This window comes from Pseudomonas guineae, from assembly GCF_900113745.1.
Lineage (GTDB): Bacteria > Pseudomonadota > Gammaproteobacteria > Pseudomonadales > Pseudomonadaceae > Aquipseudomonas > Aquipseudomonas guineae.
In genome coordinates this window covers 505,433-556,228 of record NZ_FOQL01000003.1, presented here as the reverse complement: position 1 = coordinate 556,228, position 50,796 = coordinate 505,433, and the positions used below count along the sequence as shown (strand labels likewise).

Below are 50,796 nucleotides of genomic sequence, written 5' to 3'. Positions count from 1 at the left end.
AGCCCGGCAATCATCAGCAGGCCCGGCGGCACGTTGATGTAGAAGATGTATTCCCAGCCGAAGTTTTCGGTCAGCCAGCCGCCGAGTGTCGGGCCGATTGACGGCGCGAAGGTCGCGGTTAGGGCAAACAGCGCCATGCCCTTGGCGCGGTGATGCTCGGGCAGTTTGATCAGCGTTAGGGTGAACGCCAGGGGGATCAGCGCGCCGCCAGTAAAACCTTGCATGGCGCGGAATACAATCATGCTTTCCAGGCTCCAGGCCAGTGAACAGAGTAATGAGGAAAACAGAAAGCCGATGGACACCCACACCGCCAAGCGCCGCGCTGAGAGCAGCTGCACCAGCCATGCGGTGAGCGGGATCATGATGATCTCTGCAACCAGATAAGAGGTGGAGATCCACGAGCCTTCTTCCAGGGTAGCCGACAGCGCGCCCTGGATGTCCTTGAGAGATGAATTGGTGATCTGGATGTCCAGCACGGCCATGAATGCGCCGAGCATGGCGCTCATCACCGCAATCCAGTCGCGCCGGCTTGGTTCGCCAGCGGGGCGAATCAGGGCATCAGCCGCCATGGCGAGTGTCGCCGCTGATATCGATTGTGACTTCGACCGACATGCCCGGGCGGATCAAGCCCTTGAGCGGGTTGTCCGCGGCGAAGGTCAGTTTCACGGGAATGCGTTGCACCACCTTGGTGAAGTTGCCGGTGGCATTGTCAGGCGGCAGCAGGCTGAACTGCGCGCCGGACGCGGCGAACAGGCTCTCTACCTGGGCTTCGATGGCGGTATCGGGAAAGCTGTCGAAGGTCAGTTCAGCGCTTTGCCCAGGGTGCATGCGGCCGATCTGGGTCTCTTTGAAGTTGGCCTGAATCCAGATTTCCTCGTCAGGCACCAGTGACAGCAGGTAAGCACCCGCCTGGACGACTTGGCCGTTGCGTGCGGCACGCTGGCCGATAAAGCCGCTAATCGGTGCGTGAATCTGGGTGCGTGTGAGGTTCAGCTCGGTTTGCGCCAGGTCGCTGCGGGCGCTGGCGATCTGTGCTTGCAGGCGCTTGATCTCGGCGTTAAGGGTGTTGATCTGCTGGCGCTGAGCCTGCAAGTCAGCCTGAGCTTTGCTGACGTGCGAGCGGGCGATGCGGCTGTCGGCTGCCAAGGTGGTAACGCGTTCTTCGGAGACGAAACCTGGCTTGCGCAAGGCTTGGGCGCGTGAAAGGTCTATCTGCGTGCGCCCTAGGGTTGCTTCGCTCGCCGAGACATCGGCCTGGCTGGCGGCAATCAGGCTGCCTTGTTGGTGCAGCGTGCTGCGCGCCTGGCTGAGTTCGGCTTCGCGCGTCGCCAGGGTTGCGACGGCGCGGTGCTTGGCCAGCTCGAAATCGGCGCTTTCCAGCACCAATAGCAACTCGCCTTTTTCGACGTGTTGATTGTCCTGCACCAACACCTGCTCAATGCGCGCGCCAAGTTGGCTGGATACGCGGGTGATCTCGCCCTGTACGTAGGCGTTGTCGGTGCTTTCAAGGTAGCGACCGACCAGCAGCCAATGACCGAAAAGGGCGGCGGCAATTAGGCCAAGAATAGTTATGAAAATGAACAGGCGGCGTTTCAGTTGGGCGGGCATAGCGGGCGCTCGACGCTCGGGCAAAAGTGTAAGCAAATTTAGCAGTGTTCCTTTCACGCCTGTAGTCGTTAGACTTCATAAACTTTGTTGCTTATAGGGAACAATCATGGGCTTGGATGATGCGCTGATCTTCACGCGGGTGGTCGAGTGTCACAGTTTCACCCTGGCAGCGCAGGGGTTGGGTATGCAGAAGTCGACCGTCAGCCGGCGTATCGCCTTGCTCGAAGAGCGCCTTGGGGTGCGCTTGATCAATCGCACCACGCGTAAATTACGCCTGACCGAGGTGGGGCAGGCCTATTACGAGCGGTGTCGGCAGATCATGCTCGACTTTGCCGAAGCCGAGCAGGCGGTGATGCAACTGCAGCAGGAGCCTTCCGGCTTGCTGCGGATCACGGCGCCGATTGAGTTCGGCCAGTTATTTCTTGGGCGCGTGCTGGGCGATTTCATGCGCCTGTATCCACAGATCAATGCCGAAGTGGAGCTGACGTCGCGGCATGTGGACCCGGTTGAGGAGGGCATTGATATTGCCATTTTGGTCGGTCAGCCACAGGACTCGACGCTGATCGCGCGCAAATTATTTGAGACCCGTCGGCGTTTATATGCCAGCCCTGACTACCTGGCCCTGCATGGCACGCCGCAAGCGACGGCGGAGTTACTGGGGCATCGGGCAATTGTGCTGCCGAATGACTCGCCGCGATATTGGCCGTTATTGGGTGAGAGCATTGCCTGCCAGCGCGCATTGGCGTGTAACAACATAACCTTTGCTCGTGAGGCGGCGCTGGCAGGCGCGGGGATTGCCGGTCTACCGGTAATGATCACCGCGTTGGCGGTGGCTGAAGGCCGCTTGATTGAGCTATTACCAGAGGCCTGCTTGCCTGAGGGCGAGTTGTATGCCGTCTATCCTTCACGGCGCTTCCAGGCGATGAAAGTGAAAACCTTTCTTGATTTCCTGATGACCAGTCTGCCTCTGTCGGATGGTCGGCTGCTGGAGCCGGCGGCGGCCAGCCTGTTAATATCGCCGCCTTGAAACGATTGCCCGTTGCATATTCCTCTGAGAGCTGCCATGACCACCGTTCGTACCCGTATCGCGCCGTCGCCCACTGGTGATCCGCACGTAGGCACCGCCTATATCGCCCTATTCAACCTGTGCTTTGCCCGTCAGCACGGTGGCGAATTTATCCTGCGCATTGAAGACACTGATCAGGTGCGTTCGACCCGTGAGTCGGAACAGCAGATATACGACGCCCTGCGTTGGTTGGGTATTGAGTGGAGCGAGGGTCCGGATGTTGGCGGCCCGCACGGCCCGTATCGGCAGAGTGAGCGCGGTCACATCTATCAGAAGTACAGCGCTGAGCTGGTGGAAAAAGGCCATGCTTTCCACTGTTTCTGCAGCGCCGAGCGCCTGGATAAAGTGCGCGCCGAACAGATGGAAGCTAAGCAGACGCCGCGTTATGACGGCCATTGCATGAACCTGTCGGCCGCCGAGGTGCAGCAGCGTTTGGCGGCAGGTGAGCCGAATGTAGTGCGCATGAAGGTGCCGACTAACGGCGTGTGCGTGGTGCCGGACATGCTGCGTGGTGAAGTTGAGATCCCGTGGGATCGCATGGACATGCAAGTGTTGATGAAGACTGACGGCCTGCCGACCTATTTCCTGGCCAACGTGGTCGACGACCACCTCATGGGCATCACCCACGTGTTGCGTGGCGAAGAATGGCTGCCATCGGCACCCAAGCTGATTCTGCTGTACGAATACTTCGGTTGGGACAAACCGCAACTGTGCTACATGCCGCTGCTGCGCAATCCGGACAAGAGCAAGCTGTCCAAGCGGAAAAACCCGACCTCGATCACCTTTTACGAGCGCATGGGCTTCCTGCCGCAAGCGATGCTTAACTACCTTGGGCGCATGGGCTGGTCGATGCCGGATGAGCGTGAGAAGTTCAGCCTTGACGAGATGGTCGAGCACTTCGATATAAACCGGGTCTCACTGGGCGGGCCGATCTTCGATCTGGAGAAGTTGTCCTGGCTCAATGGTCAGTGGATGCGTGAGCTGAGCGTTGAAGAGTTTGCCGCTGGTGCGCAGAAGTGGGCCTTCAACAACGATTATCTGATGCAAATTGCCCCGCATGTGCAGGGTAGGGTGGAAACCTTTAGCCAGATTGCACCGTTAGCCAGTTTCTTCTTCGCCGGTGGCGTGGCACCAGATGCCGCACTGTTCGCGCATAAAAAACTCTCGGCCGACCAAGTGCGTCAGGTCATGCAGCTCATTCTTTGGAAGCTGGAAGCCTTGCGCCAATGGGAGAAGGAGCCGATTACTGGCTGTATTCAGGCGGTAGTCGAGCACTTGGAGCTTAAGCTGCGCGACGCCATGCCGTTGATGTTCGCCGCGATTACGGGGCAGGCCAGCTCGGTGTCGGTACTCGATGCCATGGAGATCCTTGGTCCGGATTTGACCCGTTTCCGTCTGCGCCAAGCCATTGAGCTGCTCGGTGGTGTGTCGAAGAAAGAAAACAAAGAGTGGGAAAAGTTGCTGGCGGCTATAGCCTAAGTCGCTGATTGCCCCATCCGCTCGTCGTTTTGGCGCTATGAGATGGGGTAAGTGGTTGTTCTGTCAGCATAAAGAATAGGCTTGCAGGTAAAAATAATGTTGACAGATGGTGGGCGCACTCTTAACATGCGCCCCGTCCTTGAGATGGGGGTATAGCTCAGCTGGGAGAGCGCTTGCATGGCATGCAAGAGGTCAACGGTTCGATCCCGTTTATCTCCACCATTTTCAAAGCCGTAAGGCTTGCCACAACTAGTTCTAGTAGCTGGTTGGTTGTAGAAGGGTTACGTCCCCTTCGTCTAGTGGCCTAGGACACCGCCCTTTCACGGCGGTAACAGGGGTTCGAGTCCCCTAGGGGACGCCATTTTTGCCCGTTCTGCGGGATTTTGAAGGGTCATTCTTAATTGAATGGCCCTTTTGTTTTTTAGGCCGCCTGAAAAATATCTACGGCGATAATGAATTATGTGTGCTGCTTAATTAATGGTCATATCGATAAAGCTCTGCTTGTAGTGCTTAAACGCCTGGTCATTCAGTTTCAGGCATCACCCAGGGCGTTGCTCTCGTAGCTGATCACTTGGTTTCGGCCAGCAGCTTTGGCTTGGTACAGCGCGTGGTCGGCATGGCGCAGCAGCTGTTCACGATTGCACTTGGCATCCGGAATCAGCGCATAGACGCCAATACTCAGGCTCAGGCCAATGCTCAGCCCTTTATGCAGGCATGGATGAGTGGCCACGTCGTCACGTAACTGTTCGGCTAAGTCCATCGCCCCGACCTGGTCGGTATCACCGAGCACCACCGCAAACTCCTCGCCGCCGAAGCGTACCAGCAAGTCGTTGCCGCGCATGCGCTGCTGCATACGCTGGGCAGCGTGCTGCAGGCAGGCGTCACCAATCAGATGGCCATACTGGTCGTTGACCTGTTTAAAGTGGTCCAAGTCCATCATTAGCATGGCAATCGGCTGCCGGCTGCGTTTGGCCTGCGCGAGCATGCGCTCGAGTTCTTCGTTGAGTACCTGGCGGTTGAAAAGCCCCGTCAGGTTGTCTCGACGGCTGAGTTCGGCCAGTTGCTGATTGGCCGTTGAGAGCTCTTGCAGCGCTTGCTCCAGCGAGGCCGTGCGTTCCTGTACGCGGGCTTCGAGCCCTTCATTGATCTGTCGTTGCAAGTTCAGGCTCTTGGCTTGTTCCATGCGCAGCTGATGCTCTTTGGCAAACAGTCGTACCTGAGCCAGTTGGTAATCGCTTTGGGCTTGGCGAATACGTGAGCCGAGGGCGATCGAGAAAATCACCAGCTCTATCAGGCTGCCGATCTGTTGGGCGTGCAGCGTCAGCAGTGAGTTGGCAATCACGCCAGTCCCGCTGAGTACGCTGAATAGGCTGGCGAAAATCAGTGCTGACCAGCCGAGGGCAAACAATTTGGCCTGCGCATAACCTGCGCGCCAGCGCAGTACGGTAATGATGCAGCCGATAACCGCGCAGACTATTAGCAGAGCAAAGCTACCGAACAGCGCCACTTGGTATGGCGCAGTCAGGGCCAGAGCCATTACCAGCAGACTGCAGCTCAGCAATGTGCGGCTGATCCAAGTGTAGGCTGGGTGTTGGTTCTTGAGGTCGAGAATGCCGTAGGTGAAAAAAATGCCGAACAGGGTCGCCAGGGCTGAGCTGAAGGGAAAGCTCAGCTGATGCCATGCCAGTGAATTCGGCCAAAGCCACTGCAGAGCAAACCCCAGCTGAATGAACTGATAGACACCAAAGCTGGCGACAAACAGGCTGTACCACAGGTAGTTGCGATCACGGGTGATGGTGAAAATTGACAGGTTATAAACCGTCATCACCAGTAGCGCGCCGAAGAACAACCCTTGCAGCAGCAACATGAGCTGTTCGTGATGGATGAAGGCTTGCTCGCTCATCAAACTAGCGCTGAGGTTAGCCGAGCCGTCTGTCTGCATCCTTAAGATCAGCTGGCGCTCTTCTCCAGCCGCTAGGCTGAACGGCAGTACCAGTTGGCGGTGATCGATCCAGCGCTGGTGAAAGGGCCGTTGATCGCCGGACTTATAAACACGGTCGCCGTCCAGGCCATAAGCATCCAGCGTATCAAGCAGTGGATTGGCGATTAGCAGAACCCATTTGATTGCCTGATTGCTAGGGTTGTGCAGGGTGGCGCGCAGCCAGTAAGCGTGTTTGCTATAGCCGAAGCTGGCATCGCGGCGCGCCACCGCTTGCCAGGCGGATTCGGGGAGCTGGCGAACGCTGTGTATGTCAGCCAGGCCGTCAGGATCTGCCCAGACTTGCATGCTGGGGCCTAGAAGCTGCGGCGAATTGCTGGCTATAAGCGGTAGGCTTGTGGCCTGAGCCAACGTTGGCAGCAACAACAGTAGAAGTACACGCAGCAACACAGTCAAAACAGATTTCTCATGGCAAGAGCGTTAGCTACTAGGCAAAAGGTGCATTATTGCGCGGGCTTATGACAGATCGATAGCTTAGTCGAGGTTACTTATGGGCTGTAATTTGTTGCATTGCTATGCCGAGCGCAATGCTTGTTTGCACGCGCTGGCCGTCGACCTGCGGGCGCAAATTCAGGCCACCTTAGCGGTACAATCGCGCGCTGGTCTGCTCCTGCCAGGAGGTAGCAGCCCGCAGGCGTTACTGCCGTTGCTGGCGCAGCAACTGGATGGCCGGCGTATTGACCTCAGCCCCAGCGATGAGCGCTGGGTGCCGGCGCAGGCGGCCGAAAGCAATTGGCAACTGTTGCAGCAGGGTTTGCCTGAGGCTAACTGCCTAGACCCTCGTCAGGGTGCGACGCTAGCGCAGGCCGCGTCAGTGTGGGGCGAGCACCTCAAGCAGTGGCATCCGTTTAGCGCGGTGCTACTGGGTATGGGTGAGGACGGCCATATCGCTTCGTTGTTTCCCGGCATGCCAGGCCTGGCGGTGGCGCTCGACCCGGCTGCGGAACCGGCTGCCTTGCCGGCGCAGGCGCCACAGGAACCCCGTGAGCGCCTGTCGCTGAACGTGGCCATGCTGCAGCGAGGGCTGTGGCTGGGCTTGCTGGCGTTTGGCGAGCGCAAGCGCAAATTGATTGATGCCGTGCTGGCTGATGAGCCTGCGGCTCGAGACCTGCCCCTTTATGCCTGGCTGCAGAACAGCCCGCTACCGGTAAACATCTACTGGGCTCCCTGAGCCGTTACACTGCAAGTCCGAACCTCGCAGATAAAGGGAGTCGTCATGTTGCATCCGGTTGTTGAGCAGGTCACCGCCGCCTTGGAGCAGCGCTCGGCCAAACGCCGCGAGCGCTATTTGCAGCGCCTGGTGCAAGCGGCGGGGCGTACTGCGCATCAGGCGTTGGGGTGCTCCAATCTGGCTCATGCCCTGGCTGCGCAACCCGATGACGCGAAGCTGATCATGAAGCAGGGTGGCTCGCCGCATGTGGCAATCATTTCCAGTTACAACGATCTGCTCTCGGCCCATGCGCCGCTCAGGGATTATCCCGAACGGCTGAAGGTGGCGTTGGCCAAGGCCGGTGCGACCTCGCAGTTTGCGGCTGGGGTGCCAGCCATGTGCGATGGCATTACGCAAGGCGAAGGCGGCATGCAGTTGTCGCTTTTTTCCCGTGACCTGATTGCCCAGGCTACTGCCATTGGCTTGACCCATGGCATTTTCGACGGCGCGCTGTACCTCGGCGTGTGTGACAAGATCGTCCCCGGTTTGTTAATAGGCGCGCTGCATTTTGGTCATCTGCCCGCGGTATTTGTGCCGGCAGGCCCTATGCATTCGGGCCTACCGAATAAAGAAAAAGCCGCAGTACGCCAACGTTTTGCCCGCGGGGAAGCCAGTCGTGATGAGTTGCTGGAGGCTGAGCTAGCGGCATACCACCAGGCAGGCACCTGCACCTTCTATGGCACCGCCAATACCAATCAGCTGCTGATGGAGGTCATGGGTCTGCATGTGCCAGGCAGTGCCTTTATCAATCCTTATACGCCGCTGCGCGATGCACTGACTGATGAAGCGGCGCGCTTGGTTGCGCACAACAGTCGCCAAGGCGAACGCTATCTGCCGGTCGGTCAGCAGATTGATGCGCGGGCGCTGATCAACGCCGTGGTGGCCTTGCTCGCCAGCGGCGGCTCGACCAACCACACCTTGCACCTGCCGGCCATTGCCAGGGCGGCTGGCTATGAGCTGAGCTGGGATGATTTTGCCGCGCTGTCCAAGGTGGTGCCGCTGTTGGCGCGGGTGTATCCCAATGGCGCGGCGGACGTGAATCAGTTCCAGGCCGCCGGCGGGCCCGCCTGGCTGCTGCGCGAATTACTCGGCGCAGGCTTGCTGCATGACGATGTGACGACCGCAGCCGGGCACGGCTTACGCGCCTATACCCGCGAACCCTGGCTAGATGGCGAGCGCCTGGCTTGGCGTGACCTGCCGCAGCAAAGCCCGGCGCGCGACATTGTCCGTGTTGCGGCTGAGCCATTTGCCGAGGAGGGTGGGTTGGTATTGCTCACGGGAAATCTGGGGCGCGCCATCGTGAAAACCTCGGCGGTGGATCCAGCATTCTGGAAAATTCGTGCCCAGGCGCGCATTTTTGATTCAGAAGCGGCCGTGCAGGCGGCTTACAGCGCCGACGAGCTGCAAGGTGACTTGGTACTGGTGGTGCGCTTCCAAGGCCCACAAGCCAATGGCATGCCAGAGCTGCATAAATTAATGCCTTTGTTGGCCAATATGCAGCAGGCTGGGCAGCGTGTTGCGCTGGTCACCGATGGGCGCATGTCCGGTGCTTCCGGGCAGGTTTCTACGGCGTTGCACGTGACCCCGGAAGCTGCCGCTGGCGGCGCGTTGGCGCGGTTGCAGGATGGTGACTGGCTGGTGCTGGATGCGCAGCATGGGTTGCTGCAGGTAGAGCTGAGTGAACAGCAACTTGCTGCACGACCCCTAGCTGCCGCCAGTGTTGAAATGGAATTGGGCTTTGGCCTAGAAATGTTCGGCGCGCAGCGCCGCCTAGTCGGTTCGGCTGAGCAGGGTGCCAGCAGCCTGTTTGAAGAATGAGAACAAAGATTGAACCTTGAACGTGGGGAGCAACGCATGAGCCTGACGATGGATGCAGTGCTGCAACAGGCACGCCCGGTACTGCCGGTGTTGGTAATCGAAGACGTCAGCCTGGCGGTCGATTTGGCGCGTGCGCTGCACGCGGGCGGGATTCGTGTGCTGGAAGTGACATTGCGCACGCCGCGGGCATTGGACGCGCTGGCGGCAATGCGTAAGGCGCTGCCGGATCTGTTAATTGGCGCGGGCACGGTGATTCATGCCGAGCAGTTCGGTGAAGCCCGCGATGCCGGTGCGCAATTCGCGGTCAGCCCCGGTTGTACCGAGCGTTTGGCCGCTGCTGCCGAGGATTCCGGGTTGCCTTATTTGCCGGGAGTGATGACGCCGTCGGAGGTGCTGCTGGCGCTGGAATATGGCTATCGCTCGTTGAAGCTGTTCCCGGCCGATGGTGCCACCAGCATCAAGATGCTCAAAAGTTTCAAAGGACCCTTCACCGGTATCCGTTTCTGTCCCACCGGCGGCGTGACCCCGGATAACTTGTTGGGCTTTCTACGATTGCCCAATGTGGCTTGCGTTGGCGGCACCTGGATCGCCCCCAGTAACCTGGTGCGCGCCCGCGCTTGGGATCAAATCACCCAGTTGGCCGCCGAGGCCCGGGCATTGGCGGGTGGCTTGGAGCAGTCGGCATGATGTGGGATTTAAATAACCCGTTTGTTATTGATATCGAGGTTACAGCGGACGATATCGACGGGCTTGGGCATGCTAACAACGCGGTGTATGTCAGCTGGCTGGAACGCTGCGCCTGGCGACATTCGCAGTTTCTCGGGCTGGATTTAACCGAGTACCGCCGCCTCGATCGCGCCATGGCCGTGTTGCGTCACGAAATCGATTACCTGGCCAGCGCCTATGAAGAGCAACAGTTGCAGATGGCCACTTGGATCGTCGAGTCCGATCAGCGCCTGAAGATGGATCGCTGTTTTCAGCTGATTCGCCCTAAAGATGGCGTGACCTTGTTGCGGGCGAAAACTACTTTTGTCTGCATCGAGCTGTCCAGTGGCAAGCCTAAGCGCATGCCTCGTGAATTTGTTGACGGTTATGGTGTGGCGCTGCAGCCCGCTTTTCCCATGGAACTTTGAGGCACCGTCGGGCTAAAGCCTGACCGCTGACCTACTGCGCCGCGTAAACTGCGCGGCGTTTTTTATGGTCTGCCTGCTATGGCTGCTATCCCTTTGGGGTGTTGTTGTGCAGCACTTAAAAAGTGCGCCCGGAAATTTTTGAGAGCTGAATTTATGCAAATCGCCCTGGCCCCGATGGAGGGGTTGGTCGACGAAATCCTTCGCGATGTGCTGACTCGGGTCGGCGGCATCGACTGGTGCGTGACTGAATTTATCCGGGTCACCGAGCGAGTATTGCCGGCCAGCACCTACCAGAAGCTGGCGCCCGAATTGTTCAGTGGCGCGCAAACGGCGGTTGGTACGCCGCTGCGCGTGCAGTTCCTGGGCTCTGATCCCAGCTGTTTGGCCGATAACGCGGCTTATGCTTGCACCTTGGGTGCGCCGGTTATCGACCTCAACTTCGGCTGCCCGGCCAAGACGGTAAACAAGTCCCGTGGTGGTGCCGTGCTGCTCAAGGAGCCTGAGCTGCTGCATGCCATCGTTTGCGAGGTACGGCGCGCGGTGCCGGCGGCCATTCCGGTGACGGCGAAAATGCGCCTAGGCTTCGACCACAAGGACGATGCCATGGAGTGCGCGCAAGCCCTGGCTGACGGCGGTGCCGCGCAGATCGTGGTACACGCGCGGACCAAAGTTGAAGGCTATAAGCCACCGGCGCACTGGGAGTGGGTGGCGCGGGTGCAGGAGGCGGTCAAGGTGCCGGTGTTCGCCAATGGCGATATCTGGAATCTGGACGATTGGCAGCGTTGCCGTGAGGTCAGTGGTGTCGAGGACATCATGCTCGGTCGTGGCTTAGTGGCACGCCCGGACCTGGCCCGGCAGATTGCCGCCGCCAAGGCCGGGCAGGCGGTGGTCGCGATGAGTTGGGCGGAATTGCAGCCGCTGCTGGCGGATTTCTGGCTGCAGGCGCGGCGCAAAATCTCACCGCGCTATGCGCCAGGGCGGCTCAAGCAATGGCTGGCAATGTTGACCCGCAGCTACCCAGAGGCGACCGAGCTGTTCAACCTGCTGCGCCGAGAAAGCGATTGCCTGCATATCGATGCCTTGCTCGGTATTCAGTTTGCCGAAGCGCAACGTCAGCAGGCGAGCGCCTGATATTCAGCGTCCGCGGCTGACATCATGGCTGCCCGCCTGGGTGATCTCGCTAACCAGCGACTCAGCCGCTGCCTGTTGCCGGTGATAATTCATGCACAGCGCATAGCCATGGGCCGCTGCCTGCCTGGCGGTAGCGGCACCAATGCCGCGACTGGCACCGGTAATCAGCATGACCTTGGTCATCGCGTCCCCTCCCTGTAAGAAAATTTTACAGCGGCTTGAAATCATTCTGAGTAACCACATTTCAGTGATGTGGGATGCCGAAGTCGGGTTCCATATTGACGACTCGCTGAAATTCAGGAGGTTTAAATTATGAGCACTGCATTTTCCATGACCCCACTGCTGCGCCAGTCCGTTGGCTTCGACCGGTTCAATGACCTGTTCGAGTCTGCCATGCGCAATGAAGCGGGTAGCAGCTATCCACCCTATAACGTTGAGAAATATGCCGACGATCAGTACCGCATTGTGGTCGCGGCGGCCGGCTTTGAGGACGACGATCTGGAGCTGCAAGTCGAGCGTGACGTGCTGACTGTGACCGGTGGTAAGCGTGATAACAGCACCGAGAACGTCACCTACCTGTATCAGGGCATTGCTCAGCGGGCGTTCAAGCTGTCGTTCCGTCTGGCCGACCATATCGAGGTCAAAGCTGCCAACCTGGTTAATGGTCTGCTGAATATCCACCTGGTGCGCATCGTGCCGGAAGAAGCCAAGGCCAAGCGCATCCCGATTGGTGCAAGCCGTTCGGTGCTTAACAGCTAACGATCAGGCTGCAAAACAGCAAGGGCACCCGCCGGTGCCCTTGCTGTTTTAGCGCGGTGTAAGTACGCGGTTGTCGTGCAGCAATTGGCGAAACTGCTGCAGCGGCACCGCTTTGCTAAACAGGTAACCCTGGTAGTGATGGCAGCCCTGTTGTTGGAGGAATTCCAGCTGGTCAAGTTGTTCAACCCCCTCGGCAATAATGTCCAGCCCTAGGCTGTGCGCCATGGCGACGATGGCGCGGATGATTTCCGCGTCGTTGGCATCCACAGTGGCCTCGCGCACGAAGGATTGGTCGATCTTCAGGACATCTATTGGCAAACGTTTGAGGTAAGTCAGCGAGCTGTAGCCGGTGCCGAAGTCGTCCATAGCGAAGGTCACGCCGAGACGCTTGAGGCGGTTCATCTTGGCGACGGTATCGTCAATATTCTGGATGACGATGCCTTCGGTGATTTCCAGTTTAAGCATGTTGGGCGGCAGATGACTGCTGCTCAGGCTGCTTTCCACGCGTTCGACAAAATCACTTTGGCGGAACTGCCGTGGGCTGATATTCACGCACAAGCTGAACTGCGTAGCGTCGACCATAGCCAGCTGGAGTAATTGCGCGCAGACGTGACAGGCTTCGGCGAGCACCCAACCGCCGACTTCGAGGATTAACCCGCTTTCTTCGAGGATGGGGATAAACAGCGCCGGTGATTGCGCGCCCAGTATCGGGTGCATCCAGCGCAGCAAGGCTTCGGCGCCGATAATCTGGTTGCTGCGGGCATCCACCTGAGGCTGGAAGTGCAGCTCGAACTCGCCCCGCGCTAATGCCAGGCGCAGGTCGTTTTCCAAACGCAGGCGTTCGCTGGCGGCTTTCTGCATGGTGTCGCGGAACAGCTGGATGGTATTACGCCCCGAGTCCTTGGCCCGGTAAAGGGCGATGTCGGCACGCTTGAGCAGGTCTGAAGGCGTGTCGCCGTGGTCGGGGATCAGGGCGATACCGATACTCGGCGTGACCTGCAACTGGTGGCCGTCGAGCTGCATCGGCTCAGCCAGCAGGTGGCGCAGTTTCTCCGCTACGTTGCGGACTTGGCGGAGCACCGCTGAGCGTTTACCTTCCAGGCCGGAAATCAGCACGACAAACTCGTCACCGCCCAGGCGGGCCACGGTGTCTTCTTGGCGCACGCTGGCCTCCAGGCGTGCGGTGACCAGCTTGAGTACGGCATCACCGACCGGATGGCCGAGTGAATCATTGATGTGTTTGAAGTGATCGAGGTCGATAAACAGCAGGGCGCCGCGTAATTCATGGCGCTTGAGCAGCGCGATCTGCTGAGTGAGGCGGTCGAGCAGCAGGGCGCGGTTGGGTAGGTTGGTCAGCGAATCATGGTAGGCCAGGTGCTGGACTTGGGCCTGGGCCTCTTTCAGCTCACTGATATCACGGGCGGTCAGCAACAGGCAGGGTGTGTTGTGGAGTTGGATAGGTTCAACAGAAACCTCAACTTGCTTAATTCGCCCGTCGCGGTGTCTGCCGAGCATTTCCATGCGGTGAACATGCCCGTCGCGCTTGAGTATTTCCAGCATTTGAGCGCGTTCTGATGGGTCAGCCCAGACGTTAATCTCTAAAGCTGTGCGACCGATGACTTCTTCAGCTGTGTAGCCGTTTAGCCGACAGAATCCTTCATTGACCTCAATATAGCGGGCGCTGTCGCGTTCGGTGATGGTGATGGCGTCTGGGCTGGAGTGGAATGCTAGGGCGAATTTTTCCTGGCTGGCCTGCAGCTCCGCCTGGGCTTTCTGCCGTTCGCTGATATCGCGAAAAGTCGTGAGTAGGCAGGTTTGGTTATTCAACAGCAACGGCCTTGAGGAGATCACGCAGGTGATCGCGCGGCCGTGTTTGTCCAAGTAGTGCGTCAGTTCATTGTGCACGCTCTGGTCGCGCTCCAATTTGCTGTACAGCTCGGCCAGTCTGCTGATGTCGGCCCAGAAATTCAGGTCGATCATCCTGCGTCCGATTACTTCGTCGGGTTGCCAGCCGAAGGTCTGACTAAAGCTTGAGTTGATTTCCAAGACAAGGCCTTCCGGCATAGTCGTCAGGGCGATTGGGTCTGGGCTGGCCTGAAACAGGCTGGAAAACTTGGCTTCTGAGGTGGCCAGGTTTTGTTCGCGGCGCACTCGCTCGCTGATATCGATAAGGATGCCCGCCATGCGCTCTGGTTTGCCGTCGGCATCTCGGTAGAGCTTGGCGGTGCTTTCGAGGTAATGAACCTCTTGGTTGGAATAAATTGCCTGGTAGGTAACCTGGTAATTCTCGGTGCTACCTTGCGCCAAATTCTGATAATACACGCGCATGGCGTGACGGTCAGACAGTGGTACACAGCTGAAAAATTTACGGAAATCGTCATGGAACGGCTGTTCTTTCAGGCCGTGGAGTTTGGCCGCGCGGGGCGAACCAAACAGCATGTTGCTGGGTATGTGCCAGTCCCAGGTGCCCAGATCGGCCGAGTTCAGAGCCAGGTTCAGGCGCTCTTGGCTGTCGCGTAGCGCCTGTTCTTGTTCGCGTTGCAGGGTGATGTCACGCAGCGACAGAACCAGGCAGGGGGTGCCTTGCAGCAGTATTTCACCGCCGAAGAGCAGGTTTTTGCGGATGCTGCCGTCACGGTGATACAGCGATACTGACAGGCCGTTGAGGCTGTTGTTGCTGATCGCATCCAGCATTCGTCGGCGATCCTCCAGGCTCGCCCAGATGCCTATTTCCAGAGAGGTGCGGCCTAGGGTTTGTTCACTGCTCCAGCCAAACTGCTGTTCGAAGCCAGCGTTAACTTCGATAAAGCGCCCGCTGGCTTTATCGGTGATCACCACGGCGTCGGGGCTATAGTTGAAGGCCTGGGCGAATTTTTCCTCGCTACTGCGTAGCGCCTGCTCGCGGGCCTGCTGCTCGCTGATGTCGCGGATTACGCCCATTACCCGTGGCTTACCGTCGGCATCCTGTTGCAGGCTACCGCTGATTTCCAGCCAATGCAGGCTGCCGTCTGGCCAATGAATCCGGTGGCGAGCAGTGTGGTGGCTCGGGTTGTCAGCGAGCAGTTGTTCGAATAATTGCAGGACTTCGGCGCGATCCTCTTCAGGGATCAGCTCGATGTAGTTGAGCCGTTTTTGCAGCGGCTGCTTGGGGTCGAAGCCGAATAAGGCCTGGGCTCCACGTGACCAGCTGACTCGGCCACTTTCGATGTCCCAGTACCAAGCCCCCAGTTTTGCGCCATTAAGGGCGCGCAGCAGACGCGGCGCGTCGTTCCATGTGCTTTCAAATTCGGCAGGGTTCAATGCCTGGATAAAGGGCAGAGGCGGACGGCGATTACCGGATTTAGCCACGACCAACGCTTCCTTCGTATTCGCAGGCTTCTTGGTCGTTGGCCAAACAAATGGGCTGAGTCATGCACAAACCTTTCTTATCGTTATAAGCCACGTTAGCCCTTAGGGGGTGGCCTGTGCAAGGTCATCACGTTGGGCGTCGAGAAGGTCCATAAAGGCCCGCGCGGCATTCGATAGAGTGCGTTCGGTGTGTGAAATGTAGCCTAGCTGGCGCGTCAGTTGGATGCCAGGTAACGGTAAGCGCGCAACCTGGTCGTCGAGCATGGTGCGCGGCAGAACGCTCCAGGCCAGGCCGATGGAAACCATCATCTTGATGGTTTCCAAGTAGTTGGTGCTCATGGCGATATTCGGGGTCAGGCCCTGGGCCTCGAACAGGCGTTGCACAATATGATGGGTAAAGGTGTTGCCCCCGGGAAAGACCGCCGGGTGGTGGGCAATGTCGGCCAGGCTGATCGCACCATTGCGCGCCAGCTCATGCTCGGGGGCGGCAACAAAATCCAGCGGGTCGTCCCATACCGGTACCGCATGCACTGGCTCGCGGGTTTCCGGGGCGAGGGTGATCACCGCCAGTTCGGCGCGACCATGCAGTACCTCTTCATAGGCCACTTCAGAGTCGAGAAACTGGATGTCCAGCGCCACTTGCGGGTGCGCACGGGTAAAGGTGCGTAGCAATGGCGGCAAGCGGTGCAGGCCAATGTGATGGCTGGTTGCGAGGGTCAGGCGGCCGCTGATCTCGCCATTCAGGTTGGTCAATGCGCGGCGTGTATCGTCCAGCACATTGAGGATTTGATAAGCCCGCGGCAGCAACGCACGGCCGGCTTCGGTCAGGCTGACCTCGCGGCCCAGGCGATCGAACAGGCGCACGTTGAGCTGCTGCTCCAGGCTGGCGATGCGCTTGCTGACGGCTGGTTGGGTCAGGTGTAAACGCTCAGCGGCTTCAGAAAAGCTGCCCAGCTCGGCAATCGCAATAAAGGCATTGAGGGTGGCGAGATCCATTAAGTAGCCCCTGGGGGTGTGCAGAGTAGGAATGCTGTCTGCGTCGTAATCTATCCGTATTCCCTAATGGAATCCATATGATGAAAAATATGAATTTGAGTAATTTGTCCTAAGCCCATAGGATTACCCCATAAGCCAAAGGGCTATTTGCCCAGGCACAGAAACACGCAAATGAGGGAATCGCTGATGGCCGGCAAAACGCTCTACGACAAGCTCTGGGAAATGCACGAAGTGAAGCGCCGTGACGATGGTTCGTCGCTGATCTACATCGACCGCCATATCCTCCACGAAGTGACCTCGCCGCAGGCCTTCGAAGGGTTGCGTCTGGCCAGCCGCAAGCCGTGGCGCATCGACGCTAACATCGCCACCCCGGATCACAACGTGCCGACCACCAAGGCTGAGCGTCAGGGCGGCCTAGAAGCTATCGCTGATGAAGTGTCGCGGATTCAGGTGCAAACCCTGGATGAGAACTGCGACGAATACGGCATCCTCGAATTCAAGATGAACGACATCCGTCAGGGCATCGTCCACGTGGTCGGCCCGGAGCAGGGTGCGACCTTGCCGGGCATGACCGTGGTCTGCGGCGACTCGCACACCTCGACCCACGGTGCGTTTGGCGCATTGGCCCATGGCATCGGCACTTCCGAAGTTGAGCATGTACTGGCAACCCAGTGCCTGGTGGCAAAAAAAATGAAGAACATGCAGGTGCGCGTTGAAGGCCAGCTGCCGTTCGGTGTCACCGCCAAGGACATCGTCCTCGCCATCATCGGCAAGATCGGCACCGCGGGCGGCAATGGCCATGCGCTGGAGTTCGCCGGTAGCGCCATTCGTGAGTTGTCGCTGGAAGGGCGCATGACCATCTGCAACATGTCTATCGAGGCCGGTGCTCGCGTCGGGCTGGTGGCGGTGGATGAGAAGACCATCGCTTACGTCGAAGGGCGTCCGTTTGCACCGAAAGGCGCGGATTGGGCCCAAGCCGTGGCACAGTGGCAGGACCTGGTGTCCGACGCTGATGCACAGTTTGACACCGTGGTTGAGTTGCGCGCCGAAGACATCAAGCCACAAGTCAGCTGGGGTACTTCGCCGGAAATGGTCTTGGCCGTCGATCAGAAGGTGCCGGACCCGGCGGTTGAGAGCGACCCGGTGAAGAAGGATTCAATTACCCGCGCGCTAAAGTACATGGGCCTGCAGGCCAATCAGGCGATCACTGATATCCAACTGGACCGCGTCTTTATCGGCTCTTGCACCAACTCACGCATTGAAGACCTGCGCGCGGCCGCTGAAGTGGCCAGGGGCCGCAAAGTGGCCGCGACTATTAAGCAGGCCATGGTGGTGCCGGGCTCCGGCCTGGTTAAAGCCCAGGCGGAAAAAGAAGGTCTGGACAAGATCTTTATCGAAGCCGGCTTTGAATGGCGTGAGCCAGGCTGCTCCATGTGCCTGGCGATGAATCCAGACAAGCTCGGCAATGGTGAGCATTGCGCGTCTACCTCCAACCGAAACTTCGAAGGCCGTCAGGGCGCCGGTGGGCGTACTCATTTGGTCAGCCCAGCCATGGCAGCAGCCGCTGCTGTGACCGGTCGCTTTATTGATGTGCGTGAATTGATCCAGGCCTGAGGACTCGACTATGAAAGCTTTTACTCAACACACCGGCCTGGTCGCTCCACTGGATCGCGCCAACGTCGACACCGACCAGATTATCCCTAAGCAGTTCTTGAAATCGATCAAGCGCAGCGGTTTCGGCCCGAACCTGTTCGATGAGTGGCGCTACCACGATATCGGTCAGCCGAATCAGGACAACTCCACGCGCCCGCTCAATCAAGAGTTCGTACTGAACTTTGCGCGTTACCAAGGCGCCAGCGTGCTGCTGGCGCGGGAGAACTTCGGCTGTGGGTCAAGCCGTGAACACGCGCCCTGGGCGCTGGAAGAATACGGCTTCCGCGCCATTATCGCGCCGAGCTTTGCTGACATTTTCTTCAACAACAGCTTCAAGAACGGGCTGTTGCCGATCATTCTCAAGGAGGCTGAAGTCGATGCGCTGTTCCAGCAGGCTGAAGCTAGCGTTGGTTATCAGCTGACCGTCGACCTGGCTGCGCAAACCGTGACCCGTCCGGATGGCGTGCAATACAGCTTTGAGGTGGATGCCTTCCGTAAGCACTGCCTGCTTAATGGCCTCGACGATATCGGTTTGACCTTGAAAGACAGCGATGTGATCAAAACCTTTGAAAGCACGTATCAGCAGCGCAGCCCTTGGCTGTTTGGCGCCATCAAGTAATCAGTGGGCGAGTGCATCGGTCATTCGCCGCTTAGTGAGTTGAGAAGAACATGTCCAAGCAAATTCTGATTCTCCCCGGTGACGGTATTGGCCCGGAAATCATGGCCGAAGCGGTCAAAGTGCTGAACCTGGCCAACGAAAAGTACAGTCTGGGTTTTGAGTTGAGCTTTGATGACCTCGGTGGTGCAGCCATCGACCGTTACGGTGTGCCGTTGGCTGACGAAACCTTGGCCCGTGCTAAGGCCGCTGATGCCATTCTGCTGGGTGCCGTAGGCGGTCCGAAATGGGATGCCATCGACCCAGCTATTCGTCCAGAGCGCGGTCTGCTGAAGATTCGTTCGCAGCTGGGCCTGTTTGGCAATCTGCGTCCGGCCATCCTCTATCCGCAACTGGCCGATGCGTCCAGCCTCAAGCGCGAAATCGTTGCCGGCTTGGACATCCTCATCGTCCGCGAACTGACCGGCGGCATCTATTTTGGTCAGCCGCGTGAAAGCAAAGTGCTGGAGAACGGCGAGCGGATGGCCTATGACACCTTGCCTTACAGCGAGAGTGAAATCCGCAGGATTGCTCGTGTTGGTTTTGACATGGCCCGTGTGCGCGGCAAGAAGCTTTGCTCGGTGGACAAGGCCAATGTACTGGCGTCCAGCCAACTGTGGCGCACCGTGGTCATTGAGGTAGCCAAGGATTATCCGGACGTCGAACTCAGCCACATGTACGTCGATAACGCTGCGATGCAGCTGGTGCGCGCGCCCAAGCAGTTCGATGTAATGGTCACCGACAATCTGTTTGGCGACATTTTGTCGGATGAGGCTTCCATGCTTACTGGTTCCATCGGCATGCTGCCGTCCGCTTCGCTGGATGCCAACAACAAAGGCATGTACGAACCGTGCCACGGCAGCGCGCCGGATATCGCCGGACAGGGCATTGCCAACCCGTTGGCGACCATCCTGTCGGTGTCGATGATGTTGCGTTACAGCTTCAACCAGACGGCTGCAGCCGATGCGATCGAGCTGGCGGTGAGCAACGTTCTGGATCAGGGCCTGCGTACCGGTGATATTTACAGCGCCGGTACGACCAAGGTCGGCACCACAGCAATGGGCGATGCAGTAGTCGAAGCGTTACGCAGTCTGTAATCTTCCTGGCCCGTCGGACGGTCTCCGGCGGTCAGCTTATATAGGTGTAGTGGTTATGAAACGTGTAGGTCTGATCGGTTGGCGTGGCATGGTCGGTTCCGTGCTGATGCAACGCATGCTGGAAGAGCAGGATTTCGACTTGATCGAACCGGTATTCTTCACCACCTCCAATGTTGGCGGTCAAGGCCCGGCGATTGGCAAGGAAACGGCTGCGCTAAAAGATGCCTACAGCATTGACGAGCTGAAAAGCCTCGACGTGATCCTGACCTGTCAGGGTGGCGACTACACCAATGAGGTCTTCCCCAAGCTGCGCGAAGCCGGTTGGCAGGGCTACTGGATCGATGCGGCGTCGTCGTTGCGCATGAGCGACAGCTCGGTGATCGTGCTAGATCCGGTCAACCGTAAGGTGATCGATCAGCAGCTCGATGCCGGTACCAAGGATTACATCGGCGGCAACTGCACCGTCAGCTTGATGCTGATGGCGTTGGGCGGTTTATACGAAGCCGGGCTGGTCGAGTGGATGAGCGCCATGACCTATCAGGCTGCGAGCGGCGCTGGCGCACAGAATATGCGCGAATTGATCAAGCAGATGGGCGCGATTCACGGTTCGGTTGCTGATGAGTTGGCTGACCCGGCCAGCGCCATCCTCGACATCGATCGCAAAGTTGCCGAGGCCATGCGCGGCGATGCCTTCCCGGTCGACAACTTTGGCGTGCCGCTGGCCGGCAGCCTGATTCCTTATATCGACAAGGAGCTGCCGAATGGGCAGAGCCGTGAAGAGTGGAAAGCTCAGGCAGAAACCAACAAGATTCTTGGTCGCTTCAAGAACCCGATCCCGGTCGATGGGCTGTGCGTGCGCATCGGCGCGATGCGTTGCCACAGCCAGGCGCTGACCATCAAGCTGAATAAAGACGTGCCGCTGTCGGACATTGAAGGTTTGATCAGTCAGCACAATCCGTGGGTCAAATTGGTACCGAACCAGCGTGAAGCGAGCATTCGTGATCTAGGCCCGACTGCCGTGACGGGCACCCTGAGCGTGCCGGTCGGTCGCCTACGTAAGCTCAATATGGGTTCGCAGTACTTGGGTGCATTTACCGTTGGCGACCAGTTGCTGTGGGGCGCTGCCGAGCCGCTGCGGCGCATGCTGCGTATCCTGCTGGAGCGTTAATAGCGCAGCGCTGAGGCGTTATTGCGTAATAAATGAGGAGCGGGCTGCAGGGTGTTCGAGTCAAATCGAATGCTCAGCAGTCCGCTCCTTTGCATTTGTTAGGCCCGGCTATACAGTGCTGGGCTTATTTCTGCGAGCCTTGCCATGACCCGTACCTTTGATATTGCCGTAATTGGCGCCACCGGAAGCGTTGGCGAAGCCCTGGTGCAATTGCTGGAGGAGCGCGAATTCCCCGTGGCCAATTTGCACGTGATCGCCAGTGGCGAGTCTGCGGGAAGTTCTGTGCCTTATAAGGGTAAGAACCTGCGGGTAAAAGACCTGGAGACCTTTGATTTCTCCAGCGTGCGCTTGGCGTTCTTTGCGGCGGGTAGCAAGGTCACGCAGAAGTACGCGCTGCAGGCGGGTGCTGCAGGCTGTGCGGTTATTGATTTGGCCAGTGGCTTGCCGGTCGCACAGGCGCCGCGGGTAGTGCCTGAGGCCAATGCGCAGGTGCTGGCCGCTGTGGCTTCACCTTACGTATTGACCAGCCCAAGTGCGCCGGCTGTTGCGTTGGCAACTGTGCTGGCGGCTTTACCTGAGCAGATTAAGATTCGTCGCCTCACGGTGACTGCTTGTTTGGCCGTATCCAGTCGCGGTCGTGAAGGTATCGCTGAGTTGGCGCGGCAAACTGCGGAATTGCTAAATGGGCGCTCGCTTGAACCTCGTCTGTTTGATCGGCAAATGGCGTTCAATGTGTTGGCCCAGGTAGAGCAGACCGACAGTGAGGGGCACTCCAGGCTGGAGCGGCAGATTGCTGCTGAGATCCAAGAGCTGCTGGTCATCCCGACGGTGCATGTGTCTGTGACCTGTATTCAGGTTCCCGTGTTTTTTGGCGACAGTTTGAGTGTCTCGCTTCAGGCTGAATCGAGTATCGACATCAAGCAGGTCTATGCCGCGTTGGATAGTGCGACGGCAGTGGAGTTGGTGGAGTTGGATGATTATCCAACAGTGGTTGGCGACGCGGTGGGTCAGGATGTTGTCTACGTGGGTCGAGTACGCGCCGGTTTGGATGACCCTGCTGAACTCAATTTGTGGATTGCGTCTGATAATGTGAGAAAAGGCGCGGCCCTGAATGCTGTGCAATTGGCCGAGTTGTTGATAAAACACTATCTGTAAAAGATACTTAGCTAGAAATTTGAAGAATCTTTCGAGCTTGGCAATACTGGCTGAGTTAATTGCTGAATGGGGTTGCGCCTTAGGGCGTGATAGGCAGCAATTTTCAAGATCCTCTCGCTGGTCGAGAAAAAAAGATAAAACAAGGGATAACGCTATGGTTCGGGTTCGCAAACTGGTGCTGGCAATCGCAGCTGCTTCGGCGCTGTCATCCGGTATGGCGCAGGCGTTGGGGCTGGGTGAAGTCACTCTGCAGTCAGCGCTAAATCAACCGTTGGTGGCTGAGATTGAGTTACTAGAAGTGCGTGACCTGGCTTCTAATGAACTATTGCCGACCCTGGCGTCCCCTGAAGCATTCACCAAGGCAGGTGTGGATCGTCAGTATTTTCTGACGGATCTGAAGTTCACGCCGGTAATCAAGCCCAATGGCAAAAGCGTTATTCGGGTAACCTCAAGCAAGCCCATGCGCGAGCCCTACCTGAACTTCCTGGTAGAGGTGCTCTGGCCTAATGGCCGCTTACTGCGTGAGTACACCCTGCTGCTTGATCCCCCGCTTTATACCCCGCAAAGCGTTACTCCTGCTGTTGCACGGTTACCTGTAGCTGCAGCGGCTCCGGCACCTCGCATACAAACTCCGACACCGCGCCCCACCAATGCGGCGGCTAAATCCGTCTCTCCGGTTGCTCCTGTTGCTCCTGCAGTCCAAGTAGCGTCAACTGCAAAGCCGTTAGACGGTAATCAATACAAAACCACTGCCAATGACACGCTCTGGGAGATTGCCCAGCGTGCACGTGCCGGTGGCAGCGTGCATCAAGCCATGCTGGCAATCCAAGATTTGAATCCAGATGCTTTTATCGGTGGCAACATCAACCGCCTGAAAAGCGGTCAGGTACTGCGCCTACCGGATGAACAGCAAGTTATGAAGCGTGCTCAGGGCGAAGCTATCGCTCAGGTGACCGAGCAAAATACAGCTTGGCGTGAAGGTCGCAGTGTCACTGCGAGCGCCCGCCAGCTGGATGCCACGAAGCGTACCAGTGCCGCCGCTGCTCCGGCCAAGGTCGAAGTCGGTGATAGCCTGAAACTGGTTGCAGCTGATAGCGGTAAAGCGACTGCAGGCAGCGACAAAGGTGCAGCAGACACCAAAGCATTAAATGATAAGTTGGCCGTGACCCAGGAAAGCCTGGATTCCAGTCGTCGTGAGAACGATGAGCTGAAAGGCCGCATGACTGACCTGCAGAGCCAGCTCGATAAGCTGCAGCGTCTGATTCAGTTGAAAGATGACCAGATGGCTAAGTTGCAGGCGGATCTGGCCGTGCAGGGGCAAGCCCCTGCTCCAGTTGTTGCGCCTGTAGGCCCAGAAACACCAGTAGCAGTTGAAGTGCCGGCAGCTCCTGCAGAGCCTGCTCCGGAGGCCGAGCCGCAAGAGCCTAATGATACGACTCCCGTAGTGCCTGCTGCCACGGCTGAAACCGATTTTAATTACAGTGAAGAGCCTGCAGCATCAGCCGAGCCCGTTGCCCCGGTAGAGGTGCCCGCGCCTGTTGCCGCACCTGTGCCTGCTCCAGTCGCACCGGTTGTCGAAGCGCCGGTGGTTGCCGAGCCGCAAGCTGAAGGCTCCCTTGATGATTTGCTAGCCAATCCTATGTTGCTGGGCGCCGCAGGCGGTGGTGCGCTGCTGCTATTACTGATAGCGCTGATGATGTTGTCGCGCCGTAATGCACTGAAGGAAACGCAATTGCAGGAAAATCTGGCTACTGATGACGACTCGTCCGATTTAGGTGCTGGCCTGGATCTGCCGGATGATAGTTTTGCAGGCTTGGCTGAAGACCTGGATGGTCAGCAAAGCGATCTGCCGAATGAAGAGCGTGTTACCGCGCAAACGGGTGATGCGCTTGGTGAGGCAGATATCTATATCGCGTATGGCCGTTTCCCTCAGGCCGCTGAGCTGTTGCAAGGGGCTGTCAATGATGAGCCGCAGCGCAGTGACCTGCGCCTGAAGTTGATGGAGGTTTACGCTGAGATGGGTGACCGTAATGGTTTCGCTCGTCAGGAAAGTGAACTGCGCGAGATTGGCGGCAGCGCCGCTGAGCTCGATCAAATCAATGCCCGCTACCCAACCATGGCCGTTGCTGCCAGTGCTGGGTTTGCTGCGGCGGCAGCTGCCGAAGAAAGTCTGGATAGCTTCAGCCTGGACGATCTGGCTTTCAACGAGCCGAGCCCTAAACCTGCTGCTGACAATCAGGATGATGCATTCGATCTCAGCTTAGATGATCTTGAAGCTGAGTTGGATCGTGATCTGCAGGCCGCTGGTAATAATGCTTCTCTAGACGACTTGGATAGCTTGTCGTTCGACAGCGATTTGGATTTCAGCTCTCCGGATGCGCGGACTGATAACAAAGCTGATGATCTGGACTTTGGTCTGAACCTTGCTGATAGCAACGATGGCGGTCTCGATTTAGGTGCGGACTTGGCTGATTTCAGTCTGGATCTGGATGCTCCAGCCAAGCCCACCGCGGCCGCTGAAGATGATTTCCTGCTCAGTTTGGATGACGAACCGCTTTCTACTTCAGCTGTTACTGAGCCAGGCTTTGATCTGCCAGGAGAAGAAGCGGAGGGCGATTTCGATCTTTCGGCAGACTTCGATCTGTCACTGAATGAAGAAGCGCCTACTCAACCGTCTAGCGACAGTTTTGCGGCTCAATTGGATGAGGTCAGCGCTGAGTTGGATTTGATGTCTGATGATCTGCAACAGTCCGCTGAGTTGGATGTGCCGGCAAGTACTGCTCCTACCAGTGCCGCGCTGGATGACGACGATGACTTCGATTTCCTCTCGGGTACCGATGAGACCGCCACTAAGCTTGATCTGGCTCGCGCCTACATCGATATGGGCGATACTGAAGGTGCTCGTGACATCCTCGATGAAGTCATTACTGAAGGTAACGACGGTCAGCAACAGGAAGCCCGTGAGCTGATCGCTAACTTGGTTTGATACATGTCTGACAGTTCTACTACAACGGCAGCCGACTCGGCTGCCGTTGGCGTTTTCAAGATAGCCTTAGGGGTTGAGTACAAAGGTTCGCGCTATCGTGGTTTTCAGCGCCAGCGTGCCGGTGTGCCTTCAATCCAAGAGTCGCTGGAAAAAGCCCTGAGCAAAGTCGCAGGCGGTGTTGCAGTTACGTTGAGCTGCGCAGGGCGCACCGATGCGTTGGTTCATGCCAGTGCTCAGGTGGTGCATTTCAATACGCCGGTTGATCGCTCAATGCATGCCTGGGTGATGGGCGCGAATATGAACTTGCCCGGTGATATCAGTGTGACGTGGGCCAAGTCGATGCCGGCGCACTTCGATGCACGTTTTTGTGCTCAAGCGCGGCGCTACCGTTATGTGATTTATAACGACCAGATCCGCCCGGCGCATATGGCAGAAGAGGTGACTTGGAATCATCGTCCACTGGACATTGAGCGCATGCGTGAGGCTGCCCAGGCATTTATAGGCACCCATGACTTCAGTGCTTTCCGTGCGCGTCAGTGCCAGGCTAAATCGCCGGTCAAGACGGTGCATCACCTGGAGGTGCTCCAGCACGGACGGTTTATCGTGCTGGATATACGTGCCAATGCCTTCCTGCATCACATGGTGCGCAATCTCGCCGGGGTACTGATGGCCATTGGCACAGGCGAGCGCCCGGTTGAGTGGGCGCGGGAAGTACTGGAAACCCGCGTGCGCCGTACCGGTGGGGTGACTGCGCATCCTTATGGGTTGTATTTGGTGCAGGTCGACTATCCGCAGGAGTTCGACTTGCCCAAGCGCTATCTTGGCCCGCACTTTCTCTCTGGCTTAGCGGATGTTGCGGCTGACGCATGAAAGGCTATTTGCTAGCATCCAGCTCTCACTGAATTAACCGAGGTCATCCTGTTGTCAGTCGTTCGCAGCAAGATTTGTGGCATTACCCGCATAGAGGATGCATTGGCGGCTGTTGAGGCGGGTGCGGATGCTATTGGGCTGGTGTTCTATGCCAAGAGCCCGCGAGCTGTCACGGTGCAGCAGGCGCGCGCGATCATTAGCGCCTTACCGCCGTTTGTGACCACGGTGGGCTTATTCGTCGATGCCAGTCGCTGTGAGTTGGGTGAAATTCTCGATGCGGTACCGCTTGATTTGCTGCAGTTCCATGGCGATGAGAGTCCAGCTGCTTGCGATGATTACCACCGTCCTTATATCAAAGCGCTGCGGGTTAAGCCGGGTGATGATATCGCGGCCCAGGTTGCGCTCTACAAGAATGCCAGTGGTGTATTGCTGGATACCTATGTGCCAGGTATTCCGGGCGGTACAGGTGAGGCATTTGATTGGTCGCTGGTGCCTGAAAGCTTAAGCAAGCCAGTTATTCTGGCCGGCGGTCTAACGGCTGAGAACGTTGCGCAGGCCATCGCGCGGGTACGTCCTTATGCGGTTGACGTCAGTGGCGGCGTAGAAACGGCTAAAGGCATCAAGGACGCGCAAAAGATTCGGGCTTTTATGCAAGCGGTAAAGGCTGTTTGAGCAGGACTGGGTTGATGTGACGGCGTCGCGGCCTTGGCCGTCCATAACCCTGTTGCAGGTTATATGAACGCTGCAGGCGGTCGTTCGAGGATGGCGGGTGTGTAAGTGCTGCCATAGTGGCAATGCACCGGCCCCTGAACGGCTGTACTCATGAATTTTTCCGGATAGGCCTGGTCGCATAGAGCGCAGCCCGCCCGGTTAACCGCTGTGGAGAATCAAGAGCATGAGCAACTGGTTGGTAGACAAACTCATCCCATCGATCATGCGTTCCGAGGTCAAGAAGAGTTCGGTGCCCGAGGGCCTGTGGCATAAGTGCCCGTCCTGCGACTCAGTGCTGTATAAGCCCGAGCTGGAAAAGACCCTGGATGTTTGCCCTAAGTGTAATCATCACATGCGTATCAATGCCCGTGCGCGCCTGGATATTTTCCTGGATGCAGAGGGGCGCGAAGAGCTCGGCGCTGAGCTTGAGCCAGTCGATCGTTTGAAGTTTCGTGATAGCAAAAAGTATAAGGATCGCATCGTAGGCGCGCAAAAGCAGACTGGCGAGAAAGATGCTTTGGTGGCCATTCGCGGCACCCTAGAGGGCATGCCGATCGTGACCTGCGCTTTCGAGTTCTCCTTTATGGGTGGTTCGATGGGCGCCATTGTTGGCGAGCGCTTTGTGCGTGCCGCCAATGCGGCGCTGGAACAGCGCTGCCCGTTAGTGTGTTTCTCCGCATCTGGCGGTGCGCGTATGCAGGAAGCCCTGATCTCACTGATGCAGATGGCCAAAACCTCGGCTGTACTGGCGCGTTTACGTGAAGAGGGTATTCCGTTTGTCTCGGTCTTGACCGACCCAGTGTATGGCGGCGTCTCCGCCAGTTTGGCCATGCTTGGCGATGTGATTGTCGCCGAGCCCCGAGCGTTGATCGGCTTTGCCGGCCCGCGTGTGATCGAGCAAACCGTGCGTGAGAAATTACCGGAAGGTTTCCAGCGCAGTGAGTTCCTGCTGGAGCACGGTGCCATCGACATGATTATTCATCGCGCGGAACTGCGTCCGCGCTTAGCGCGCCTACTGGCGCAGTTCATGGGTCTGCCTTCACCTGTCTCGTTGCCGGTAACGGCATGACCGAGCGCTCCCTTGCCGATTGGCTGAGCTATCTAGAGCAACTGCACCCAAGTGCCATCGACATGGGCTTGGAACGCTCTCGCCTGGTGCTGCAGCGTCTGGGCTTGGATAAGTTGGCCCCGCGGGTGATTACCGTCACCGGGACCAATGGCAAGGGCTCGACCTGTGCATTTATCGCCGCGCTGTTGCAAGGGCAAGGGCTCAAGGTCGGTGTTTACAGCTCGCCGCATCTGTTGCGTTATAACGAGCGAGTACAAGTTGCGGGTGTAGAAGCCAGCGATGTGATGCTCTGCGAAGCGTTCGCGGTGGTCGAAGCTGCACGCGGTGAAACCTCGCTGACCTACTTTGAAATGGGCACTCTCGCGGCATTCTGGCTGTTTCAGCAAGCGGGCCTGGATGCCTTGGTGCTAGAAGTCGGCCTGGGTGGCCGACTGGATGCGGTGAATTTGCTAGATGCCGACATCGCAGTGGTTACGAGCATCGGCATCGATCATACCGACTGGTTAGGTGATAGCCGCGAGTCGGTCGCCTTTGAGAAGGCTGGCATCTTCCGTACGGGTAAACCTGCTTTGTGCGGTGACCTCGAACCGCCGCAGTCCATGCTCGACCAAGTGGCGTTGCTCGATGTCCCGTTCTTCCTGCGTGGTCGTGATTATGATCTGACCATCAATACGCATGGCTGGTCCTGGAGCGGCCTCAACCATCGAGACGAAATGCTCAGTCTGCAGCATTTACCGCTGCTCGAGTTGCCCATGGAAAATGCTGCTTTAGCCTTGCAGGCCTATGCACTCATGCAGTTGCCTTGGCAGCCTGAGTCGATACGTCAGGCGTTGCAGCAGACCCGCTTGATTGGGCGGCTGGACCGCAGAGTGCTGAATTGGCGCGGCAAGGCACTCACGCTGCTGCTCGATGTTGGGCATAATCCTCACGCTAGCGAATATCTCGCGCTACGGCTGGCTAAACAGGCATTGCCAGGTAAGCGTTTGGCCGTGTTCGGTTTGTTGGCCGACAAGGACCTACCCGGTGTGGTGGCGCCTTTGTTGAGTGAGGTGGACAGTTGGGCGGTGGCGACATTGCCGGTCAGTCGCACGCGAACCGCGGTCGAGCTAGAAGCACATTTGCACAGCAGCGGGGCGCGAGTGGCTGCCTATGCAAGTGTGCAAGCGGCGCTCGAGGCTCAGTGTGAGCAGGCTGCGGATGGCGACGAAGTGCTGCTGTTTGGATCTTTTTATTGCGTGGCCGAGGCCTTGGATTGGCTGGGCCGCCAAGCCAATGGGGGCGTGCAGGATGGCTTTGCTGGATAAGGGATTGAAGCAGCGCATGGTCGGTGCGCTGGTGTTGCTGGCGTTGGCAGTGATTTTTTTGCCCATGCTGCTGTCGCGTGAAGATGAGTCGCAACGGGTTCAGGTCGATGCGCCGGCCATGCCAGCGGCCCCTGAGGTGCCTGAAGTTGAATTGCAGCCGGTAGCCGTGCCGGAGCTACAGTTATTGCCTGATGAGCCGATTGGGGTGCAAACAACGCAGAGTCTAGAGCCAGTGGATTCGGTTGAGCCTCCAGCCACTTCAGTTGCTCCTGCATCGTCCGGAGCAGCGGCTAAGCCGGAAGCAGTGCCGCCTCAGGCTGTAACCAGCAAGCTGGATGCCAACAGCTTGCCGATCAGCTGGTCGGTGCAGTTGGCGAGCCTGTCCAGTGGTGATGGCGCGCAAAAGCTGCAGAAAACCTTGCGCAGCCAGGGCTACAACGCCTACATACGCACCTTTGATGGTATGAATCGAGTGTTTGTTGGGCCGCTGATCGAGCGTGCCGAGGCAGACCGCCTGCGTGATCAGCTCAATCGTCAGCACAAGCTCAATGGCTTTGTGGTGCGTTTTCAGCCTGAGGCGAGCTGATCCGCTGGCTTAGTGGTCTTCGTCAAACCCAGGTGCCGGGGCTGTCGAGAGGCCGGTCGGGCATTTCAGCAGTTGGCAAATCCTTTGTTTACTCCCCGCACAGGTGCTCTGCTAAAATGCAGCGCCTTTCTCGTCGGTAACCTGCATCGTGATATTCACTTGGGTCGATTGGGCAATTATCGCCGTTGTCGCCGTTTCAAGCCTGATCAGTCTGAGCCGAGGTTTCGTTAAAGAAGCCCTTTCGCTGCTGACCTGGATCATTGCCGGCGTTGTCGCCTGGATGTTTGGTGGCGCGCTGTCGCAGCACCTGGTGGATTTTATCGAGACCCCTTCAGCTCGCGTGATTGCAGGTTGCGCCATTCTGTTTGTGGTCACGCTGTTGGTCGGCGCCCTGATCAATTATTTGATTGGTGAGTTGATCCGGGTGACCGGATTGTCGGGCACTGATCGTTTTCTCGGCATGGTCTTCGGCGCTGCGCGCGGTGGCCTGCTGGTGGTGGTACTGGTTGGCCTGATCAGCCTAGCCCCAGTTCAACAAGACAGTTGGTGGCAGCAATCAGCACTTTTGCCACATTTCTTGATGGTTGCCGACTGGTCGAAAAATCTAATTTTAGGTCTCTCCAGTCAGTGGCTTGCCAGCGGCGTGAGTGCGCCGGTGGAGTTACCGTTTAAAGAGGCACTGCTGCAGTCAAAACTGCCGTAAGTGCATGCACAATCATCCTGTTTCATTGAGTAGGGGTTGCGTCACATGTGTGGCATTGTCGGTATCGTCGGTAAATCGAACGTCAATCAGGCGCTGTATGACGGTCTGACCGTCCTCCAGCACCGCGGCCAGGATGCTGCCGGTATTGTTACCAGCCATGAAGGCCGCTTGTTCCTGCGTAAGGACAATGGCTTGGTACGTGACGTGTTTCAGCAGCGTCACATGCAGCGCCTGGTCGGCCATATGGGCATTGGTCATGTGCGCTACCCAACTGCGGGCAGTTCCAGCTCAGCCGAGGCGCAGCCGTTTTATGTCAATTCTCCCTACGGCATCACCCTGGCTCACAACGGCAACCTGACTAACGTCGAACAGTTGGCCAAGGAAATTTACGAATCCGACCTTCGCCACGTAAACACCAATTCCGATTCGGAAGTGCTGCTCAACGTCTTCGCTCACGAACTGGCTCAGCGCGGCAAGTTGCAGCCCACCGAAGAAGATGTATTCGCCGCTGTGACTGACGTACACGAGCGCTGCGTCGGTGGTTATGCCGTGGTGGCGATGATCACCGGCTACGGCATTGTTGGTTTTCGCGATCCTAACGGCATTCGTCCGATCGTCTTCGGTCAGCGTCACACAGACGAAGGCGTTGAATACATGATCGCCTCGGAAAGCGTCTCGCTGGACGTGCTGGGCTTTACCCTGATTCGCGATCTTGCGCCGGGTGAAGCGGTGTACATCACCGAAGACGGAAGGCTCTACACCCGTCAGTGCGCCACTAACCCTAAGTATTCGCCGTGCATTTTCGAACACGTCTACCTGGCCCGCCCTGACTCGATCATGGATGGCGTATCGGTCTACAAGGCGCGCCTGCGTATGGGCGAGAAGCTTGCCGAGAAGATTCTGCGCGAGCGCCCAGAACATGACATTGATGTGGTGATCCCCATACCGGATACCAGCCGCACGGCGGCACTGGAACTGGCTAACCACCTCGGTGTGAAGTTCCGCGAAGGCTTTGTGAAGAACCGCTATATCGGTCGTACCTTCATCATGCCAGGGCAGGCTGCGCGTAAAAAATCTGTGCGGCAGAAGCTTAATGCGATCGAGTTGGAGTTCCGTGGCAAAAACGTGATGCTGGTCGACGACTCCATCGTGCGTGGCACCACCTGCAAGCAAATCATCCAGATGGCCCGTGAAGCTGGGGCGAAAAATGTGTATTTCTGCTCGGCCGCACCGGCGGTGCGATACCCGAACGTGTATGGCATCGACATGCCTAGCGCCCACGAACTGATTGCGCACAACCGCAGCACCGAAGAGGTCGCTGCGCTGATCGGTGCCGATTGGCTGATCTACCAAGACCTGGCTGACCTGATCGAAGCCGTCGGTGGTGGCAAGGTGAAGATCGAGAATTTTGATTGCGCGGTGTTTGATGGCAAGTATGTCACTGGCGATGTTGACGAGACTTACCTGAACAAGATCGAGCAGGCCCGTAACGACATGTCGAAGGTGTCGTCCCAGGCGGTCAGCGCAATTATCGGCCTGTACAACGACTAATTACGCTGCCCAGCCTGCTAAAGCAGGCTGGGTGAGGGGATGCTAATGACGATTGAATGGCAGGCCGGGCGTTTAGACAGCGATCTTGAAGGCGTTGGTTTCGACACATTGGCAGTGCGTGCTGGGCAACACCGCTCGCCGGAAGGTGAGCACAGTGAGGCGATTTACCCGACCTCCAGTTATGTTTTTCGCACTGCCGCCGATGCCGCGGCGCGCTTTGCCGGGGAAGTGCCGGGTAATGTCTATTCGCGCTACACCAATCCGACCGTACGTGCGTTTGAAGAGCGCATTGCGGCGTTGGAAGGGGCGGAGCAGGCGGTGGCCACTTCATCCGGTATGTCGGCGATTTTGGCCATGGTCATGAGCCTGTGTAGCGCGGGCGATCATGTGTTGGTGTCGCGTAGCGTATTCGGCTCGACCATCAGCCTGTTCGAAAAATACCTCAAGCGCTTTGGTGTGCAGGTCGATTATGTGCCGCTGGCAGATCTCGACGCTTGGGCGGCGGCTTGCAAACCCAACACCAAACTGCTGTTTGTCGAGTCGCCGTCCAACCCTTTGGCTGAACTGGTGGATATCGCCGCCTTGGCGGAAATTGCTCATGCTAAAGGTGCGCTACTGGCGGTGGACAACTGTTTCTGTACACCTGCATTGCAGCAACCCCTCAAGTTCGGGGCTGATATCGTCATGCATTCAGCCACCAAGTACATCGATGGGCAAGGCCGCAGCATGGGTGGTGTACTGGCCGGCAGTACCAAACTGATGACTGAAGCGGTCGGCTTTTTGCGTACAGCCGGGCCGACCCTGAGCCCGTTCAACGCCTGGATCTTCCTCAAAGGCTTGGAAACGCTGCGCATCCGCATGCAAGCGCATTGCGCCAGCGCTCTGCACTTGGCGCAATGGTTGCAGCAGCAGCCGGGCATCGAGCAGGTGCATTATTCCGGCCTGCCCAGCCACCCGCAGCATGAGCTGGCCAAGCGCCAACAGAGCGCTTTCGGTGCGGTGGTCAGCTTTGAAGTTAAAGGCGGCAAAGAGGCGGCCTGGCGTTTTATTGATGCCACGCGGGTGATTTCCATCACCACCAACCTCGGTGACACCAAGACCACCATCGCCCACCCGGCGACCACCTCCCATGGTCGGTTGAGCCCCGCTGAGCGGGCTAATGCGGGGATTCGCGATAACCTGATCCGTGTTGCGGTCGGCCTCGAAGATTTGGCTGACTTGCAGGCTGACTTGGCGCGCGGTCTGGCGGCGCTCTAGGCGCCTGGCTGCCCGTGCCGCGCTAGATGTTGATGGGCGTAAGCGTGGGCTGCTGGTGACGATATGCCCTCCACACGGCTGCTGTAGGTAATGCCTGCAGCGGCCCTCTGCTGTACAAGGAAGGCTATTCGCGTAGGTCAATGGCCTCGTGTTCGGCTTTATCAAACAACTGCACCGCATCACGTGGCAATACACCAGGGCGGTAGTCCTCACGCACATCGCCAAGCACGCGTATATCGCTGTATTTCTTCCCGGACAACGCCGCCATGCCGGCGGCATCGCGAATCACGGTTGGGCGCAGAAACACCATCAGGTTGCGCTTGATCCGGGTCTCCTTGGTTGAGCGGAACAGCCGTCCGAGCAGCGGAATATCACCGAGCAGCGGCACCTTCGAGTCGGCCTGGGTGACGTCATCCTGAATTAAGCCACCGAGCACAATCACCTGGCCGTTTTCAGCGAGGATGGTACTTTTGATCGAGCGCTTGTTGGTGATTAGGTCTACCGCATTCACCCCCTGGCTAGTGGGCGCGATGGAGGATATTTCCTGCTCTATTTCCAAGCGCAGGCTAGCGCCATCGTTGATATGCGGGGTGACTTTCAGGGTCACGCCGATGTCCTGGCGCTCGATGGTGGTGAAGGGGTTATCGGCACCCGATGCGCTGGTGGTAAACGAGCCAGTCTGGAAGGGCACGTTCTGCCCGACCAATATTTCTGCTTTTTGGTGGTCCAGAGTCAGCAGGCTTGGCGTCGACAGCAGGTTACTCTTGCTGTTGGCGGACAATGCGGTGACCAGCACGCCAAAGCTGTCGGTGCCTAAGCCGATAATCGCGCCGTCCGGCAGATTGCTCAGGGTGTTGTTATCAGTGCCGTTTTTGTTGTCTTGGATCGCCTGCAACACCCGGCCAACCGACAGTCCGGTGCCGCTGAAATTAGTACCGCCCAAGCCACCGCTGCCACCACGGGCATCCACGGCCCACTGCACCCCGAGGGCGTCGCTGATATCGCCAGAGACTTCGACAATCGCTGCTTCGACCATCACTTGTGCGCGCGGTACATCCAGTTGGCGCACAATGTCTTCCAAGGTAGCCACCACATCAGGCTCGGCCAGCAGTACCAGGGCGTTAAGGCTTTCATCAGCGCGGATCAGGACTGTTTGCGGCTTGCCGGTGGTTTCTCCGCCTGCTTCCGGTTTGAGCTTTTCAGAAATCTCCCCAAGGGTTTCTGCCATGCTTTTTGCATCGCCATGGCGCAGGCGAATAACGCGTGTGTTGGCCGAACGACTGGCTGGGCTATCCAACGATTTCGCCAAGGCCACCAGCTTGGCGCGTGCGCCCGGCGGGCCAAGCAGAATCAGGCGGTTAGTGCGACCGTCGGCAATCACCTGAGTGCCTGACGCGCCTTTGGCTTGGCCGCGATCGACAGCGCTGCGTAGCACTTCAGCAGTGTCCATGACCCAGGCATGCTGCAGATTCAGCACGCTGTAGTCGTTCTGGCCTTTCTGGTCGAGCTGGCGCAGCAGGTCTTCAATACGCTCAATATTGGCCGTGCGGTCGCTGATGATGATCGCATTGGCGCTGCTGACCGCGGCCAAATGGCCAAATTGCGGCACGAGGGGGCGGATCAGCGGAATCAGTTCGGTAGCTGAGCCGTGCTGGACTTGAATCAAGCGGGTCTCCAAGCGGTCCGGTGCATTGCGTCCGGCATCCGCGTCCGCCTTGGCCTCGGCGTTGGGCACGATGCGCGCCTGGTCGCCCTGGGTGATCACGCTGAAGCCGTGAGTGGCCATCACTGAGAGAAAAAGCTGATAGACCTCGCTCAGCGTAAGCGGGCTGTTGGATACAACGCTGACCTGGCCCTTGACCCGAGGGTCGATCACAAAAGTTTGCCCGCTGATCTGCGCCACCTGGTCGATAAACTCGCGGATATCGGCGCCCTTAAGGTTGATGGTCCAGCTTTCTTCCTGCTGGCTGGCGCTCGGGGCCACGGCTGTAACGGCAGCGCTCAATGGTAGCGAGCTACAAGTCAGACCGGCGGCCAGCAAAGCGAAGGTAAGGCGCGAGAGAGTCGGAGTCATCGTGTCAGTTGTTTTCCGTGGTCTGTTCGGTGGGTTCAGCAGTAGCGGGCAGGCTGCCGGAATCCAGCATCTGCTGGCGCAGTGCGTCCATGCGCTCGCGCAGTTGGCTCAGATCGTCGTCTTGCATATCGCTGAGCTGTTCAACTGGGTCGGTTATGACGCCTGGACTGCTGCTTTGCAGGCTGCCGGCAGCCGAGCTATGCAGAGGAAAGCTAAGTCGCTCTCGGCGACCCTGGCGCAGGATTTCGACGTGGTCAGCTGCTACCGCGTGCAAGCGCACGCCGCTGCTGATCTCACTGTCGATGTCATAGCGCTGAGCTGGGCTGCCTTCACTGCGGATGATCGCGCTGGAGCGTTGTGGGTCGGCATGCACAAAGCTGCCGAGCAAAGTCAGGCGTAAGTTGGTGTTTGGGGCAGGGCCATCGTTGGCGACGCTGTTGTTGCCGAACAGTTGAGCGATCTCGGAGCCCTGTGCCGTAGGCGGTATTAGGATTTCGCTGTTGTTGCTTGCGGCCACTGGCGCACGCAATAAACGCAACCAATCGGCGCTCTGCCAAGCCAGGCTGATGCTCATGGCAGCTACCAGCACGAAACCCACCAACGTGGTGGCGTGGCGCTGTAACCAGCGATGGGAGGCCGAAACGGGCAAGGGCGTCACTCCGGGACTTATTATTATGTGGCGTGGCTCGCGGGCAGATCATAGACACTTGCCAAGCATTTGGCAGCCCCCGCCTGGGGTAGTGTGCCGATTTGTTCAGTGTGCTAAAGATAGCGCATTGTTTTCATGTTATTTCTAGCTGCTTAACAACAATTAATTCATAGATCCCTAGCTTTTAGTCTTCGTTTGGCGTCGTTAGTGTTGCTCCGGGATACTGTGTTTAAGGTCTATTACGAATGAATGCGCTGCTGATAGAAGTGCCGGTAAAGCGTCTACCATTCGGCTTTACCAAGCGTCACGGTGTTGTGCTATTGAAAGTCGATGGTGTTCCAAACCTTGCTTATCGTCCAGGCGTCGACTTGGTTGCATTGGCCGAGGCGCAACGCTTCGCCGGTTCGCAAATGCCGCTTAAGGCACTCTCGTTGGAGGACTTTGAACTGGCGCTGAGTAAGGCTTATCAGCACGACTCAGCATCCATGCAGTTGGCCGAAGATTTGGGCGGGAGCCTGGATTTGGCCTCCTTAGCCGAGCAGGTGCCAGAAACCGAGGACCTGCTTGAGCAAGAAGACAACGCGCCGATTATCCGTTTGATCAACGCCATCCTTGGCGAAGCGATCAAGGAAAATGCTTCGGATATCCACCTGGAAACCTTTGAGAAACGCTTGGTCGTGCGCTTTCGCGTGGATGGCATTCTGCGTGAAGTGCTGGAGCCCAAGCGTGAGCTGGCGGCGCTGCTGGTCTCCAGAATCAAGGTGATGGCGCGCCTGGATATCGCCGAGAAGCGCGTTCCGCAGGACGGGCGGATCTCCCTGAAAGTCGGTGGTCGCGAGGTAGATGTGCGGGTCTCCACGCTGCCTTCGGCCAATGGCGAGCGGGTGGTGCTGCGTTTGCTCGACAAACAAGCAGGCCGTTTGAATTTGCAGCACCTGGGCATGAGTGCGCGCGACCGTGAGTTGATGGAAGCCACCGTGCGCAAGCCTCACGGCATTCTGCTGGTGACAGGACCCACCGGCTCGGGCAAGACCACCACGCTGTATGCCAGCCTGGTCAGCCTGAATGACCGCACGCGCAATATCCTCACCGTTGAAGACCCGATCGAATACCACCTCGAGGGCATCGGCCAGACCCAGGTCAACACTAAGGTCGACATGACCTTTGCCCGCGGTCTGCGCGCCATCTTGCGTCAGGACCCCGACGTGGTGATGGTCGGCGAGATTCGTGACAAGGAAACCGCCGAGATCGCCGTACAGGCCTCCTTAACCGGTCACCTGGTGCTGTCGACCTTGCACACCAACAGTGCAATTGGTGCGATTACCCGCTTGGTGGACATGGGCATTGAGCCGTTTCTGTTGGCGTCTTCCTTGCTCGGTGTATTGGCCCAGCGTCTGGTGCGGGTGCTCTGCCCGCATTGCAAACAGACCTACCGGGCGGATGAGGCCGAGTGCGCGCTGCTTGGTGTGGCTGCCGACGTTGCGCCGACGCTTTATCACGCGGGCGGTTGTGCTGAGTGCCATCAGCAGGGCTACCGTGGCCGTACCGGGATCTATGAGTTGGTGGTGTTTGATGAGCACCTGCGTACCTTGATTCACAGCGCCGCTTCCGAGCAGGAGATGGCCCGTCACGCCCGCAGCCTGGGCCCGAGTATTCGTGAGGATGGCCGGCGCAAGGTGTTGGAGGGGGTGACCACAGTTGCGGAAGTGCTGCGCGTGACTCGCGAAGAATGAGTGGGGACGAATAATGGCTGCCTTCGAATACCTCGCGCTCGATGGCAAAGGCCGCCAGCAGAAAGGTGTGCTGGAAGCCGATAGCGCCCGTCAGGTGCGGCAGATGCTGCGTGAGCGGCAACTGGCGCCTTTGGCTGTTAAAGCCACACGCACCCGGGAAAATGCCGGCGCAGGTAGCCATTTCAGTTTTTCTCGCGGTATTTCCGCTCGTGATCTGGCGTTGATTACCCGCCAGTTGGCGACCCTGGTACAGGCCGCGTTACCCATCGAGGAGGCCCTGCGCGCAGCAGCGGCGCAGGCTATTTCGCCGCGTATTCAGGGTATGTTGCTGGCGGTGCGGGCGCGGGTGCTGGAGGGGCATGACCTGGCCAGCAGCCTGAAGGAGTTTCCGTCGGCGTTTCCCGAGCTGTACCGCGCCACCGTGGCGGCCGGTGAGCATGCAGGGCACCTAGGGCCGGTGCTGGAGCAGTTGGCCGACTACACCGAGCAACGCCAGCAGTCGCGGCAGAAAATCCAGTTGGCGCTGCTCTATCCGCTAATCCTGATGTGCACCTCTTTGCTGATCGTCGGTTTTCTCCTCGGCTATGTGGTGCCAGATGTGGTGCGGGTATTTATTGACTCCGGACAAACCCTGCCGGCACTGACCCGTGGCCTGATTGCCTTGAGCGACTGGGTCAAAGGCTGGGGCTGGCTGGCGGTGATTATCCTGGTGTTGGGTGTATTGGCCTTGCGCTGGGCGGTGCGGGATGAGGCGATCAAGTCGCGCTGGCATGGTTTTTTGCTGCGCATCCCGCTGCTGGGGCGTTTGATTCGTGCGACTGACTGCGCGCGGTTTGCCTCGACCCTGGCGATACTGACCCGCAGTGGTGTGCCCTTGGTTGACGCCCTAGGGATTGGCGCACAGGTTATCGCTAACCGAGTGATCCGTGCGGATGTGGTCATCGCCGCGCAAAAAGTGCGTGAGGGCGGCAGCCTGACCCGCGCGCTCGAAGCCAGCGGGCAGTTTCCGCCGATGATGCTGCACATGATTGCCAGCGGTGAACGCTCCGGCGAATTGGACCAGATGCTGGCCCGCACGGCGCGTAATCAGGAAAACGATCTGACTGCCCAGGTAGCGTTACTGGTCGGCTTGTTTGAGCCTTTTATGCTGGTGTTTATGGGGGCGGTGGTGCTGGTGATCGTGCTGGCCATTCTGCTGCCGATTCTGTCTCTCAATCAGTTAGTGGGGTAAGCAGTGAGCAAGACACAGAAAGGTTTTACGCTGATCGAAATCATGGTGGTGGTGGTCATCCTGGGCATCCTGGCGGCTCTGGTTGTGCCGCAAGTGATGAGCCGGCCTGATCAGGCCAAGGTTACTGTCGCCAAGGGTGACATCAAGGCGGTGTCGGCTGCCCTGGACATGTACAAACTGGACAACCACGCCTACCCAAGCACCCAGCAGGGGCTTGAAGCGTTGGTAAAGAAGCCATCCGGCAGCCCGCAGCCGAAAAACTGGAACCGCGACGGTTACCTCAAACGCATGCCGGTCGATCCCTGGGGCAATGTTTATCAGTACCTGGCCCCCGGTACTAAGGGTGCTTTTGACCTCTATTCCCTGGGAGCGGATGGCAAGGATGGCGGTAGCGACCAGGATGCCGATATCGGTAACTGGGACCTCTGACCCGCATGTGCCAGCAACCAAATCGGCTTGGCGGCTTTACCCTGATCGAGCTGCTGGTGGTGCTGGTGATTCTCGGCAGCCTGATCGGTCTGGCGGTGCTCAGTGTGGGCATTGCCGGCCCAGGGCGTGAGCTGCACAACGAAGCCGAACGGCTGGCCGGATTGATCGGCGTGCTGGCTGAAGAGGCCGTACTGGACAATCAGGAATACGGTCTGTTGCTTGCTCGAGAGTCTTATCAAGCGCTGCGCTATGACCCGATCAAGCAGACCTGGCAAGCGCTGGGCATCAAGGCGCATGCATTGCCAGCCTGGGCCGAGTTGAGTGTTGAGCTGGAGGGTGCTGCGTTGGCGTTGCCGACATCTGCAGGCGATGCACCCGCTAAGGTGGGGCTGCTGCCACAGCTATTGCTGTTATCGAGCGGCGAGATCAGCCCATTTCGCCTGCGCTTGGCTGAGCGCCGTAGCAATGGTTTGCGCCTGCAACTGTCCAGCGATGGTTTCCGTTTGCCGGTGGTCGAAGTCCTGCAGCCAGCAGAGCGCAATCAATGAAACGCATGGGCGGTTTCACGTTATTGGAGGTGCTGGTGGCCTTGGCGATTTTCGCGCTGGTCGCCGCCAGTGTGCTGACCGCCACCGCCCGCAGCCTACAAATCGCCGCCCGCCTGGAGGATAAAACCCTAGCGATGTGGATTGCCGATAACCGCTTGAGTGAAATGCAGTTGGCGCGCGAGCCAGTGGCGGATGGTCGTGAGCAGGGTGAAGTAGCGTTTGCCGGGCGGCGCTGGCAATGGCAAAGCGAAGTCGAGGCGACCAGCGAGGCGGATATGCGCCGTGTCACGCTGTGGGTGGCACCGATGGCGCAGGATCGCTCCGCAGGCGGTGTGCGCGAGCGGGCCGCGGTCAGCCTAAATGGCTTTATCGGGGTGATGCGATGAGGGCGGTGCGCGGTTTCACCTTGCTTGAATTACTGATCGCCATCGCCATCTTCGCGCTGCTGGGGCTGGCTACTTACCGCATGCTTGACAGCGTGCTGCAAACCGACAAGGTCACCCGCAGTCATGAACTGCAGTTGCGTGAACTGGTGCGCGCCATGGCGGCGTTCGAGCGCGATGTGCTGCAGGTGCAGGCGAGACCTGTGCGTGACGCTTTTGGCGACTCGCGCGCCGCATTGATAGGCGACGGCCCCGAAAACCCGCTCTTGGAGTTGACGCGCAATGGCTGGCGCAACCCATTGGGGCAACCCCGTTCAAGCCTGCAGCGGGTGCGCTGGCAGCTCAGTGGTGAGCAATGGCAGCGGCGTTACTGGACAGTGCTGGATCAAGCTCAGGACAGCCAGCCGCAGATTCAGCAGGCGCTAGACGGTGTCATCCAGCTGCAACTGCGTTACCTGGACCAAGAGGGTATCTGGCAGAGCAATTGGCCGCCGCTAGACAAAAAGCCCGATGAGGCGCTCAAGCTTCTGCCGCAAGCCATTGAGCTGGTGCTGCAGCATCGCCGTTATGGCGAGTTGCGCCGACTACTGCGCCTGCCTGAAGGCTTGCCTGAGCGTCTGCAACAAGCACCGCAACAGAGTCCCCAGGGCTCTGCTGAATTAGCCGATGAAGCTCCCGCAGAGTCACAGCCATGAGCCAGCAGCGTGGTATGGCGTTGATCACCGTGTTGCTGGTGGTGGCCGTGGTTACGGTGGTCAGCGCTGGAATCATTGCGCGCCAGCAGTTATCGATCCGCAGCAGCGCCAATCAGTTGCACGTACGCCAGGCCTGGCATTACGCCCTGGGGGGCGAAACCTTGGCCAAAGCCATCCTGCAGCGCGACTTGCGCGAGGGTGACCCGCGGGCGCCGGTGGATCACCCAGGCGAGGCTTGGGCCACACCCCGCGCGCCTTTTGCCCTGGAAGAGGGCGGCGCGTTGCGGGTACAGATCAGCGATCCCAGTGGGCGCTTCAACCTCAACAGCCTGTTGCGCCAGGGTCAGCCCAACGAAGCGGCTGTGGCGCAATTTCGCCGCCTGCTGCTGGGGCTGCAGATCGAAGCACCCTACGCTGAGCGTCTGCTTGATTGGCTAGATGCCGACGATCAGCCTTCGGGCGGTTATGGCGCGGAAGACAACCAGTACCTGCTGGCGCAGCCTGCCTATCGCGCCGGTAACCGTGAATTGACTGATGTGTCGGAGGTGCGCCTGTTGCTGGAAATGACCGAAGCGGATTATCAGCGCTTGCAGCCGTATGTCAGCACCTTGCCAGCGGATGCTCCCCTTAATGTGAATACCGCCAGCGCGCGGGTGCTGGCCAGTTTGGCTGAGGGCCTATCGCTGAGCCGTGCGCAAAGCTTGGTCGCGGCGCGAGGCGGTGAAGGCTATCGCGATGTGTCGAGCTTTTTAGCGCAGCTCAATGGCCTACAGGTACAAAGTCAGGCGCTTGCCGTGGGCAGTGAGTATTTTCAGGTGCTCAGCGAAGTCAGTGTAGGTGAGCGCCGACAGGTTTTACGCAGCACTTTGCGGCGGGCCAACGATGCGCGGGTGTATGTTTTAGCACGTGATTTGGGGCAGGGCGGTATGCCGCTGGTGCCCGTTGAGGAAGTCCAACCATGAGTCAAACCTATGTGTTTCTACCGCCTGCTGCCTGCGTGGGTGCGCAGGCCGATCTGCCAGTGCAGCGAGTTGCCGGTGGGGTGAGCGATAGCCTGATGTTTAGCGATGCGCAGGCGCAGTGTGGTGGTAATTGGGTATTGGTCTTACCGGTTGAGGCGGTGACCTCCTGTGCGGTCAACCTGCCAACCCGCAAGGCGCGCTGGTTGCGCCAAGCCTTGCCGTTTGCCGTGGAAGAGTTGCTCGCCGAAGATGTCGAACTGATGCACTTGGCCCTGGGTGAACAGCTGGCCGATGGCCGTCATCGGGTGTTTGCCGTGCGCCGTAGCTGGCTGGCTGGCTGGTTGGCGCTATGTGTCACGCCGCCCCAGGCGATTGCGGTGGATGCTGATTTGTTACCAGGGCCAGGCTCTGCGCTCTTGCCGTTGCATGGGCGCTGGCTGTTGGGGGGCGAAAATGTTGCGCGGATGGCCGTGCAGGCGCAGAGCTGGCCGCAGCTGAGCCCCTTGTGCGCGCAGCCGCAGGTGGCGTGGTGCGGCCCTCAGCAGTCGCCGCTGCAACCTATTAATGAGGCTAAGGCAGTGGCGGAGCCTTTCGTTTGGCTGGCCCAGCAGCCGCTGCGCAATAACCTGGCGCAGGGCGAGTTCGCCGGGCAATCTGCCGGTGGCCAGTGGCAGCGCTGGCGGCCGTTGTTGGGGCTGGTAGGGCTGTGGCTGGTGCTGCAGTGGGGCTTTAATCTGGCGCAGGGCTGGCATCTGCAGCGTCAGGCCGACCAATACGCCAGTGCCAGCGCCGCGTTGTACAAGGAGTTGTTCCCGCAGGACAGCAAGCTGATCAACCTGCGTGCACAGTTTGATCAGCACCTGCAGGCCAGTGCGGGCGGGGGCCAAGCACGCCTGCTCGGCCTGCTTGCTCAAGTCAGCGGGGCGCTGGCAGCCGAGGGTAGGCAGGTGCAGATCAGTCAAGTGGATTTCAGCGAGGCGCGCGGTGATCTGGCCCTACAGGTTCAAGCGCCGGGTTTCGCCGAACTGGAGCGTTTGCGAGAGCGCTTAGAAGGCGGTGGTTTGGCGGTGCAGTTGGGTTCTGCCAGCCGTGAGGGCAGTGGTGTGAGCGCGCGCGTGGTGATTGGAGGATGAGCATGGTTCAGCAAGACAAAGGCTTTATCGCGCAGCTGAATAATGCCCAGTTGCTGCAGCGCTGGCGTGCGCTAGCGCCGCGTGAGCAGTTTTCGCTCGGCAGCCTGGGCGTATTTCTGCTGCTGGTGCTCTTGTACCTGACGCTTTGGCAACCCGCCCAGCAGCGCTTGGTCAGCGCGCGTAGCGCGTTTGAAACGCAGCGTGCGTTATATGTCTATCTGCAGGGTCAGGCGCCCGCGGCGCGCAATCTAGTCAGCCGTCCGCAGCAGGCTATTGATCCGGCCCGCCTGCAAGGCATGGTTACGGCTACGGCTGCGACGCGTGGGCTGACGATCGAGCGGCTCGACAATGCCGGCGATGGTGCCTTGCAGCTCAACCTGCAACCCGCTCCTTTTGCTCAGTTGCTGGGGTGGTTTGGCGTGCTGCAGGAGCAGGGCGTACACATTGCCGAAGCCGGGCTGGACCTGTCGGAAGATAACAAAGTGGCTGCTCGGTTAAGTCTGCGCATTACGCAGTAGCGGATCGCTCGGCGGCCTATTCGCGCAGGGCGCTGTTTGGCGTGTCGGGGAAGAGCAGTGTTTTTCCACTTTTTTAGAAAAACTTGAAGCAGGGTATTGACTTAGGTTCGGCCCTTGCGTAAATTTCGCCACCTCGCAAGGCCAAGGGTGATTAGCTCAGCTGGGAGAGCAGCTGCCTTACAAGCAGCGGGTCGGCGGTTCGATCCCGTCATCACCCACCACTTGCCGAGAAGTTTACCGGACGAAAGTCCACCGACGCGCAGCGGTAGTTCAGTCGGTTAGAATACCGGCCTGTCACGCCGGGGGTCGCGGGTTCGAGTCCCGTCCGCTGCGCCATATTTTCCAGTCTGAGTTCGCTCGGGCTGAGATGGAAAAGCCCTAGGGCTGATTCGTCAGATGAAGCAAGCGTTACATGGACGAAAGTCCACCGACATGCAGCGGTAGTTCAGTCGGTTAGAATACCGGCCTGTCACGCCGGGGGTCGCGGGTTCGAGTCCCGTCCGCTGCGCCATATAGGAAGCCCGCTGATAGCGATATCAGCGGGTTTTTTATTGCCTGCGATTTTTGCGCAGCGCTGAGGATTGCCGCGCGACAACCTGTCATCTTGTGTTCATCTTTCTCCTCTAGCTTGATTGGCATGCGCTGTGTAACTAAGCCGTCGCTGACGTATCGAGTGGGAGAACAGGCAATGGATGATTATCAAGAAGAGCTGCTAGAAGCCCGTGCCACTGAGCTGGATGTGCCGGCAGGTGACGAAGATGCCACTGAGCTCTAGTGGGTATTAGAGCGCTCTGCGCTGCTCGCGGCGGTACTCGCCTGGGGTTTGCTGGTTCCAGCGTTTGAAGGCGCGCTGGAAGGCTTCGGCTGAGGCAAAGCCAAGCAGGTAGGCGATCTCACCGAATGCCAGTTCGGTGTCGCGGATATAGGCCATGGCCAGGTCGCGGCGGGTATCGTTGAGGATGCTGCGAAACTGTGTGCCTTCCTCGGCCAGCTTGCGCCGCAGGGTCCATGTGGGTAATTGCAAGCGTGCGGCGACTTCCGCCAAGTCCGGTTCGTGGCCATGCAGCAGAGGGCCGAGCAGCTGGGTAATGCGCTCACGCAGGCTGCGCGTGCGAGTCAGTTGCTGCAGTTCCCCTTCGCAGATTTCCAGCAGGTGCCGCCAGGTGCTTGGGCAGTGTTCAGGGTTGCGCAGGTTCAGGCTCTGCTGATTCAGGCGCAGCTGATTGTGCTCGCAGGCGAACTCCACCGGACAGGCAAACAACTCGGCGTACTGCGCGGCATAGTCGGGTGCGGCAAATTCTATGTGTACCTTTTCCACAGACAGGCTTTGTTGTGCCAGCTTGCTCAGTTGTTGCGCCCAGCTGGCCAGCACTGAGTCGACGACAAAGCGGTTGTAGGCGTTATACGGGCTGATCGAGTAGAAGCGTAGCCACGCGCCACGGGTGTCTTCATGCAGGCTGGATTGGCCGCGGTAATTGCTGGCATACAGCGGCTCGAAACGGATCAGTGCGCGTGCCGCTTCGCGTACCGTAGGGGCTTGCATGGCGGTGACGCCAGCCAGGCCAAGTTGGCTGAGGCGGCTGGTTTGCCCCATAAGCAGCCCTAGCCCTGGCTGCGAGCATTGCTGAATCGCCGCATGGCCTAAGCGCATGTAGCGCGGGATCGATAACCGTGCGCGAGGCTCGGCCAGGCGCGCCGCATCCAGGCCGTAACTGTCGAGCAGCGGCTGAGGGTCCTGAGCGCAATGGCGCATGGCGTCCGCCAGGCTGCCGACAAAACCAACCGACAAGTCGCCGAGTTTGACGCGCGTGTTTTTCATCATGTCGAGGCTATCCAACCTGGCTTAGACGCTGTTGAGCGTTTAGATCAGGCGTCAGGGTAGGTAGGTGCAGGGTGTTTGCCAAGTGGCGCTGCTCTTTTTGATCAGTAGGTTGTCACTTTGAGTCATTGAGCCGTTCGGCTCGGCTGATTATCGTCTAGACCATATCGACCGCGACCCACTAAGAGGTGGCGGCATCCGTGTAATGCCTCTGTTTGATCTGGAGATTTTCATGACCGCTCTCTACCCGCACCTGCTGGCCCCGCTCGATCTGGGCTTCACCACCCTGAAGAACCGCACCTTGATGGGCTCCATGCACACCGGGTTGGAAGAAAAGCCCAACGGCTTTGAGCGCATGGCCGCCTACTTTGCCGAGCGCGCCCGTGGCGGTGTCGGCTTGATGGTGACCGGTGGTATTGGTCCTAACGATGAGGGCGGCGTGTACTCCGGCGCAGCAAAGCTGACCACTGCCGAGGAAGCGGAAAAACACAAGATCGTCACCCGTGCGGTGCACGAGGCGGATGGCAAGATCTGCATGCAGATTCTGCATGCCGGCCGTTATGCCTACAGCCCAAAATCGGTCGCGCCGAGTGCCATTCAGGCGCCGATCAACCCATTCAAGCCGCGCGAGCTGGACGAAGAGGGCATCGAGAAGCAGATCCTCGACTTCATCAACTGCTCCGTGCTGGCCCAGCAAGCCGAGTACGACGGCGTTGAGATTATGGGTTCGGAAGGTTATTTCATTAACCAATTCCTTGCCGCCCACACCAACCACCGTACCGACCGCTGGGGCGGCAGCTACGAAAACCGTATGCGCCTGCCGGTGGAAATTGTCCGCCGTGTACGTGAAGCGGTCGGCCCGAATTTCATCATCATTTATCGCCTGTCGATGCTCGATCTGGTGGAAGGCGGCAGCACTTGGGATGAAATCGTCTTGCTGGCCAAGGCTATCGAAAAAGCCGGTGCGACCCTGATCAATACCGGAATCGGCTGGCACGAAGCGCGTATCCCCACTATCGCCACCAAGGTGCCGCGTGCGGCCTTTACCAAGGTCACCGCCAAGCTGCGCGGCGAGGTGAATATCCCGTTGATCACCACCAACCGTATCAATACCCCGGAGATTGCCGAGCAGGTGCTGGCCGAAGGTGACGCTGACATGGTCTCGATGGCGCGTCCGTTTCTCGCCGACCCGGATTTCGTCAACAAAGCTGCCGAAGGCCGCAGCGATGAAATCAACACCTGCATCGGCTGCAACCAGGCCTGCCTCGATCACACCTTCGGCGGCAAGTTGACCAGCTGCCTGGTTAACCCGCGCGCCTGTCACGAAACTGAACTGAACTACATCCCGACTGCCGCGGTGAAGAAGATCGCTGTGGTCGGTGCAGGTCCGGCCGGGCTGTCGGCCGCTACCGTGGCTGCCGAGCGTGGCCATAGCGTGACCCTGTTTGATTCGGCCAGCGAGATCGGCGGTCAGTTCAACGTGGCCAAGCGCGTGCCGGGCAAAGAAGAGTTCTTTGAAACCCTGCGTTACTTCAAGCGCAAGCTGGAAACTACCGGCGTTGACCTGCGCCTGAACACCCGTATCTCGGCTGATGAACTGGCCAATGGCGGCTATGACGAGATCATCCTGGCGACCGGTATTGCTCCGCGTACCCCGGCCATAGAGGGTATCGACAACGCCAAAGTGATCACCTACCTGGACGCCATTTTGCAGCGCAAGCCGGTTGGGCAGAAAGTCGCAGTGATCGGTGCGGGCGGTATTGGTTTCGACGTGTCCGAGTTCATCACCCATGCTGGTGAGTCCACCAGCCAGAACCGTGAGGCATTCTGGAAGGAATGGGGCATCGATGCGGCTCTGGAAGCCCGTGGTGGTGTCGCCGGGATCAAGGCTGATGTGCATCCGGCGGCTCGTGAGGTGTTCCTGCTGCAGCGCAAGAAAACCAAAGTCGGCGACGGCTTGGGTAAGACCACTGGCTGGATCCACCGCGCCGGCTTGAAGAATAAGAACGTGCAGATGCTCAACGCGGTTGAGTACCTGAAGGTCGACGACACTGGCCTCCATATCAGTATCGCTGGTGGCGAGCCACAGTTGCTGCCGGTCGATACCATCATTGTTTGCGCTGGCCAGGATCCATTACGCGAGCTACAGGACGCCCTAGTAGCTGCCGGGCAGAACGTACACCTGATCGGTGGTGCCGATGTGGCCAGTGAGCTGGATGCTAAACGGGCAATCAACCAGGGCTCGCGTCTCGCCGCCGAACTCTAAGCGCAAAACGCCCCGCCTTGTGCGGGGCGTTTTGTATGTGGCTCACAAAAACAAGGAGAAGCCCGTGTCTAATAGCACTCAACTGCAGGCAGAGGCTGCCGCCACGCTTACCCAGTGGTACGGTTTGATGCAAAAAAATGACCTGAACGGCCTGCCTGCGTTGCTTCATCCGCAAGCGGTGTTCCGCTCACCCATGGCATACAAACCGTATGCCGGCGCACCGATGGTTTCGCTGATTCTCAATACCGTAAGTAAGGTATTTGTCGATTTTGCTTATCATCGCGAGTTGGTCAGCGCCGATGGCCTCAGTGTGGTGCTGGAGTTCAGCGCTAAGGTGGGCGAGCGTGAACTCAAAGGCATCGACATGATCCGCTTCGATGAGAGCGGCAAGATCGTTGAGTTCGAGGTAATGATTCGCCCTATGAGTGGCCTACAGGCCTTGGGGGATGAGATGGGGCGGCGTCTGGCGCCTTTTCTGGCGGCTGCAAAAGCCTGAAGCGTGCACCAAGCCCATCACAGTTTCGCCCTGTAGGCCCGTTTTCACGGCGTGTTGGCAGGGTGACTGCCAACCCAGTCACATTGCTGGGCTTGGTTTTTCCCCTAGACTTGTCCGAGCAAGGTATAGCGCCTGAAATTCAGGTTTTGCTTAACCCGTCAGAATGTTGGCAGTCTTGCTATGTGTGCCATTTTTTGCGCAGCATAGGCAGGATATGTCACGCGCTGAGCAGAGCGCCCGTCTCGGCCTAGAGGAAAACCGATGAGCATGCAGAACAAGCCGCAGATGGTTGAGGCCGTAATGTTCTTCAGTGAACGCGGCGGCATCTGCAAGCAAATGTTTTTCCCCGAATTCGAAGCTCTACTCGACGGCGTGGTAAATATGCCGGAGTTCGCCGATCAGCAGATGCGTGTCGCGTACATGCTGATCAACCCGCGCTTGCTGATTAAAGGGCTGGTGTTCTTCTATCTGGATTTTGATGAGAAGGGCGCGCCTGATTCTGGTTGGAATATTCCTTTGCAGGCCTTGGGTGAACGCGCTGGGCGTGGCCCTGATCTGGGTGCAGGGCCTATTCGTCTGGCCTGTCGCAGCCAGTGCCCCGTGTCTTGGCACCAGATGCACCTCTGGGACCCCAGTCTAAGCCCCGGTAATAACGACTTGGCCCTGCTGCGTGATGTGGTCAAACGCAACAGTCTGGGTTTGTTGGTCGAGGATGAGCGCTCTCAAGCGGTTGCGCCAGAACGCCTGCAAATGGCCTCGGAAGATAAGTGGTACGCGCCCGATCCGGGTCAGGAAGAAGCCGCCAAGGCGAACCATAAACTTGATCAGGAACAGCGTCTGAAAGCCGCGCAACTGATCAAGCAGCAGCGATTGCGCATCAGCAGCCTGACCCAGCAGCATGAGGAAGAACTGGCTAAATTCAAGTTGGCCAGCGAGGAGCAAAGCAAGAGCCGGCAGACACAAATTACTGATCTGCAGCAGACGCTGCGTCAGCAGGAAGTGCACAACGCGGCGTTGAAGGCACAGTTGGCTGCTCAAGCTGCGAGCTTCCAAGCTGTCCGTGAAGAGATGACCGAGCAGCTGCGTGCGCTGGAGCATGATGGGCGCAGTGAAAGTGACAGCCTGCGAGCGCAATTCGAAGGTGAGATGCAGGCCAAGATTGCTTCTGCAGTGGCCGACTACAAAGAGCAGATTGCCATTCGCGATGTCGAGCTGGCTTATCGTAGCGAGCAGGACACCCAGGCACTGCAGGAAATCAATCGTCTCAAGCGTGCATATGCTGACTTGGCTAGCCAGGGCGGTGATCAGATTCTAGAACGCTTAGCCAAGCTCGGCATGGTCTTTGTGGTGTATCACCCAGGGGCCGGCCATCTGACCATTCCTTTGCAGGACATCGCCTCTTATCAAGACAACCCGCAGGCTTACGTGGCCGCCAAGTGCTTTGTCAGTGAAGAACAGTATCGCCAATGGCTGGCGCATTACCAGCAGCCGAGCTGTGAGGCCTTGCTGCCAAGCGGCGAGCGTTGCGCCATCCCGATCGATCGTATCGATACGCCCAGCCGTTTTAACCTGGCTGAGTCCAATTGCTGTGCGCGGCACAAGGCCAGTAGCCGTTTGCGGACTGTTAGTTAATCTTGCCTATTGTCCTGCCTGATTGGGCGCCACGTGCCCCTTTGCAAGCCTTGCGACTGGAGTGGTCGATTGCCGCCGGAGTTGAGCTGGCAATGTTGCGACTTGATCTGCTTGATCCGCTGATTAGCGGTAATAAGTGGTTCAAGCTCTCCCATCATCTACGTGCTGCGCAAGACAGTGACGCCGTAGGCGTGATCAGCCTGGGTGGTGCGCACTCCAATCATTTGCATGCCCTGGCGGCTGCCGGTAAACGTTTCAATTTCCAAACTGTCGGGTTATTGCGCGGCCTCCCGCAGCAGACGCCGACTGTGGCTGATTTACAGGCTTTCGGCATGCAGTTGCACTGGCTGGGCTATGCCGGCTATCGAGCCCGCCATGCACCTGAGTTCTGGCTGCCCTGGTTGGCGGATTACCCTGGGTTTTATCCAGTGCCTGAGGGCGGTGGTGGCCTGCCGGGTGCATTGGGCTGCATGTGTTTGGTGTCGCAGGTACGCGAGCAACTGGCAAGCCTGGGGTGGGACGATTATGACGCCTGGTGGCTGGCGGCCGGCACGGGCACCACGTTGGCAGGTCTGCTGTTGGGTGAGGCGGCTGCGCATCCGGTGCATGGCGCGTTGGCCGTGCCAGCCGACCATGGCGTCGAGCAACAGGTGCAGGCGATTGTCCAGGAGGCCGCTATGCCTGTTGGGCGTTATCAGTTGCATGCAGCCTGCCGCGGTGGATTTGCCAAGGTGGATGACGAGTTGCTTGGTTTTATGCAGGCCGCGGAGACAGAAAGCGGGGTGCCACTGGAACCGCTGTATACCGCCAAAGCCTTAATGGCGTTGCGCCAGCAGGTTGAGGCCGGTTACTTTGCTCGCGGCAGTCGCCTGGTGTTTGTTCATACCGGTGGCCTGCAAGGCCGTGCTGCAGCGTT

General features: G+C 58.5%; 44 protein-coding genes, 5 tRNA genes and 1 pseudogene (1 of these 50 running past the window's edge). 41 read left to right on the top strand and 9 right to left on the bottom strand.

What is annotated here, in order from left to right:
• On the bottom strand, nucleotides 1–569 hold a 569-nt coding region (locus tag BMZ32_RS14130; protein WP_139213964.1), incomplete at its 3' end, for an MFS transporter.
• On the bottom strand, nucleotides 559–1,608 hold the full coding sequence (locus BMZ32_RS14125; RefSeq protein ID WP_090243036.1) for an HlyD family secretion protein: 1,050 nt from the start codon (nucleotides 1,606–1,608) through the stop codon (nucleotides 559–561). The genes BMZ32_RS14125 and BMZ32_RS14130, both read right to left, overlap by 11 nt.
• A 106-nt stretch (nucleotides 1,609–1,714) precedes the next feature.
• On the opposite strand from BMZ32_RS14125, the gene BMZ32_RS14120 reads away from it, so the two are divergent.
• From BMZ32_RS14120 to BMZ32_RS14105, 4 genes are all read left to right on the top strand, one after another.
• Entirely contained in the window at nucleotides 1,715–2,635 is a 921-nt protein-coding gene (locus tag BMZ32_RS14120) for a LysR family transcriptional regulator (protein ID WP_090243035.1), read from the top strand.
• Nucleotides 2,636–2,671: 36 nt separating this feature from the next.
• A complete protein-coding gene (gene gltX, locus BMZ32_RS14115; protein WP_090243033.1) occupies nucleotides 2,672–4,153 on the top strand; it encodes a glutamate--tRNA ligase in 1,482 nt (493 codons plus the stop codon).
• 146 nt (nucleotides 4,154–4,299) lie between these two features.
• A tRNA-Ala gene (locus BMZ32_RS14110) sits at nucleotides 4,300–4,375 on the top strand.
• A 63-nt stretch (nucleotides 4,376–4,438) separates the two neighbouring features.
• A tRNA-Glu gene (locus tag BMZ32_RS14105) sits at nucleotides 4,439–4,514 on the top strand.
• A 171-nt stretch (nucleotides 4,515–4,685) separates the two neighbouring features.
• Here BMZ32_RS14105 and BMZ32_RS14100 read toward each other — a convergent pair.
• A complete protein-coding gene (locus BMZ32_RS14100) occupies nucleotides 4,686–6,440 on the bottom strand; it encodes a sensor domain-containing diguanylate cyclase (protein WP_244153978.1) in 1,755 nt (584 codons plus the stop codon).
• Between the two features lie 202 nt (nucleotides 6,441–6,642).
• On the opposite strand from BMZ32_RS14100, the gene BMZ32_RS14095 reads away from it, so the two are divergent.
• From BMZ32_RS14095 to BMZ32_RS14075, 5 genes are all read left to right on the top strand, one after another.
• On the top strand, nucleotides 6,643–7,323 hold the full coding sequence (locus tag BMZ32_RS14095) for a 6-phosphogluconolactonase (RefSeq protein ID WP_090243025.1): 681 nt from the start codon (nucleotides 6,643–6,645) through the stop codon (nucleotides 7,321–7,323).
• Between the two features lie 48 nt (nucleotides 7,324–7,371).
• The gene (gene edd, locus BMZ32_RS14090; RefSeq protein WP_208598728.1) at nucleotides 7,372–9,180 is read left to right on the top strand and encodes a phosphogluconate dehydratase; all 1,809 of its coding nucleotides are present in this window, start codon (nucleotides 7,372–7,374) and stop codon (nucleotides 9,178–9,180) included.
• A gap of 36 nt (nucleotides 9,181–9,216) precedes the next feature.
• Nucleotides 9,217–9,867, top strand: a complete 651-nt coding sequence (locus tag BMZ32_RS14085; RefSeq protein WP_090243021.1) for a bifunctional 4-hydroxy-2-oxoglutarate aldolase/2-dehydro-3-deoxy-phosphogluconate aldolase — start codon at nucleotides 9,217–9,219, stop codon at nucleotides 9,865–9,867.
• A complete protein-coding gene (locus BMZ32_RS14080) occupies nucleotides 9,864–10,313 on the top strand; it encodes an acyl-CoA thioesterase (RefSeq protein ID WP_090243019.1) in 450 nt (149 codons plus the stop codon). Before BMZ32_RS14085 ends, BMZ32_RS14080 begins: the two co-directional genes overlap by 4 nt.
• 153 nt (nucleotides 10,314–10,466) lie before the next feature.
• On the top strand, nucleotides 10,467–11,444 hold the full coding sequence (locus BMZ32_RS14075) for a tRNA dihydrouridine synthase (RefSeq protein ID WP_090243017.1): 978 nt from the start codon (nucleotides 10,467–10,469) through the stop codon (nucleotides 11,442–11,444).
• 74 nt (nucleotides 11,445–11,518) lie between these two features.
• Here BMZ32_RS14075 and BMZ32_RS14070 read toward each other — a convergent pair.
• Nucleotides 11,519–11,627, bottom strand: a pseudogene (locus tag BMZ32_RS14070) (SDR family NAD(P)-dependent oxidoreductase); the annotation flags it as partial.
• Between the two features lie 129 nt (nucleotides 11,628–11,756).
• Between BMZ32_RS14070 and BMZ32_RS14065 the strand changes: the two are divergent.
• Nucleotides 11,757–12,203, top strand: a complete 447-nt coding sequence (locus BMZ32_RS14065; protein ID WP_090243014.1) for an Hsp20 family protein — start codon at nucleotides 11,757–11,759, stop codon at nucleotides 12,201–12,203.
• Between the two features lie 48 nt (nucleotides 12,204–12,251).
• On the opposite strand, the gene BMZ32_RS14060 is transcribed toward BMZ32_RS14065, so the two are convergent.
• Together BMZ32_RS14060 and BMZ32_RS14055 are read right to left on the bottom strand one after the other, a co-directional pair.
• A complete protein-coding gene (locus BMZ32_RS14060; RefSeq protein WP_090243012.1) occupies nucleotides 12,252–15,551 on the bottom strand; it encodes a sensor domain-containing protein in 3,300 nt (1,099 codons plus the stop codon).
• 102 nt (nucleotides 15,552–15,653) lie between these two features.
• A complete protein-coding gene (locus tag BMZ32_RS14055) occupies nucleotides 15,654–16,547 on the bottom strand; it encodes a LysR family transcriptional regulator (RefSeq protein ID WP_090243009.1) in 894 nt (297 codons plus the stop codon).
• Nucleotides 16,548–16,733: 186 nt separating this feature from the next.
• On the opposite strand from BMZ32_RS14055, the gene leuC reads away from it, so the two are divergent.
• From leuC to BMZ32_RS13985, 14 genes are all read left to right on the top strand, one after another.
• Nucleotides 16,734–18,161: a 3-isopropylmalate dehydratase large subunit gene (gene leuC, locus BMZ32_RS14050; RefSeq protein ID WP_090243007.1), complete on the top strand. Its 1,428-nt coding sequence runs from the start codon at nucleotides 16,734–16,736 to the stop codon at nucleotides 18,159–18,161.
• 10 nt (nucleotides 18,162–18,171) lie between these two features.
• On the top strand, nucleotides 18,172–18,819 hold the full coding sequence (leuD, locus tag BMZ32_RS14045) for a 3-isopropylmalate dehydratase small subunit (RefSeq protein WP_090243005.1): 648 nt from the start codon (nucleotides 18,172–18,174) through the stop codon (nucleotides 18,817–18,819).
• A 50-nt stretch (nucleotides 18,820–18,869) separates the two neighbouring features.
• Nucleotides 18,870–19,952 carry a 3-isopropylmalate dehydrogenase gene (gene leuB / locus BMZ32_RS14040; protein WP_090243004.1) on the top strand — a complete coding sequence of 361 codons (1,083 nt, stop codon included), beginning with the start codon at nucleotides 18,870–18,872 and terminating at the stop codon, nucleotides 19,950–19,952.
• 55 nt (nucleotides 19,953–20,007) lie between these two features.
• Nucleotides 20,008–21,120 carry an aspartate-semialdehyde dehydrogenase gene (gene asd, locus BMZ32_RS14035; RefSeq protein WP_090243002.1) on the top strand — a complete coding sequence of 371 codons (1,113 nt, stop codon included), beginning with the start codon at nucleotides 20,008–20,010 and terminating at the stop codon, nucleotides 21,118–21,120.
• 144 nt (nucleotides 21,121–21,264) lie between these two features.
• The gene (locus tag BMZ32_RS14030; protein WP_090243000.1) at nucleotides 21,265–22,275 is read left to right on the top strand and encodes an aspartate-semialdehyde dehydrogenase; all 1,011 of its coding nucleotides are present in this window, start codon (nucleotides 21,265–21,267) and stop codon (nucleotides 22,273–22,275) included.
• Between the two features lie 154 nt (nucleotides 22,276–22,429).
• Nucleotides 22,430–25,261: a motility hub landmark protein FimV gene (locus BMZ32_RS14025; protein ID WP_090242998.1), complete on the top strand. Its 2,832-nt coding sequence runs from the start codon at nucleotides 22,430–22,432 to the stop codon at nucleotides 25,259–25,261.
• 3 nt (nucleotides 25,262–25,264) lie between these two features.
• The gene (truA, locus tag BMZ32_RS14020) at nucleotides 25,265–26,131 is read left to right on the top strand and encodes a tRNA pseudouridine(38-40) synthase TruA (protein WP_090242996.1); all 867 of its coding nucleotides are present in this window, start codon (nucleotides 25,265–25,267) and stop codon (nucleotides 26,129–26,131) included.
• Nucleotides 26,132–26,182: 51 nt separating this feature from the next.
• Nucleotides 26,183–26,803, top strand: a complete 621-nt coding sequence (locus BMZ32_RS14015) for a phosphoribosylanthranilate isomerase (RefSeq protein WP_090242995.1) — start codon at nucleotides 26,183–26,185, stop codon at nucleotides 26,801–26,803.
• A gap of 223 nt (nucleotides 26,804–27,026) precedes the next feature.
• Nucleotides 27,027–27,911: an acetyl-CoA carboxylase, carboxyltransferase subunit beta gene (accD, locus tag BMZ32_RS14010; protein WP_090242993.1), complete on the top strand. Its 885-nt coding sequence runs from the start codon at nucleotides 27,027–27,029 to the stop codon at nucleotides 27,909–27,911.
• On the top strand, nucleotides 27,908–29,215 hold the full coding sequence (folC, locus tag BMZ32_RS14005; RefSeq protein WP_090242991.1) for a bifunctional tetrahydrofolate synthase/dihydrofolate synthase: 1,308 nt from the start codon (nucleotides 27,908–27,910) through the stop codon (nucleotides 29,213–29,215). The genes accD and folC overlap by 4 nt, the downstream gene beginning before the upstream one ends.
• A complete protein-coding gene (locus tag BMZ32_RS14000) occupies nucleotides 29,199–29,801 on the top strand; it encodes an SPOR domain-containing protein (RefSeq protein WP_090242989.1) in 603 nt (200 codons plus the stop codon). The genes folC and BMZ32_RS14000 overlap by 17 nt, the downstream gene beginning before the upstream one ends.
• 148 nt (nucleotides 29,802–29,949) lie before the next feature.
• The gene (locus BMZ32_RS13995; protein ID WP_090242987.1) at nucleotides 29,950–30,504 is read left to right on the top strand and encodes a CvpA family protein; all 555 of its coding nucleotides are present in this window, start codon (nucleotides 29,950–29,952) and stop codon (nucleotides 30,502–30,504) included.
• Nucleotides 30,505–30,549: 45 nt separating this feature from the next.
• Nucleotides 30,550–32,055, top strand: coding sequence for an amidophosphoribosyltransferase (gene purF, locus BMZ32_RS13990; RefSeq protein ID WP_090242985.1), 1,506 nt, complete (start codon nucleotides 30,550–30,552; stop codon nucleotides 32,053–32,055).
• Between the two features lie 45 nt (nucleotides 32,056–32,100).
• Nucleotides 32,101–33,312, top strand: a complete 1,212-nt coding sequence (locus tag BMZ32_RS13985; RefSeq protein WP_090243078.1) for an O-succinylhomoserine sulfhydrylase — start codon at nucleotides 32,101–32,103, stop codon at nucleotides 33,310–33,312.
• A gap of 124 nt (nucleotides 33,313–33,436) precedes the next feature.
• Here BMZ32_RS13985 and gspD read toward each other — a convergent pair whose 3' ends face one another.
• Both gspD and BMZ32_RS13975 read right to left on the bottom strand, forming a co-directional pair.
• Nucleotides 33,437–35,386 (bottom strand): type II secretion system secretin GspD, encoded by a 1,950-nt coding sequence (gene gspD, locus BMZ32_RS13980; protein ID WP_090242983.1) that lies wholly within the window; start codon nucleotides 35,384–35,386, stop codon nucleotides 33,437–33,439.
• 4 nt (nucleotides 35,387–35,390) lie between these two features.
• On the bottom strand, nucleotides 35,391–36,035 hold the full coding sequence (locus BMZ32_RS13975) for a type II secretion system protein N (RefSeq protein ID WP_090242981.1): 645 nt from the start codon (nucleotides 36,033–36,035) through the stop codon (nucleotides 35,391–35,393).
• A gap of 245 nt (nucleotides 36,036–36,280) precedes the next feature.
• Between BMZ32_RS13975 and gspE the strand changes: the two genes are divergently transcribed.
• The 13 genes from gspE (at nucleotide 36,281) to BMZ32_RS19465 (ending at nucleotide 44,442) form a co-directional block, all read left to right on the top strand.
• On the top strand, nucleotides 36,281–37,768 hold the full coding sequence (gene gspE, locus BMZ32_RS13970) for a type II secretion system ATPase GspE (protein WP_090242979.1): 1,488 nt from the start codon (nucleotides 36,281–36,283) through the stop codon (nucleotides 37,766–37,768).
• A 13-nt stretch (nucleotides 37,769–37,781) separates the two neighbouring features.
• Nucleotides 37,782–38,999 (top strand): GspF family T2SS innner membrane protein variant XcpS, encoded by a 1,218-nt coding sequence (gene xcpS, locus BMZ32_RS13965; protein WP_090242977.1) that lies wholly within the window; start codon nucleotides 37,782–37,784, stop codon nucleotides 38,997–38,999.
• Between the two features lie 3 nt (nucleotides 39,000–39,002).
• Entirely contained in the window at nucleotides 39,003–39,428 is a 426-nt protein-coding gene (gspG, locus tag BMZ32_RS13960) for a type II secretion system major pseudopilin GspG (RefSeq protein WP_090242975.1), read from the top strand.
• 5 nt (nucleotides 39,429–39,433) lie between these two features.
• Complete coding sequence (gene gspH, locus BMZ32_RS13955) at nucleotides 39,434–39,976, top strand: type II secretion system minor pseudopilin GspH (RefSeq protein WP_090242973.1); 543 nt, start codon at nucleotides 39,434–39,436, stop codon at nucleotides 39,974–39,976.
• The gene (gene gspI / locus BMZ32_RS13950) at nucleotides 39,973–40,362 is read left to right on the top strand and encodes a type II secretion system minor pseudopilin GspI (RefSeq protein WP_090242971.1); all 390 of its coding nucleotides are present in this window, start codon (nucleotides 39,973–39,975) and stop codon (nucleotides 40,360–40,362) included. Before gspH ends, gspI begins: the two co-directional genes overlap by 4 nt.
• Nucleotides 40,359–41,054 (top strand): type II secretion system minor pseudopilin GspJ, encoded by a 696-nt coding sequence (gene gspJ / locus BMZ32_RS13945; protein WP_090242969.1) that lies wholly within the window; start codon nucleotides 40,359–40,361, stop codon nucleotides 41,052–41,054. The genes gspI and gspJ overlap by 4 nt, the downstream gene beginning before the upstream one ends.
• Nucleotides 41,051–42,016, top strand: coding sequence for a type II secretion system minor pseudopilin GspK (gene gspK / locus BMZ32_RS13940; RefSeq protein ID WP_090242967.1), 966 nt, complete (start codon nucleotides 41,051–41,053; stop codon nucleotides 42,014–42,016). The genes gspJ and gspK overlap by 4 nt, the downstream gene beginning before the upstream one ends.
• Nucleotides 42,013–43,149: a type II secretion system protein GspL gene (gspL, locus tag BMZ32_RS13935; protein ID WP_090242965.1), complete on the top strand. Its 1,137-nt coding sequence runs from the start codon at nucleotides 42,013–42,015 to the stop codon at nucleotides 43,147–43,149. Before gspK ends, gspL begins: the two co-directional genes overlap by 4 nt.
• Before the next feature lie 2 nt (nucleotides 43,150–43,151).
• Nucleotides 43,152–43,667: a type II secretion system protein M gene (locus tag BMZ32_RS13930; protein ID WP_090242963.1), complete on the top strand. Its 516-nt coding sequence runs from the start codon at nucleotides 43,152–43,154 to the stop codon at nucleotides 43,665–43,667.
• 145 nt (nucleotides 43,668–43,812) lie between these two features.
• Nucleotides 43,813–43,888, top strand: a tRNA-Val gene (locus BMZ32_RS13925).
• Between the two features lie 38 nt (nucleotides 43,889–43,926).
• A tRNA-Asp gene (locus tag BMZ32_RS13920) sits at nucleotides 43,927–44,003 on the top strand.
• Between the two features lie 98 nt (nucleotides 44,004–44,101).
• Nucleotides 44,102–44,178 (top strand) — tRNA-Asp (locus BMZ32_RS13915).
• Between the two features lie 126 nt (nucleotides 44,179–44,304).
• Nucleotides 44,305–44,442 carry a hypothetical protein gene (locus BMZ32_RS19465; RefSeq protein WP_167376762.1) on the top strand — a complete coding sequence of 46 codons (138 nt, stop codon included), beginning with the start codon at nucleotides 44,305–44,307 and terminating at the stop codon, nucleotides 44,440–44,442.
• Nucleotides 44,443–44,448: 6 nt separating this feature from the next.
• Here the strand turns inward: BMZ32_RS19465 and BMZ32_RS13910 are convergent, their stop codons facing one another.
• The gene (locus BMZ32_RS13910) at nucleotides 44,449–45,486 is read right to left on the bottom strand and encodes an AraC family transcriptional regulator (RefSeq protein WP_090243077.1); all 1,038 of its coding nucleotides are present in this window, start codon (nucleotides 45,484–45,486) and stop codon (nucleotides 44,449–44,451) included.
• A gap of 232 nt (nucleotides 45,487–45,718) precedes the next feature.
• Between BMZ32_RS13910 and BMZ32_RS13905 the strand changes: the two genes are divergently transcribed.
• The 4 genes from BMZ32_RS13905 to BMZ32_RS13890 form a co-directional block, all read left to right on the top strand.
• Nucleotides 45,719–47,752 (top strand): NADPH-dependent 2,4-dienoyl-CoA reductase, encoded by a 2,034-nt coding sequence (locus BMZ32_RS13905; protein ID WP_090242961.1) that lies wholly within the window; start codon nucleotides 45,719–45,721, stop codon nucleotides 47,750–47,752.
• A 64-nt stretch (nucleotides 47,753–47,816) separates the two neighbouring features.
• Nucleotides 47,817–48,248, top strand: a complete 432-nt coding sequence (locus tag BMZ32_RS13900; protein WP_279626729.1) for a nuclear transport factor 2 family protein — start codon at nucleotides 47,817–47,819, stop codon at nucleotides 48,246–48,248.
• A gap of 261 nt (nucleotides 48,249–48,509) precedes the next feature.
• Entirely contained in the window at nucleotides 48,510–49,880 is a 1,371-nt protein-coding gene (locus tag BMZ32_RS13895; protein WP_090242957.1) for a chromosome partitioning protein ParA, read from the top strand.
• A protein-coding gene (locus BMZ32_RS13890; protein WP_090242955.1) for a 1-aminocyclopropane-1-carboxylate deaminase/D-cysteine desulfhydrase crosses the window boundary here: on the top strand, nucleotides 49,880–50,796 show its 5' portion. Its footprint extends 34 nt past the window's final position; 917 of the gene's 951 nt are visible here — the first part of the coding sequence; it begins with the start codon at nucleotides 49,880–49,882; the stop codon falls past the right edge of the window. The genes BMZ32_RS13895 and BMZ32_RS13890 overlap by 1 nt, the downstream gene beginning before the upstream one ends.

Coding starts and splice junctions, on each gene's coding strand:
- BMZ32_RS13910 (WP_090243077.1), bottom strand. CDS start 45,486: ATGAAAAACACGCGCGTCAAACTCGGCGACTTGTCGGTTGGTTTTGTC.
- BMZ32_RS14075 (WP_090243017.1), top strand. CDS start 10,467: ATGCAAATCGCCCTGGCCCCGATGGAGGGGTTGGTCGACGAAATCCTT.
- BMZ32_RS14055 (WP_090243009.1), bottom strand. CDS start 16,547: ATGGATCTCGCCACCCTCAATGCCTTTATTGCGATTGCCGAGCTGGGC.
- BMZ32_RS14025 (WP_090242998.1), top strand. CDS start 22,430: ATGGTTCGGGTTCGCAAACTGGTGCTGGCAATCGCAGCTGCTTCGGCG.
- asd (WP_090243002.1), top strand. CDS start 20,008: ATGAAACGTGTAGGTCTGATCGGTTGGCGTGGCATGGTCGGTTCCGTG.
- BMZ32_RS14120 (WP_090243035.1), top strand. CDS start 1,715: ATGGGCTTGGATGATGCGCTGATCTTCACGCGGGTGGTCGAGTGTCAC.
- gspD (WP_090242983.1), bottom strand. CDS start 35,386: ATGACTCCGACTCTCTCGCGCCTTACCTTCGCTTTGCTGGCCGCCGGT.
- BMZ32_RS14125 (WP_090243036.1), bottom strand. CDS start 1,608: ATGCCCGCCCAACTGAAACGCCGCCTGTTCATTTTCATAACTATTCTT.
- BMZ32_RS19465 (WP_167376762.1), top strand. CDS start 44,305: ATGCGCTGTGTAACTAAGCCGTCGCTGACGTATCGAGTGGGAGAACAG.
- gspL (WP_090242965.1), top strand. CDS start 42,013: ATGAGTCAAACCTATGTGTTTCTACCGCCTGCTGCCTGCGTGGGTGCG.
- xcpS (WP_090242977.1), top strand. CDS start 37,782: ATGGCTGCCTTCGAATACCTCGCGCTCGATGGCAAAGGCCGCCAGCAG.
- leuD (WP_090243005.1), top strand. CDS start 18,172: ATGAAAGCTTTTACTCAACACACCGGCCTGGTCGCTCCACTGGATCGC.
- gltX (WP_090243033.1), top strand. CDS start 2,672: ATGACCACCGTTCGTACCCGTATCGCGCCGTCGCCCACTGGTGATCCG.
- leuC (WP_090243007.1), top strand. CDS start 16,734: ATGGCCGGCAAAACGCTCTACGACAAGCTCTGGGAAATGCACGAAGTG.
- BMZ32_RS14095 (WP_090243025.1), top strand. CDS start 6,643: ATGGGCTGTAATTTGTTGCATTGCTATGCCGAGCGCAATGCTTGTTTG.
- BMZ32_RS14065 (WP_090243014.1), top strand. CDS start 11,757: ATGAGCACTGCATTTTCCATGACCCCACTGCTGCGCCAGTCCGTTGGC.
- gspK (WP_090242967.1), top strand. CDS start 41,051: ATGAGCCAGCAGCGTGGTATGGCGTTGATCACCGTGTTGCTGGTGGTG.
- gspH (WP_090242973.1), top strand. CDS start 39,434: ATGTGCCAGCAACCAAATCGGCTTGGCGGCTTTACCCTGATCGAGCTG.
- leuB (WP_090243004.1), top strand. CDS start 18,870: ATGTCCAAGCAAATTCTGATTCTCCCCGGTGACGGTATTGGCCCGGAA.
- truA (WP_090242996.1), top strand. CDS start 25,265: ATGTCTGACAGTTCTACTACAACGGCAGCCGACTCGGCTGCCGTTGGC.
- BMZ32_RS14080 (WP_090243019.1), top strand. CDS start 9,864: ATGATGTGGGATTTAAATAACCCGTTTGTTATTGATATCGAGGTTACA.
- folC (WP_090242991.1), top strand. CDS start 27,908: ATGACCGAGCGCTCCCTTGCCGATTGGCTGAGCTATCTAGAGCAACTG.
- accD (WP_090242993.1), top strand. CDS start 27,027: ATGAGCAACTGGTTGGTAGACAAACTCATCCCATCGATCATGCGTTCC.
- BMZ32_RS13930 (WP_090242963.1), top strand. CDS start 43,152: ATGGTTCAGCAAGACAAAGGCTTTATCGCGCAGCTGAATAATGCCCAG.
- BMZ32_RS14000 (WP_090242989.1), top strand. CDS start 29,199: ATGGCTTTGCTGGATAAGGGATTGAAGCAGCGCATGGTCGGTGCGCTG.
- BMZ32_RS13895 (WP_090242957.1), top strand. CDS start 48,510: ATGAGCATGCAGAACAAGCCGCAGATGGTTGAGGCCGTAATGTTCTTC.
- purF (WP_090242985.1), top strand. CDS start 30,550: ATGTGTGGCATTGTCGGTATCGTCGGTAAATCGAACGTCAATCAGGCG.
- gspI (WP_090242971.1), top strand. CDS start 39,973: ATGAAACGCATGGGCGGTTTCACGTTATTGGAGGTGCTGGTGGCCTTG.
- gspJ (WP_090242969.1), top strand. CDS start 40,359: ATGAGGGCGGTGCGCGGTTTCACCTTGCTTGAATTACTGATCGCCATC.
- BMZ32_RS14085 (WP_090243021.1), top strand. CDS start 9,217: ATGAGCCTGACGATGGATGCAGTGCTGCAACAGGCACGCCCGGTACTG.
- BMZ32_RS13985 (WP_090243078.1), top strand. CDS start 32,101: ATGACGATTGAATGGCAGGCCGGGCGTTTAGACAGCGATCTTGAAGGC.
- BMZ32_RS14030 (WP_090243000.1), top strand. CDS start 21,265: ATGACCCGTACCTTTGATATTGCCGTAATTGGCGCCACCGGAAGCGTT.
- BMZ32_RS13905 (WP_090242961.1), top strand. CDS start 45,719: ATGACCGCTCTCTACCCGCACCTGCTGGCCCCGCTCGATCTGGGCTTC.
- BMZ32_RS14100 (WP_244153978.1), bottom strand. CDS start 6,440: ATGCAAGTCTGGGCAGATCCTGACGGCCTGGCTGACATACACAGCGTT.
- gspE (WP_090242979.1), top strand. CDS start 36,281: ATGAATGCGCTGCTGATAGAAGTGCCGGTAAAGCGTCTACCATTCGGC.